A 57,671-nucleotide genomic window follows, 5' to 3' on the forward strand; every position below is an offset into this window, starting at 1 on the left:
CGATGATCCGTTTACGGAACTGGGATTGACCGGCGTGCAAGTGGTTGCCGCTCCGATCTCTACGATGGTAAAAGACGGGTTGGTGGAGTTCGGACTGGATAATAAATCGGCTCTTCGTTGCAAGAACATGTTCGCCCTGGGACTTGTTTGCTGGTTGTTCGAGCGTCCGTTGGAGGAGGCTATGCACATGTTGCAGAATAAGTTCGCTAAAAAACCGGTCATCGCCCAAGCCAATATCAAGGCTTTGACAGACGGTTATAACTATGGTAATAATATCCATGCCTCGGTTTCTACGTATCGGATAGAGAGTAAGAAAGCCGAGCCCGGATTCTATACGGACGTGAACGGCAATAAGGCTACCTCCTATGGTTTGATAGCCGCTGCCGAGAAAGCTGGCTTGCAGTTGTTCCTGGGTAGCTACCCGATCACTCCGGCTACTGATATTTTACATGAATTGTCTAAACGCAAGGATCTAGGCGTTATCACGGTGCAGGCCGAGGATGAGATCGCCGGGATCTGTACCGCTATCGGCGCTAGTTTCGCCGGTTGCCTGGCGGCTACGTCTACTTCCGGGCCGGGCCTTGCCTTGAAGAGCGAGGCGATCGGTTTGGCTGTGATCGCCGAGTTGCCGTTGGTGATCATCGATGTTCAGCGCGGCGGCCCTTCTACGGGTATGCCGACGAAGAGCGAGCAGACAGACCTGATGCAAGCCTTGTATGGCCGCAACGGAGAGAGCCCCGTGGTGGTGATCGCCGCTTCTACGCCGACCGATTGCTTCGATGCCGCTTTTTGGGCAAGCAAGCTGGCGGTGGAGCATATGACGCCGGTTATCTTGTTGACCGATGCCTTTATCGCCAACGGTTCCTCTGCTTGGAGAATCCCGGAGATGGATAAATATCCGGAGATCAAGCCGAATTACGTATCTAACTATCAAGACGAGAAAGTATGGAAGGCGTATCGCCGCAACAAGGAGAGCTTGGTTCGCTACTGGGCGATCCCTGGGACGGAGGGCTTCGCTCATCGCTTGGGAGGCTTGGAGAAAGACTATGAGACGAGCGCTATCTCCACGGACCCGGCCAACCACCAGAAGATGGTGACCACCCGCCAGGCCAAGATCGATAAGATCGCCGACTATATCCCCGAGCTGGAAGTGATTGGAGATGAAGACGCGGATTTGTTGATCGTCGGCTGGGGAGGTACGTACGGACACCTTTACGAGGCGATGGAGACGATGCAGGAGAATGGCAAGAAAGTGGCATTCGCCCACTTCAAGTTCATCAACCCGCTGCCTAAGAATACGGCAGAGGTTCTTTCTAAGTACAAGAAGGTGGTGGTAGCCGAGCAGAACAACGGCCAGTTCGCTAACTATTTGCGCGGAAAAGTTCCCGGATTCAATCCGTGCCGCTTCAATCGCGTGAAGGGACAACCTTTTGTCGTTGCGAGATTAGTTGAGGAATTCACTAAAATATTGGAGGCTTAAAAGATGACAACAGAAGAAATTAAATATCAACCGAAAGATTATAAAAGCGACCAGTACGTACGTTGGTGCCCGGGCTGTGGCGACCACGCGGTGCTGAATTGCCTGCATAAGGCTATGGCCGAGATAGGAGTGGCTCCTCACAATATGGCTGTTATCTCAGGTATCGGCTGCTCTTCCCGTTTACCTTATTATATGAATACGTATGGCTTCCATACGATCCATGGCCGCGGGGCGGCTATCGCTACCGGCGTAAAGACGGCCCGTCCGGATTTGAGCGTATGGCTGGTTACGGGCGATGGCGATTGCTTGGCTATCGGCGGTAATCATTTTATCCACGCTGTACGTCGTAACATCGATTTGAATATCGTTCTTTTCAACAATAAGATCTATGGCTTGACGAAGGGGCAGTATTCCCCGACGTCCGACCGCGGTTTCGTGTCTAAGAGCTCTCCGTACGGAACGGTGGAAGATCCGTTTATACCGGCGGAGTTGGCGTTGGGCGCGCGCGGTAATTTCTTCGCCCGTGCTATCGACGTGGATTTGAAGAATACGACCGAGGTATTGGCGGCCTCGGCTCGTCATAAAGGCGCTTCCGTCACGGAGGTGTTGGTGAACTGCGTGATCTTTAATGACGGGATCCATCGGAAGATAACCGATAAGGACGTGCGTGCGGAACGTACGATTTTCCTTCGTCATGGCGAGAAAATGGTCTATGGCGCTAACAAGGATAAGGGTATCGTGCTAGACGGCCTGAAACTGAAGTCCGTGACGATCGGGCAAGACGGTTATACGCTGGACGACGTATTGGTACACGACGCCCACGAGAAAGACAATACCCTGCATATGATGCTTGCCATGATGAGCGGCGATATGCCGATCGCTTTAGGCGTGATACGAGATGTGGAGGGACCGACCTACGACGAGGCCGTCCACCAGCAAATCGAGGAGGTACAAGCCAAGAATCCTACCCGTAAATTACACGACCTTTTGATGAAAGGCGAGATTTGGGAGGTAAAGTAATATATTCCTGAAAGGGAATCACGGCAGGGGTGCGGGATTATTATCTCGCGCCTTTTTCTTTGATTTGTAAACTCCATGTTACAAATAGACTAAGGGGTTTGTTAATTGCATGGAAAAGAGTAATTATTACTGAAAAATTTCCTTAATAAGGTGCGTACGATAAAAAAAAATATTACTTTTGTACCGCGGTAAACAAGGTGGAGTCGCAGCAAGCTCCGAAAGGTCAGAAAGCCTCACCGTATCGAACTGGAGTAGAGAGAAAAGTTATATAAAGTCAATCATTTAAATTAAATTCAAGATGGCTAATTTAGATTTAAGCAAGTACGGAATTGTAGATGTGAAAGAAATCGTTCACAATCCGTCTTATGATGTTCTGTTCGCAGAAGAAACAAAACCGAGTTTGGAAGGCTTCGAGAAAGGCCAGGTAACTGAGCTAGGCGCTGTAAACGTAATGACAGGTATTTATACAGGTCGTTCTCCTAAAGATAAATTTTTCGTAAAGAATGAAGCCAGCGAAGATTCTGTATGGTGGACTTCTGATGAATATAAGAATGATAATAAGCCTTGCTCCGAGGCTGCTTGGGCAGACTTGAAGGCTAAAGCCGTAAAGGAATTGTCCGGCAAACGTTTGTTCGTTGTCGATACATTCTGTGGCGCTAACGAGGCTACTCGTTTGAAAGTACGTTTCATCATGGAGGTTGCTTGGCAAGCTCATTTCGTGACAAACATGTTCATCCGTCCGACAGCCGAGGAATTGGCTAACTACGGCGAACCTGATTTCGTATCTTTCAACGCTGCTAAGGCTAAGGTTGACAACTACAAGGAATTAGGCTTGAACTCTGAGACTGCTACTGTTTTCAACTTGAAGACTAAAGAGCAAGTTATCTTGAATACTTGGTACGGTGGTGAGATGAAGAAGGGTATCTTCTCTATCATGAACTACTTGAACCCGTTGCGCGGCATCGCTTCTATGCACTGCTCCGCTAACACGGATAAAGAGGGCAAGAGCTCCGCTATCTTCTTCGGTTTGTCCGGTACAGGTAAGACTACTTTGTCTACAGACCCGAAACGTTTGTTGATCGGTGACGACGAGCACGGATGGGATAACGAGGGTGTATTCAACTACGAGGGTGGTTGCTATGCTAAGGTTATCAACTTGGATAAAGAGAGCGAGCCGGATATCTACAACGCTATCAAACGCGACGCTCTTCTTGAGAACGTAACGGTAGCCGCTGATGGCAAGATCAATTTCGCTGACAAGTCTGTTACAGAGAATACGCGTGTTTCTTATCCGATCTATCACATCGAGAACATCGTTAAGCCGATCTCTAAAGGCCCGCACGCAAAACAAGTTATCTTCTTGTCTGCTGACGCGTTCGGTGTATTGCCTCCAGTATCTATCTTGACTCCGGAGCAAACTCAATACTACTTCTTGTCTGGATTTACCGCTAAATTGGCAGGTACAGAGCGTGGTATCACTGAGCCGACTCCTACATTCTCCGCTTGCTTCGGCGCTGCTTTCTTGTCATTGCACCCGACGAAATACGGCGAGGAGCTAGTTAAGAAGATGGAAATGACTGGCGCTAAGGCTTACTTAGTGAACACAGGTTGGAACGGTACTGGCAAACGTATCTCTATCAAAGATACAAGAGGTATCATCGACGCTATCCTGGATGGTTCTATCAACGAGGCTCCGACAAAGAAGATCCCGTATTTCGATTTCGAGGTTCCGACCGCGTTGCCAGGTGTAGATCCGAAGATCTTAGATCCTCGCGATACTTATGCTGACGCTGCTCAATGGGATGAGAAGGCTAAGGATTTGGCTGCTCGTTTCATCAAGAACTTCGCTAAGTTCACGGGTAACGAAGCTGGTAAGGCATTAGTCGCTGCTGGTCCTCAGTTATAATTGCTTAAAAAAACTTGATTGAAAAAGTCAAGTTGTAAAAATATCTTTATAAAAAAGCGTGGAATTACTAATTCTACGCTTTTTTTATGATAACTGCGTTAATTTTATTATAAATGTAAAGTAGTTTTAAAAAAATATTCCTACCTTTAGACCGAATTATCTGTTATAAGAAGAGCTTAAAAAGGAGTAATGATAAAAAAACTGGCGCTTATTATTGGCTTTATAATTTGTTTGTCATCGTGTGGCAAGGATTATGTCTATCGGATTGAAGGGGAGCTTTCTAATCTGGAAGATCAGACCATATATGCCGTATTTGAGAAAGATAATTATAAAAGGGTTGATACCGTGGTTTGTACGAAGCCCGGACAGTTCCAGATCGATCAGAAAGAGGCGGGTTTCCATTGTGTGACGCTCTTTTTCGAGGATAAAGAACACTGGGTTACGGCTTACCTGGAACCGGGGGAGACGGTAAAGATTACGGGAGACGCTAACTCTCCATTGTTATTGCAAGTGAGGGGAGGACGGACGAATGATAAATTGACCGCTTTCAAGAAAAAAGCGGCTCCTTTATTGACCGAATTGACGACTTTGTCGAATTCCTTGAATAGCAAGGATCTGAATAATACGATCGAGGAGACGGATATTGCCGCTCGCTTGGCGAATGTGAATATGCAATTGAGCGAGGAGGCGATCCGGTATGTAAAAGAGAACCCGGACGAGGAGGCCTCTGTCGTGTTGATCCAATCTTTTTTCTCCGATCCCGATGATACTCGTAAAATCGATGAGTTGCTGGCGTTGTTGAACCCCAAGCTGAAGGATTTTTATCTGGTGAGGGAGCTGGAGCAGTATAGCGCCCGTGCGAAACGTACGGCTTTGGGCGCTGAGGCCCCGGATTTCTCCGTGAAGAATATCTATGGGAATACGGTTAGCCTGGATTCTTTTCCCCAGAAATATTTGTTGTTGGCGTTTACCGCCCCTTGGTGCGACATGTGCCAGACCGAGGATTTGTATCTGGACAAGGTGGCGATGAAATACCCGAAAGACCAATTGGATATTCTTTTGGTTAGCTTGGATGATAACCCGAGGAATGTACGGGATGTATTGAAGAAAGACAGCATCGCTTGGAACTTGGTGACCGATTCTGCCGGACAAGCGGCTATGCTGATCGATCTGTATAACGTAAGCGTGTTGCCTCGCTGCTTCTTAATAGACGAGGAACATAAGATATTGATGAAAACCGAGAACGGGATAGAAATTAAGCAGACATTGGAGAATTTGTTTGAGGACTAGGATGCCGGGAGTCGCGGTAGTAGACCGGCGGCGGTTGACTGTTAGGCCGGAATGTATAAATCTTAAATCTTAACTATGTTGGTAAAATCTTATGCCGCTGCCGTGCAGGGTATTTCCGCTACGGTCGTTACCGTAGAAGTGAACTGTTCCAAGGGTATACAATTCTTTTTGGTCGGCCTTCCGGACGTGGCTGTACGGGAGAGCCACGAACGTATTATCTCGGCCTTGCAGGTCTGCGGGTATAAGTTCCCGCGTAACCGCATTGTCATTAATATGGCTCCCGCGGGGATTCGTAAGGAGGGTTCCTCCTATGATCTTCCGTTGGCGGTCGGCATATTGGCGGCGGCGGGGCAAATAGATTCTTCCGCTTTATCCAAGTTCGTAATGATGGGAGAGCTTTCGATGGATGGAAGCCTCCAGCCGGTTAAAGGGGCCTTGCCTATCGCTATCAAGGCGAAGGAGGAAGGTTTCAAGGGATTTATATTGCCCAAGCAAAACGCTCGTGAGGCGGCGGTCGTGGACGGCTTGGAGGTCTATGGTGTATCGGATATCAGGGAAGTGCTGGAATTCATGGATGGGAAACGGGCCTTATCGCCTACGATTGTTGATACCCGTGGGGAGTTCTACGACCGGCAACAACATTTTGACTGTGATTTCTCGGATGTCCGGGGGCAAGAGAATGTGAAACGGGCGATGGAAGTAGCCGCCGCCGGTGGGCACAACCTGATTATGGTAGGTCCTCCGGGAAGCGGTAAATCCATGTTGGCGAAACGCCTCCCCACGATCTTGCCTCCTTTCACCCTGCAAGAGTCCTTGGAGACGACCAAGATCCACTCGGTAGCCGGCAAGATAAACGGAGGTACTTCTTTAATGGTACAACGTCCTTTCCGTTCCCCGCACCATACGATCTCGACTGTGGCGATGGTAGGGGGTGGCGCTTTCCCGCAACCGGGAGAGATCAGCTTGGCACATAACGGAGTCCTTTTCCTCGATGAGCTTCCCGAGTTTAACAGGGGGGTGCTGGAGGTGATGCGCCAGCCCTTGGAAGATCGCGTGATCAATATTTCCCGTGCCCGTTTCACGGTTGAGTATCCCGCGGGCTTTATGCTTGTAGCCTCCATGAATCCTTGTCCATGTGGTTATTACAATCATCCGGACCGTCCTTGCCTTTGTTCCCCGGGCATTGTCCAGAAATATATGAATCGTATTTCCGGCCCGTTACTTGATCGTATCGATATCCAGATCGAGATCATCCCCGTGCCTTTTGAGAAGATATCCGGGCAGCAACCTTCCGAGCCTAGTGCCACGGTCCGCGAGCGTGTGGTCAAGGCCCGTGCGGTTCAAGAAAAGCGTTTCGCCGCTTACGACGGTATCTATTGCAATGCCCAAATGAATACCAAGCTCCTCCACCAGTATGCCGTTCCCGACGCGGCCGGCCTTTCCATTTTAAAAACGGCGATGCAGCGTCTCAGCCTATCCGCCCGTGCCTACGACCGTATCCTGAAAGTCTCCCGCACGATAGCGGACCTGGATAATTCCGAACGAGTCGAGCTCCGTCATTTAGCGGAGGCGATACAGTACAGAAGCTTGGATAGGGAGAATTGGGGGATGTAATGATGGAGGGCGTTAGCTATTCCTATATTCTTGTGGACTCATACCCACATAACGTTTGAAATACTTTCCAAAAAAAGACATATTTGTGAAATTCAGAGCATAAGCTATGTCGTGGATGGAAAGGTTCGTTGATTTCAGTTGTGCCTTTGCATCCATGATCACCATCGAGGTGATGATCTCTATACAAGTCTTATTGGTAGTCTGTTTGATAATTGTACTTAGGTGCGCTTGCGTGATGCCAAGCCGCTTGGCATACCATGCGACGTTCCGTTGCATGGTATAATTTTGCATTACTAATTGTATGAAATTTTTACTGATTTGCTCTGCTTTGGAAAGATTTGGTTTGTCTGTTGTGAGATCTTTGTACATACTGCTGACTCCCAGTAATATACCTGTGAATAAATGATAGATAATACCTTGGCTTAATTGTGAAGCACATAATTCATATGTTTTGATCAGCAATTCAAAGTAATCCTTCAGTAAAGGTAGGGTTTTCTCTCTTGGTTTATATATCGGGCTATCTTTCACGATATAATGCATGTCTATGACCGATTTACTCACATTTACCTTGTTGAGAAAATCGGACGAAAACCCCATGAAGTAAATTTGCAAATCCCCGTCTACTTTATGGATCTGAAAGATTGTTCCAGGCAAAATAGTGATGAAACTACCTGATTCTGCCTTGAATTGAGTTAGGTTGATAGAGGCTTCTACCTCTCCACCTAAACATAACACGAAAATCCCCGCCTTCAAGCGGCATGGGTAATTCGCATACAAGTTCAATAGCCCGATGTCCTCGGCCGAGAGCTTTCCAATTACCCAATCTTGGGGCAGGTCTATTTTGGGGATGTCTTTTTCCATGCTTGTTTTATTGTTCACTTGTCGAGAATACTTGACAAAAATAGGTATTTTCAAAGATTTACCGTGTCTTGAGGGAAAAAATTTATACACGGGTGTTTAGAGCTTCCAGTATTCCGGAAATTTTTTCCGGGGTTGCTTGGATGTTTATTTTGTTTGGAGACAGTTTCTAATAAAAAGAACAGTGAAATATAAAAATAGAATATATTAAGTCTTTTAAATAGCTCTGTATGTGTATTGATAAAAATTAAAATCTAAAAAAAAGAATAGGTAATAAGATAAATAGACCTTGTGGAATCTTTGTGAAATATATTCTTTTGTACCCAATTTTGGATCGGACGGATCTATACGAATTGGAGTAATTGAAAAATGTATTTATATGAGGAAAAAGATTTTTACATCTTGGGGAATGGCCTGCTTGTTGGGTTGTTGTTTGATGTTGAGCAGCTGTAGCTCTGAAGGGGATGAATTGGATATTCCGGAAGGCAAAGGGTTTGTGAAAATAGATCTGACACCGGAGGTAGGTTTTCAAACAAAAGCCGTGGATGAGAATGAGTATAAGGAGGTGAACAATTATACTGTGCAAGTGTTTAAGGCCGGGCAAGAGGAGAAGCTTATTATAAATGATTTGTATAAGAATTTGGAAGAGGTGTATCAGTTGAATGTTGGTAACTATATGTTGAAAGCTTTTATGGGTGAAGACAAACCGGTTTCTTCCGAAGTGTTGTATTTTTCTGGTGAAGCTGCTTTTGAGGTGAAGGAGGGGGAGGAGGTGACAGCTCCTGTAACTTGTAAGCCCAGTTCGGCTCGAATTAATGTGGTGTTTGATTCGAAGATGGATGAATATTTTTCAGCCTACTCCTTGAAGATTGAGACAGAGGCACAGAAGCCCTCTTCATTTGAATGGACTAAGGATATAGTCGGTCCAATGTATTTTAAGGTAGGCAATCAGGAAGATGTCAAGGTTACGGTGAGCCTGACCCCTAAAGAGAATGTAACTGCTAAGGATGCTGTTAAAACTTATACGTTAAGTCCGGCAGATGCTTTGAAGCTCACTTTGAAACCGGTTATCAGCAATGGCAATTTAGGTATTTCGATTACTGTCGACGAGACTACGGTAGATCATCCGGTAGATATTGTTATTCCGGGGGATTGGGTATAAATAGATATAACTATAATAAGAGATTAGAATATGAAAGCGATCAATATATGGATGTTGGGTACAGTCTTGTTTTCCGGCTTGATGTCGTGTGAGATGAAGGAGGAGATTTTTGGGAAAGAGATCCCTTCGGAAACAGGTTATTTGACACTCGACGTGAATGTGGGTTCGTCTGCTTCTGTGGAGACAAAAGGTGCGACTGATAATAAAGAGGAATTTCCGCTTGTGATCAATTCTGTGGACTTTGATTTTACTAAAAGTTATGCGTCGTTCGCTAAATTTAAAGAGGAAAATGAGGATGGTGTGATTGAGTTGCCGATTGGAAATTACGAGATCGAAGCACATTCGCCGGGAGAGTTTGCCGAAAAGATGAAAGATCCTTATTTTGGAGGGGTAGAAAAAATAGAGATAACGTCTGGCGTGGAAAAGCCCACTACGGTGAAATGTAAAATCCAGAATGTCAAGATTGCGATGAATTTTACCTCCGAATTTATAAACCATTATAGCGAATGGTCTATTACGGTAGATGACAAGTGCGGTCATTCAGATATTTATACGCAAGAAAACCCAAACCCAGCTCCGATTTATTGGAAAATGGCTGCGGAGACAGATAAGATTTATGTATCGGGAACAGCTACCGTGAAGGAAACGAGTGAGAAAGTCACTATAAATCAGACATTAATGAAAAAGGGAAGTGCTGATTTTGTAGAAGGAGACGATTCCTATTTTGTGGGAGGAGATGGCTTGGTGATTTCGTTGGCTCCCGGAAAAGATGTGGAACTTAATAAAACCGGTATCTCTATCACGGTTAACGGTTTTAATCAGGAGATAAATGAGAATATTGATATAGAGGTGGAAGGTGATAATGGTGAAGGAAAACCTGAACCCCCGACATCTGGCCCTACGATCACGATTCCGCAAGCTCTTTATACACTGCCTGCGGATGAAGAAAAAGAAGCGAATGTTATTATATCAACTCCTGCTGGTTTGAAAAATATCACAGTGGCGATAAAGGGAGGAAATGAGTTTTTTGCGTCAATAGTTAAGGATTTATTTGGTGAAGAGTTTGAGTTGATAGGTAATGAAACTTTAGGAGAGACATTGGAATCAATGGGTGTAACTTTACCTGTAGGTGGGGAAAAGAACTATGAATTTCCGGTACATGCCTTTTTTAGTTTGTTGTTAGATCCAAGTACAGGTGGAGGTGTTACGACAGATCCAGAGGGACATGTATTTAATATTACGGTGGAAGATAATGACGGTAAAATTGTAAAAGATAAACTAAGTGTAAAAGTGACAGAATAATATATCATGAAGACAATCTATAGATTTTTATTTTTTGTAATGATATTAGGTTTGGTCGCTTGCCAGGCTGAGAATGATGTATTCATGAACAATATCGGTTATTTGAGTCTGGATATAACGACCAACAATTCCACAATAACTAAAGCGGGGAATGAGGAGGTCGTTTATAACCCCAAACAGTTGGCTGTACAAATCTTGAATGAAAAGGGAGATGTCGTTAAACAAACAGACGATTATACTACGTGGAAAGGAGAAAGTTTCTCGTTGACCGCTGGCAAGTATACGGTGAAGGCCTCTTCAAATGGCTTCGATGGTAAAGCTGCTGAGTTTGATAAACCTTATTATATGGGATCTACGGAGGTAGAGGTTATGGCAGGAAAAGATGTGACGGCTGAAGTTACCTGTACATTGGCGAATGTCTTGGTGACAGTTGAATTTGACGAGCTATTTAAGGAAAGCTTTAAGTCTGCGACCATTGTTGTGGCCGATTCGGCTGATCAAACAGGAACCCGCCTTACCTTTGAATTAGGTAAGAACGAGACGGCAAAGGCCTATTTCCCGGTTCCCGAAAAGTCGTTGATTGTCTCAACGAGCGTAACGAATCAAAGGGGGACAACACATTCTAAGAAAGATACTGTTCATGCGGTAAAAGCTCGCGATAATGTTCGTTTGATATATAAAGTGGCAGACTCTCCAAACGGTTCTACTAGCATTGATATTACTTTGGATGGGACAATCAAGACCTATAATTTCACCATTGGTGTACCTTTGACCTCGACAACAACCTTGTCAGCGAGCGCAAGTGCTTGGAGTACATTCGCTTATTTGGAAGGGCAAGTACTTTCAAAAGCGGGAGTTTTGGATCTGAGCAAGTTGGCGATGGAGTATAAACAAGCAGATACGGAGTTGTGGATATCTGTTCCACAATTGGAAGAGGCAGGAAAGGATATTTATTCTGCGAAGATTACAGGTTTGACTCCTGCAACCAAATACCAATACCGTTTTGTATATAAGGATATGGAAGAGGTGTCAAGTGATATTGTTGAGTTTACTACGGAGGCTGCTACTGCATTATATAATGCTAATTTTGATTTGTGGTATCAGAATGGAAAGACATGGTATGCTGGGGAATCCGGTAAATCATTTTGGGATTCAAGTAACCCCGGTACAACAACAGGTTTGGGGGCTATTGTCAACATCAATCCCACTCAAGGAAATTCGGAGACTGTGCATACGCCAGGAGGGAAATCTGCCGAGCTGAAATCCCAGTTTAAGGTGAAATTTGCCGCAGCGAGTCTATATACCGGTTCTTTTGGTGGGCTGGTTAGTATGAATGGCGCTAAGATCAATTTTGGTCAGCCGTTCGCTTCCCGTCCAATAGCGTTGAAGGGCTGGTTCCAATACGCTCCGGTAAACGTAACTCATGTAGGGGATAATCTTCCAGCTGACGCTGTAGTCGAAAAAGATAAGCCTGATGTTTGTGCTATTTATATTGCGATGTCTAAAAAGCAATATACTGTAGATAACACCGATATGGCAGGAACTGCGATTGATTTTGAGAATGATACGGATATCATCGCTTATGGTGAGCTACCTGTGTCGGAGTGTATAAGTACCAATGGACAATGGAAGGAGTTCAATATCCCGTTGAAATATAAGAATCTGAATGAGAAACCGACCCATATCATCGTGGTCTGCTCGTCAAGCAAGTATGGCGACTATTTCACCGGAGGTGATGGTAGCGTAATGTATCTTGACGATTTCTCACTCATATACGACGGTGAGCCTACAATATGGAAATAAACCATAGGCTGAAAGCCTATTTGGGAAAAATAAGTTTCTACTATAAATCTACTTGGCAAGTAAGTATATTTTCCTTGCTAAGTAGATTTTCAATATCTTTGAGGCGGTATAGAGGATGAAACAGAAAAGTGGCAATAATAATAGAGCGAATTATTTAAATGAATAGAAAATTATTTACCCTATTGCTGTTATTAGCAATAGTGACCGGTACCGTAAACGCACAGCGTGGTAAACGTGCCATCAAGCGTATCGATCGTGAGGTACAGGAGGCTGTGTTCATCCCGAAAGGAACATGGATGGCCGGAGGTACCGTATCTTATTCCGAACATGATGAGAGCAACTTGAATTTCCTTGTTATAAAGGATTTGGAGGGGAGAGGCTATAATTTTGCGATAAGTCCGTACGTGGGCTATTTTTTTCGGGATAATATCTCGGCTGGTATCCGTTTTGCCTATCATCGGAATTATTTGGATTTGGGAAATGTGGATGCTAATCTGGGAGATATTACTATTTCGTTTAAAGATTTATATTACTTGGAGCATAAGTATGAGACATCTGGTTTTTTGCGTACTTATATTCCTATCGGGCGCAGTAAAATTTTCGGATTGTTTAACGAGGCCCGCGTGACCTATGGTTATGGCACGGGAAAAAATTCTACCGGTACCGGAGTTAATTATGATGGCACCTACCAGAAGGTCCAGAATTTGCAGATTGGTTTTGCTCCGGGGATGACGGCATTTATCACGGACTGGTCGGCGGTAGAGGTCTCTGTCGGTGTGATGGGTTTTGATTTTAAGTGGGTTGATCAGAAGACGAACCAAGTGGAAGTAGGTAGTAGCCGTACTTCATCCGGTAATTTCAAGATCAACCTTTTTTCTATTAATATAGGAATGACTTTCTATTTATAAGCGAATATGAGAACAATCAATGGTAGATATAGAAGAGTGGTAGAGGGCTTTTGCCTGTTCTTATTCTTGTTGTTGGCTTCATGTGCGATAGAAAATGATATTCCATATCCGGTCGTTAATGGAAGTGTCACGGATATTCGGGTAGAAGGGCAACGCCCGGCAGAAGGTTCTTCGGATACGGCGGCTGTTATCGATGCTTCCGCTAAGACGATCTTATTATATGTAAATGATTCTGTGGATATTTCTAGATTGAAACTGACCCGCTTGGTGGTGAACCCGAATGATGCGGAAGTTTTGGTTGATTCTACTCTGTGTGAGAATTCAAAGAAGTTCCCGTTTACCGGTTTCTCTTCATTGGATAGTATCCCGATGTCTTCAAATACCCGGATGAATTTTACCAATCCGGTTAATTTTACCATAAAGACCTATCAAGAATATGTATGGCAAGTAACGGTGCGGCAAATCATTGATCGGAAGATTGAGGTGGAGGGAATGATCGACTATTCGATTGATGAGTTTGATTCTCGTGTGACTATTTATGTCGGGAAAGAACAGGATTTAGAAGACATCCATATCACCTCTTTGGCCTTGGGTGGTGCGTATGGTGAGGTGACTCCGGATCCTACTACCGTGAAAGATTTTACCTCTCCACAAAAGTTTACGGTTCAATATGCTTGGAATGAACCCAATAAAGGGACAATATGGACGGTATATGTCCGGCTTACCGATGAAGATGGTGGTTCCAAGCCTTCGACCGGGGATTTGTCCGTGAATGCTTGGAGTAAATACGCTGATGTGGAAGGAAAGGCATCGGAGACTGATTGTTCGTTTGAATATGTAAAGCAAGGAGAAACTTCTTGGAATAAGGTCTCGGCAAAGACCGATGGGACGAAGGTTTCGGCACGGATCGAGGAGTTGCAACCGGGTACGACTTATCAATGCCGCTTGGTAAATGCTTCGGGCAGTGTGTTGGGCGAATCCTCTTTCACGACCGAGGACGCTACTGCTTTATATAACGGTGATTTTGATCTGTGGTATCAAGCAGGGAAAACATGGTACGCCGGGGAGTCTGGTAAATCATTTTGGGATACGAGTAATCCCGGTACGACGCAAGGTTTGGGAGCTGTAGTAAATATTAATCCTACCCAAGGAAACTCAAATGTCGTACATACGCAAGGAGGAAAGTCTGCGGAGTTGAAATCTCAATGGAAGGTGAAATTCGCTGCTGCGAGTTTATATACGGGATCTTTTGGCGAATTGGTCGGAATGAGTGGTGCGAAGATCAATTTCGGAAGGCCGTTTACCTCGCGCCCGACTGCATTGCATGGCTTTTTCCAATACGCTCCGGCCACGGTTGGATATGTAGGAGATAATCAACCTGCGGGAACGATCACAAAAGGAGATCCGGATGTTTGTTCTATTTATATTGCATTGGCTAAAAAAGCTTATGTGGTAGATAATACCGATACTGATACATTTATCAAATTCAAAGAGGATAATGATATTATCGCGTATGGTGAACTGCCTATAAAAGAGTGTGTCTCTACGAATGGAACATGGAAAGAATTTACGATTGATTTGGAATATAAGACGCAGGAAAAGCCCGGTAATATGTATATTATTATAGTGGCTAGTGCCAGTAAGTATGGAGATTATTTTACCGGAGGAGACGGTAGTATATTGTATGTAGATGATTTTGAACTTATATACGACTGATGGTATGATGAGGCGAATGCATAAATTCTATTATTGTATACTGTCATTGTTCCTCTTCGCCGCTTGCCAAGAGGAGACTCTGATGGATGGTAAAACGACCGGTTTCCAAATATCTTTGCAGGATGGGGAGGTTACGGTTGAGACAAAAAGTACTCCGGTGGAATTGGGGAAACCTGCCGTGGATAAGTTTAAACTGAAAATTGTGAAGGACGGGGCTTCTGATCCGTTGTATGATGGAATTTATACCGCCCAAACGATACCGGCTTCGGCTGGTACCTATACGATCTCTGCCTCGTATGGCGAGAATCCGGTTCTGGCGTTGGATGCGCCTTATTATCTTGGTGATACTTCAAATGTAGTGATCAAGGACGGCGAGAAGAAAAGCGTTATTTTAAGCTGCAAGGTGGCGAATGCGTTAGCTTCAGCCTATTTCCCTGCGGATACGGAGTTGATGAAAATTTTCTCTTCTTATTATGTGAAAGTGCTTGTAGAGGGAAGGTCTTGTAATTTAACTCCGGATAGTAAGAAAAGTGCCTATTTTCAAGCCGGGAAAGAAGTTTCCTTCTATTTTGAAGGAAAAAAGAGGAATGGTGAGGACTTTTCCGAGAAATTGCAATGCAAGGATTTGCCTTTGACTTTGCAGGCTGGAGAGCATCTTAAATTGACATTGAAGTTGTCGGATGACCTGTTGTTGGATATCGCCAAGGTGGAAATTAAAAAGGAGACGATAACGAGCGATATCCCGATGGATTGGTTGCCAAAACCGAAGATTGAAGCCGAAGGTTTCGAGAATAATATACTTTCCTTTGCGGAGACAGAGACTAAAACGGCGAAATTGAGTCTTAACACAGCCTCGCCCTTGCAGGATTTGAAGTTGAAGTTTACTTTTAACGATCCACAATTTTCAAACTTGAATGATAAAGAATATCTCTTATCTGTTCCGGAGGATAAAAAGGAAGTGGAAAAGACGTTAGGTGTAGTATTACCAGAAATAGGTGCGGAAAAAGCTTCTTTGGATTTAACTCCTATTGTTGTTAAGTTGCAAACAGATGCAGGTGCGACGGTAGAAAATAAGATTGAAGTAGATGTAAGAGCGAATAATCGTTGGAGTAGCGAAGAGATTTCAGGCCAAGAAAACCCAAGCCGAGTTTATACGTTGAGGTGTAATAAACCGGAAATGGTAGTATCTGTTCAACCCGGAAATATCTGGACGAAAGAGTTTACGGTTGATGAACTAACCGTTACTACAGGCGATCCGGAGGTTATCAAATCTAAGTTGAAATATCAGTATAAAGAAAAGTCCGAAGGTGATGATTCTTGGAAGGAGATTCAAGATATGAAAGTGTTATTCAGCGAACATCCCCAAAATAGATCATATCAAGTGAGAGCGGTTTATCGCGATGTAGTCATGACGGACGTTGTTGATGTAGAGCTAGAAAATCCGGTGCAGTTGCCGAACTCGGATATGGAGGAGTGGAGTATTGAGGAAAAGAAAAAGTCGGGAGGATGGCCTTTTAAAGATAAGACATATTATACTTTTCATCCTTATTCGGAGGGTAATGCGAGTGCTTCTTGGTGGGATACGAATAACGATAAAGCGCAGGGAGGAACTTATGCAATAGGAATTTGGTATGAGGGTTGTTTTGCTTCATGTGTAAGTTATACAACAGATGTACATGGAGGTTCGAAAGCTGCATTATTATATCTTTCCGGATGTGGTGATGGTTATGCTAATACATCAGGAACTTATGTTGGAGGTGCAATGGTTGGCAGCTTGTTTATAGGTTCCTACGATTCAAATATAGTTCAGGGGCATGATTTTGAATCTCGACCTACATCTTTATCGTTTTGGTATAAATATAAACCATTTAAATCAGATGCTTTTAAAGTAGTAGTCTCTTTGAAAAATGAAGATAAAGAAATTGCTTCTGGAACATATGTACCAGAAGTATATTCAGTAGAGGATGAAACCTATAAGCAGGCTATAGTTAACTTTGATTATATTGAAGAAAATGTGAAGCCAACTATGATATGTGTGCAATTTTTGGCTTCAGATAAGACTTCACTTACTGAAAATGACTTTGAGAAGGGAACAACGATACAGTATCCTGTTGTAGGAAATTGGACAGTACATATGGGAAGCATTCTGAAGATTGATGATTTATCTTTAAACTATGATAAGTGACGCATATATAGTTTGTATTATTGTTAAATATAGAAGAATGAAACATATTGCTTATACCCTATTATTTTTTATCTTTTTGGTAGCCTGCCAAAAAGATGAGGCTTTTAATATTTCAGAAGGCAAGGGTACTTTAATATTGGAAAATATTTCTGTTCAAACAGAAAATATCAACGCTGTTTCCACTCGGGCCGTTCAGAACGATTTGTATGTGGAGGTTTGGCAAAACGGTCAATTAATGAGCGGCCAACAATATGAACCGGGAAAAGTGCCCGCTAAGCTGGATTTACCAGCTGGAAGTTATCAGCTGAAAACCTACAATCAGGCGTATAAGGAAATGCCCAATTGGTTAGATACAGAAATTGGTGGAGCAGCCTTTTATGCTGAAAAGGATTTTAAGATAGAAGTTGGTGAAATAAACCATCTGAATGTGGAAGTCCCGATGGTGAATATCGGTGTTTCCTTAAAACTTCCGGAAGGTTTTAGTGATCGGTTCAAAACCTATCTTTTTACTGTACAATCCGGAGATAGATCTGTGAAAGTAATTAACGGTCAAACTGCTTATTTACAAGTAAGTGATAAGATAATCTATACTTTAAGTGTTGAAAATAATGATGGTGAGAATAAAACAGACTCGAGGCTGATCGAAACTCCGGAGGCTGGAACTGTATATGAGATCTCTTATGCTTACGAAACTAAGGGGATGATTATCAGTGTTAATTTTACTTCCCAAGCTGAATGACTTATGGTTCGATAAACCGTAAGTTATTCACTTCAGAAGCCCTAAGCAGGGATATATTCAAATAAATGAGATCAACGTCCTGTTCTCGGAGGTTGTTATAGCCGCTGTGTGGATTTCGAAGAAACTACCCTTTTCCATGATGTCAAGAGTTTCCGCTTTATGTCCCCTAATGGTAAGCTCTTTTTTATACCTTTTTTATGTCTTCTTCCAAATTCGTGATATTTAAGTATATGTTTTCCATATATATTATTAGTAGTGGTAAGACTTCTTGTCCAATTAAGAGGAAACTCAATCACAAAGGAAATTATTCTTTTCCGTCTAATCAAATTATTCCGTACCTTTGTGTCTCAAAAAGAGAACACAAGGTATGGAAAAACATTTTAAGAGAACGCTGATAACAACGGCGTTGCCGTATGCGAACGGACCGGTGCATATCGGCCATTTGGCCGGGGTATATGTGCCTGCCGATATTTATGCCCGTTACCTTCGTTTGAAGGGGGAGGAAGTGCTGATGATTGGTGGTTCGGATGAGCATGGGGTACCCATCACGTTGAGAGCGAAGAAAGAGGGGATCACGCCGCAAGACGTGGTGGATCGTTATCATGGCATTATCAAGAAGTCGTTCGAGGACTTTGGAATCTCGTTCGACATCTATTCGCGTACGACCTCTGCTACGCATCATCAGATGGCCTCGGATTTCTTCCGTACATTATATGAAAAAGGCGAATTCATCGAGAAAACAAGCGAGCAATATTACGATGAGGAGGCGAAGCAATTCTTGGCAGATCGCTATATTACGGGTACTTGCCCGCATTGCGGGAACGAGAAGGCGTATGGCGATCAATGCGAGGCTTGCGGCACTTCCCTTAGCCCCACAGACCTGAAAGACCCGAAATCCGCTATCAGCGGCAGTAAGCCGGTAATGCGCGAGACGAAACATTGGTACCTGCCTTTGGATAAGTGGGAGCCGTTCTTGCGTAAATGGATCTTGGAAGAGCATAAGGAATGGAAGCCGAACGTATACGGGCAATGCAAGAGTTGGCTGGATATGGGCCTGCAACCCCGGGCGGTGAGCCGGGATTTGGATTGGGGTATCCCCGTCCCCGTGGAAGGAGCGGAAGGAAAGGTACTGTATGTGTGGTTCGACGCTCCGATCGGCTATATCTCTAATACGAAAGAGTTGCTGCCGGATAGCTGGGAGACGTGGTGGAAGGACCCGGAGACTAAAATGGTCCATTTCATCGGTAAAGATAATATCGTGTTTCATTGTATCGTGTTCCCTTCCATGCTGAAAGCGGAAGGTTCTTATAACTTGCCGGAGAATGTTCCTGCCAACGAGTTCTTGAACTTGGAGGGCGACAAGATCTCTACTTCCCGTAACTGGGCGGTTTGGCTGAACGAGTATCTGGTGGATATGCCGGGCAAGCAGGATGTGTTGCGCTATGTCTTGACGGCCAACGCTCCGGAGACAAAGGACAATGATTTCACGTGGAAAGATTTCCAGGCTCGTAACAATAACGAGTTGGTCGCTATCTTGGGAAACTTCGTGAACCGGGCGTTAGTCCTTACGAATAAATATTTCGAGGGTAAGGTGCCGGAGGCTGGTGAGTTGACGGATTATGATCGGCAGACCTTGAAAGATTTCGCGGACGTGAAGGAGAACGTGGAACGCCTGTTGGATACCTACCATTTCCGCGACGCGCAAAAAGAGGCGATGAACCTGGCCCGTATCGGGAATAAGTACCTCGCTGATATGGAGCCGTGGAAGTTGGCGAAGACGGATATGCCCCGTGTCGCTACGATCATGAATATCGCTTTGCAGATTACAGCTAACCTAGCGATCGTTTTCGAACCGTTCTTGCCGTTTAGCATGGAGAAACTGAACAAGATGCTGAACGTGGAACCGTTGGGATGGAACCGGTTGGGCGCTACGGATCTATTGGAGGCAGGGCATCAACTGGGTAAGGCCGAGTTGCTGTTCGAGAAAATAGAAGATAGCGTGATCGAGGCTCAGGTGCAGAAATTATTGGATACGAAGAAAGCGAATGAGGAAGCGAACTATAAGGCGAAACCGGTCCGTGAGAATATCGAGTTCGATGATTTCATGAAACTGGATATCCGTGTGGGTACGGTCTTGGAATGTACGAAGGTCCCGAAAGCGGATAAGTTGCTCCAGTTCCGTATTGATGATGGCTTGGAGAAGCGCACGATCGTATCGGGTATCGCCCAGCATTATAAGCCGGAGGAACTGGTAGGAAAACAAGTTTGCTTCATCGCTAACTTGGCTCCCCGCAAGTTGAAAGGTATCGTTTCCGAGGGTATGATTCTATCCGCTGAGAATTTCGATGGGAAATTGGCCGTTATCACTCCGGAGAAAGAGGTGAAACCGGGTAGCGAGGTGAGATAAAGGAATCTTTGATATGGCATAATAAAGGCAGGGACATTCAAATAGCGCTTTGAGTGTCCTTCCTTTTTCATTTTAAAGAAAGAAGATGGCAGGTATGGAGAAAAAAATACAAATGGTAGATTTGGTCGGTCAATATCATCGGCTGAAGGAGGAGATAGATGAGGCTATGTTTTCGATGATAGAGAGCAGCTCTTTTATTAACGGCCCGATGGTGAAGGTTTTTGGCTCGAATCTAGCTGCTTATTTGAATACGGAGTATGTGGTTCCTTGTGGGAACTGTACCGATGCTTTGCAAATCGCTTTGATGCGTTTGAATCTGAGGCGGGGTGATGAGGTGATCGTGCCGGCGTTTACATATGCCGCCGCTGCTGAGGCCGCGGTTTTATTGGGCTTGGTTCCCGTTTTGGTCGACGTGGATGAGCGTACTTTCAATATTTCTCCGGAGGCCGTGGCCGAGGCTATAACAGATCGTACGAGGGCTATCATCGCTGTTCATCTTTTCGGGCAAAGTTGTGACATGTATCCGATTTTGGAATTGGCCAGGAAAAATAATTTGTATGTTATCGAGGATAACGCACAGTCATTGGGCGCGGAATATACATTTCCGGACGGAACCTCAAAGAAGACCGGTACTATGGGGGATATGGGCGCTTTGTCTTTCTTCCCCACGAAGATCTTAGGGGGGTACGGAGATGGGGGAGCGGTAATCGTACATGATGCGGATCTGGCAGAAGAGGTACGTATGACTACGGTGCATGGGCAGAACATAAAGTACCATCATCAGATTATAGGTTGTAATTCCCGCCTGGATACCTTGCAAGCGGCGATCTTAAACGTTAAATTAAAACACATAGACGAATTTATCTCGTCTCGGCAAGTGGCCGCGCGGCGATATGACGCGGGCTTGTCGGGCTTGGATGGTATATTACTGCCTACTTGTATCCCATCTTCTACGCACGTGTATCATCAATATACGATCCAAGTGCTGGATGGCCGTCGCGAGGCTTTACAAGGCTATTTGAAAGAACATGGAATCCCGGCCTTGATTTACTACCCGGTCCCGATGCAAGAACAAGTAGCGTTTAAAGACCACGTCCGGTACGGAAGCGACCTGTCTGTAGCCGAACGCCTCACGAAAAACGTCCTCTCCCTCCCGATACATACGGAGATGGATGAGGATATTCAAGAGTATATTATCGGTAAATTGCATGATTATTTAAACCACTAAAGAATCTACAAATTTATGAATAAGAAAATACGTTTCGCCGTGATCGGCTGTGGCCATATAGGTAAGCGTCATGCCGAGATGATTACCCGGGATGAAGGGGCGGAGCTGGTCGCTTTGTGTGATATCCGTCCGAAAGAGGAACTGGGGATAGAGGCCTACGACGTGCCTTTCGCCCGAAGCATAGAGGAATTGTTCCGTCTGGGATTGGATATAGATGTGGTGAATATCTGTACGCCTAATGGTTTACATGCGGAGATGGCTATCCGGGCGATAGAGAGCGGGCATCATGTGGTTATAGAGAAACCGATGGCGCTGACTTTGGCTGATGCCGAGAGAGTAGTTTATACCTCGTTGAGATTCCGTAAGCAGGTATTTTGCGTGATGCAAAATCGTTATTCCCCGCCTTCGGTCTGGATCAAGGAAATGGTTGAGTCCGGGAAATTGGGCAAGATCTATATGGTACAGTTGAATTGCTATTGGAACCGCGATGAGCGTTACTATAAACCCGGAGGATGGCATGGCGACGCAGCCTTGGATGGAGGTACCTTATTCACTCAATTTTCCCATTTCATCGATATTATGTATTGGCTATTCGGGGATATCTGTAATATCCAGACTCGTTTCGCCGATTTCAACCATGAGAAACTGACCGCGTTTGAGGATTCCGGTTTCGTGAATTTTAATTTCGTGAACGGTGGAATGGGCAGCTTGAGCTATTCTACGGCGGTATGGGACAAGAACCTGGAAAGTAGCATGCTGGTCGTGGCCGAGAATGGTAGCGTGAAGATCGGCGGTCAATATATGAACGAGGTAGAGTACTGCCATATCAAGGATTATGAGATGCCTGAATTGGCTCCTACCAATCCCGGCAATGATTACGGCCCTTATAAAGGTTCCGCTCAAAACCATAATTTCGTGATCCGTAACGTGGTCAACGTGCTTTCCGGCGCTCCCGGCGAAATCATAACGACCAACGTGTTGGAAGGCATGAAGGTGGTGGATATCATCCGGAGGATTTATGCGGGGAAAGCGTAGGTCCACCGGGGATTTAGGTTTCGCCTTTTCGAAAGTACGGCATAAAATAGAGTATTCTTATGAGGTACTATATATCGTAAAATATACGTAAAGAAGGAAATGCTTCCCGTTTTTCTCTGTTAGCCAAAGGTAAATGTTTATCTTTGTCGCACTTTACCGTAAATATCAAATGGCAGAACAATCATTAAAAGATAAAACAGCGAAAGGACTTTTCTGGGGAGGGGTGAGTAACGGGATGCAACAGATACTCGCCTTGCTGTTTGGAATCTTTTTGTCTCGTATATTATCGCCGGGAGATTATGGGATGGTCGGGATGCTGGCGATTTTTACGGGTTTCGCGAATGCCCTTCAGGAAAGCGGTTTCTCGGCGGCCTTGACAAATAAGCTGGATATTAAGCATGAGGATTACAATTCGGTATTTTGGTTTAATATAGCCGTAGGGATCGCCCTTTATGTGATTTTGTTTTTCTCGGCCCCTTTGATCGCCGTTTTTTTTGACCAGCCGGATTTGCTTTGGGTATCCCGTATCGTATTCTTGAGTTTCTTGTTTGGTTGTTTTGGCACGGCTCAAGCCGCTTATCTGTTTAAGAACTTGATGGTCAAGGAAAGGGCGAAGATCGATATCTATGCGTTGCTGCTATCCAACACGGCAGCGTTGATCATGGCGTTGAATGGTATGGCTTATTGGGGAATCGCCATTCAAGGAGTGCTTTATATCGGTTTAGGCACTTTTCTCAGGTGGTATTATTCACCTTGGAGGCCCACTTTCTCCTTTAGCCTTCAGCCTTTAAAGGAGATGTTTCCGTTTAGCGCAAGGTTATTATTGACAAATCTGTTCAGTCAGATGTCTACGAATATATTCTCTATCCTGTTGGGTAAGTTCTATACGGTCCAGCAAGTGGGATATTATTCCCAAGGTTATAAATGGATGAATATGGGCGGGAGCTTCATTACGGGAATGGTATCGGGAGTAGCCCAGCCGGTATTTGCCCAAGTCTCTTATGAGAAAGAGAGACAAGTACAGGTTTTAAGGAAAATGATCCGTTTCACGGCCTTTATATCTTTTCCATTGATGTTTGGCATGGCGCTGGTCGCGAACGAGTTGATCTTGATTACGGTTACGGAAAAGTGGGCGCCTTGTGTCCCTATCTTGCAGTTGCTGTGTATTTGGGGGGCTTTCTCCCCGATATGCGAACTTTATAAGAACATAGTGATTAGCCATGGGAAATCTAATATCTATTTGTATGCGAACGTGATATTTGGTATACTCCAGATCGTGTTGTTGATCGTCATGCTGCCTTATGGGATTTTATGGATGGTCGCGGCTTATGTGGTCGCTTACCTTTGCTGGTTGCTTGTGTGGCATTATTTCGCGAGCCGCTTGATAGGGGTTAAGCTATATAATGTAATAAGAGATATATCCCCTTATTTCCTTATCACTCTCTCCGTATTGGGCTGTGCTTGGTGGCTCTCTTTCATCTCGGAAAATATCTATATACGATTTGTTTTGAAGATTTTTGTGTCTGCGATTTTATATATAGGAGTCATGTGGAAGACACAATCTGTAATATTTAGGGAATGCATAGAGTTTATATGGAAAAAAAGACAATGAAGACTTTATATTTAGTTCCAATGGGTGGATTGGCTAATAGATATTATGCTATTTCATCAGCTATTTCGTTTTGCCGAGATAATTCGATAAAGCTTCGGGTAATTTGGTTCAAGGACTGGGGGATGGGAGCGGATTTTCATTCTTTATTCCATATTGATATTGCTCCTTCGGAAGTTGAGGTCATAGATGCGTCTTTACGGCATTATATTTATGATCGTCCACGGAAACGCAATTTGTGGTTGCCGTATTTATATCAGAGAATGAGTTTCCCGGAAAGAATTTATGAGAAAAATGTTCATACCTCTTTTTCTTCTTCAACTTTATTGAAATCATTTCAGCAGCATCGTTCTGTATATTTAGTTCAATATCAATCATTTTATAAGAATGATGAAACTTTCCGGTATATTTTGCCGCTAGAAACGCATCAAAGGCAAATAAAGGCTCGTATCTCTACCTTTAAGAATCATCGTGTCATAGGGGTACACATCAGACGTGGAGATCATTTGACACCTACTTTAAACAGCCCGTTATCTTTGTTCACGATGAAGATAAAAGAAGAAATCGCATTTGATCCTGATACGTTGTTTTATGTGGCGTCCGACTCATCCGAGGAAAAAAGAAAGCTTTTAGATTTATTTGGTGACCGGATAATAACTAGTTTAAAAGAAGTACGGAGAGATAATGAGAATGGTATAGTTGATGCCTTGATAGAATTATATACATTGGCGCATACGGAGAAAATATATGGTTCCATGGCTAGTACTTATTCTACGTTAGCCGCCGACTTATTTTCAATCAAGTTGGAGGTCTTATCTTTAGTCCGGTGATGATTTTTTATTTTATATCTTGAGTTAAAATATTTATTGACGGTAATGAATAGAAATAAAATAAGAGTTTTGGCATTTTATTTGCCACAATTTCATCCAATACCCGAAAATGATAAGTGGTATGGAAAAGGTTTTACGGAATGGACGAACGTAGGTAAAGCCAAGCCTTTGTTCAGGGGGCATTATCAACCACAGGTTCCGGCAGACTTAGGATATTATGATTTGCGAGTTCCGGAAACTCGCCAGGCTCAGGCAGATATGGCAAGAGAGTATGGGGTGGAAGCGTTTTGTTATTGGCATTATTGGTTTGGGAATGGAAGGCGTTTGTTGGAAAGACCCTTTAATGAAGTCTTGAAATCGGGTAAACCGGATTTCCCCTTTTGTCTAGCTTGGGCCAATCACTCTTGGAGAGGTATTTATAATGGAGTTAAGACGAAAGAGTCATTAATCGATCAAACTTATGGTGGACTTTCTGATTATGAGCGTCATTTCTATGACGTACTACCGGCGTTTAAGGATAAGAGATATGTGACTGTTGACGGAAAACCTTTTTTCTTAATTTTCGCTCCAGCGGAAATTCCGGATTCTAGGGAGTTTATAGACTGTTGGCAACGTTTGGCAGTACGGAATGGTTTAACGGGTATTCATTTTGTCGCTCATACGTATCAACCAAATGATATAGATAATTTTCTGTCAATGGGATATGACGCAGTCAATGTCGTGAGGTTGTTTGAGTACCAGAGAATAGGAATATCTTTTGTACAGAAAGTTATTAATAAGGTAAATAGGGAGTTTTTTAAACATGGCTTTTGGTGTCAGTACAAAGATGCGATGAAATATTTCTCTGGTAAAGAGGATGAGAGAGAAAATGTTTATCCTACAATAATTCCCAATTGGGATCATTCTCCTAGGACAGGACGTTATGGTGCTATTTTAAAAGGTTCGACTCCCCAACTTTTCCAGAAACATGTAGAGCAAACGGTTCGTTCGATCCTAAATAAGGGCGATGATCATCGGATCGTGATTCTGAAGTCTTGGAATGAATGGGCTGAAGGAAATTATGTGGAGCCGGATTTGAATTTTGGCAGAGGCTATTTGGAGGCTTTACGTACGGTTTTACAAAAGGATATCAGGTAGAGTCATATGAAAAAACGGGCGATTATACTACATCCGGCGATAGCTCCTTATCGAGTTGATTTTTTTAATTCGTTAGCTAAAGAGTTTGACGCAAGCTTTTATTTTGAGTTTGATAATGCCTTGGAACAGGCTTTTGACCAGGAAAAACTTAGAAAACGATTGTGTTTCGCACCCCGTTTTCTTTCTTCAGGTTTTATGGGTATTAAGAATCTGAGGTTTGAGGTACTGGCTATTTTGTGGAAGAATAAGGCTGATGTCGTTTTTGTTTCGGAGTATAATTTGTTAGGACTTTTAGTATGCTTTTATAAGTTGTTGTTTAACCGGAATCTAACTGTGGTATCTATATGCGATGATAACGTATCGATGGCTCAAGGGGCGCATTTTGTTAAAAAGCTTACCCGTTACGTTATGTTACATATCCTTTCGATCGTGGTTCTAGCCGATAATAATGTGTTGACTTGGTATGAAAACAATTTGAGATTTAAGTCGAAATATGTTTATTTCCCGATCATTCAGTCAGACAACTTTTTTAGAGAACGGTTGCTGAAAGCTTTATCAATTTCTGTTTCTGTTGCAGAGAAGTATAGTTTAATAGGGAAAAAAAATATATTATATGTGGGGCGTCTGGTTGAGATAAAGAATGTATCTCTTTTATTAAAGGCGTTTCGTCATGTCAACGCCGATTTTCCAGATACTAGGTTGTTGATTGTAGGTGACGGAGATTTACGTGAAGCTTTGGAGTCTCAGGCACAAGACTATATATCTGCAGGTTTAATACGGTTTATGGGAAAACAAGAAGGTTTAGACCTGTTGGCTTATTATAATTTAGCGCAAATCTTTGTTTTACCTAGTTTATATGAACCTTTTGGTACGGTTGTGAATGAGGCGTTACTATCCGGTTGTTATACTTTATGTTCATCTATCGCAGGATCGGCTTGTTTAATAGATGAGCCCCAAAATGGTTTATTGTTTGATCCTTCTAATGAATCCGATTTATGTCTTAAGCTAAAAAAAGCGCTAATGGATGTTGTTGGACTTGAAGAGATAGCGTTGAAAGGTAATAAGATGCAAATTCGATATGCGGAGAGGATGGATTGTTTGTTAAAGTGTTTATATTTGGCAATTAATTAATACAAAATGGATATTCGTTTAGTTTGGGAAAGGCTGTATTGGGCGTTAGTAAAGCGTTTTTTTAAAAAAAAGCAGAAAACGTATGAAGACTGGAAAGCGAAAGGATACATTAATGATCCAAAAGTGAGTTTTATCATACAATCTCATAATAAAAGTGTACAGGTGAAACATGTTGTCAATAAATTGAGAAACTATCCGAGAGCTGAGATTGTTGTGATTGATGATGGCTCAGATCGTAATCATTATATTTCCTTGGCACGTTATTTAAATAGAGGTAATGAGTTTCTATTAAGGGCAAATGATTTGTATGAGAATGTGATGTATGACAAAACAATTCGCATGGTAAATGGGCGATTCGTGGCGTTATTACAGGATGATGATGATTTTAAGGATTTGTCGTGGGTAGATAACGCAGTCTTTTATTTTGAGAAATATCCTGAGTTGGCTATTTTGGGAGGACGAGATTGCCTTGATTTTGCTATAGATAAACAAAAAGGCAGATTTGATATATTGGATTGTGATCTTCCTACGGAGGATATTGATTTTTGTTTTGTCCCTCATGTTAATAGAGCTCCGATGTGGCTTAACCGTTCTCTTTTCTTAGAGAAATTAAAACATATTGATTTTGATTTTGCCCCATTCCAATTCGATGATGTAGAGCTGTGTTTACGTGCATGGCTGAATGGTTGTCAAGTGGGTTGGTATAAGACGGAGTTTTCTTCTTTGAGTGCGGGAGGTATGCGTATTTGGAATAACACTTTTACACAGGAACAATGTAAAAAGAATATATGTAAACTGTATGACCTTTATTCTGATAAAGACGTAGAGCTTCATCAGATAATCAATACTTCTAATAAAAACTTAGGATGTCATGGATGAATTATATGATAATTGGCTTAACCTGAACAATTCTTTTTGTCGGCGCTTGGTTTATCGTGTTGGGATAGAGGCGGGATTCTTCTCTGAGTATAATAATATGATTCTGTCTATGTTATATTGTTTAACTCATAGGTATCGTTTTTTATTAGATAGATCTTCCAATTTTCATACGGCAGGATGGTGTGGATTTTTTGAGCCTTTTTGCGATATGGTTATAGACCATCGTATGCATAGACGATCCTCTGACTGGCGTTACAGTATAAAAAAAACGTTAAGAAGTCGTTCCTTGAAATACCTTTCTGATATAAAACCTTATTTATATATCTGGAGGAAGGATTTGTTAACCCAGGATGTCTTTGGTAGAGCTAGAGATCCAAGAATGGCTGAAAAGCATTATTTTATTCCAGAGTTGGGAATTGATGGAAATCTACAGCAAGCATGTTCTCGGTTGATAAAGTTGACATGGAGATATAATAAAGATACGAAGATTTGCGTGGATACGCTCATCCATGATTTGTCGTTGCCTAGTGAGTATGTAGGAATGCACATTCGGGGTGGGGACAAGTTTATAGAACATAAGATAGAGGCGGTAGATAAATATTTTGATCGTGTACGTGAAACTATAGTTACCAAAAATTTATTTGTATTGACAGATGATTATAGTGTGATAGAAGAGATTTCCGTTAGATATCCGGAATGGTCTGTTTATACTCTTTGTTCGAAGGAAGAGAGAGGATATTTTCATTCTTCTTTTATGGAAAAATCAGTGGACTTTCGTCAAAATCAATTGATTAAGCTATTTGCTTCTGTTGATGTCTTATCTAATGCGCAGCAGTTCATAGGTACTTATAGTTCTAATCCTGGTATGTATATTGGAATGAGAAACCCTGATATTTGTACAGGAGTTGATTTTGATCATTGGTTGCTATGGTAAGTTTTGGTTTAGGGCTTGTGCGAAGTTGGAGCCTGTGATACTACAGGTTCGAAAAGCGGTGAAAGTGTTAAAAGAAAAGAATATTATTGAGCGGATTGGAACTAAGAAAAATGGTTATTGGGAAATAATAAATAGGGAATGAACATCTTGATATTAAACACCTCTGAATTAACTGGTGGAGCGGCTGTGGCGGCGAGTCGGTTGGTGAAGGCGTTGGATAAGTCTGGCGTAGAGGTTTCTATGCTGGTACGGGATCGGAAGACGGATCATGTGAGGGTTTTCTCTGTGAATAATTCATGGATTTCGCGTAAGCTTAATTTCTTACGTTTCGTTTGGGAACGGTTGATAATCTTCATTTGTAATTTCTTTAGTAAAGAGAATCTCTTTCAGGTATCCATTGCTGATACGGGCACGAACTTGTTGACACATCCGCTGGTGAGAAAGGCCGATGTAATTCATTTGCATTGGGTGAATCAAGGATTTTTGTCTCTTTCTGATATTAAGAAGTTAGTAGATACCGGGAAACCTATCGTGTGGACTATGCATGATTTATGGCCCGCTACGGCTATTTGCCATTATCCGGGAGGTTGCGAGAAATATATATCAAGTTGCCGTCGGTGCCCGATGTTGAGGCAGAATCCGTTTTTTGATTTGGCGGCTTCTGTTTTTAAGAAGAAAGGGAAGGTCGGGTTATCTAAGGTTACATTTGTCGGTTGCAGCCGGTGGATTATGGAAGAGGCAAAAAAAGGCCATTGGCTGAGAACGGCACGTTTTACGTCGATCCCTAACCCGATCGACGTGGCAGCCTTTAAGCCGATTGATAAACAAGTGGCTCGTAAGCGATTAGGCCTGCCGGAAGATAAGTCTCTTCTTCTTTTTGCCGCCGCTAAACTCTCGGATACCCGGAAAGGAGCGATTTTTTTGATTGAGGCTTGCCGAATGCTAAAAGAGAAATACCAAGATCGCATGGAGATCGTCTTGATGGGGAATAGTTCGGAAGAATTAATCAGCCAGTTCCCTTTTAAAGTGAATACGCTAGGGTATATATCGGATACGGATACCATGGTTTCTGCCTATGCCAGTGCCGATATGTTCATCATACCTTCATTGGAAGATAATCTGCCCAATACGATTATGGAGTCGATGGCCTGCGGTACCCCTTGTGCTGGATTTGAGACGGGGGGGATTCCGGAGATGATTGATCATCTGAGGAATGGATATGTCGCTAAATACAAGGATGCTAGGGATCTGGCAGTCGGGATAGAGTGGATATTGGATAATAATGTAACTTTGGGTCTCTCTTCCGCTTGCGTGGATAAAGTTCGCGAGAGTTATGCGGAAGAGGTGGTCGCCAAACGATATATTTCGTTGTACAAGCAAGTCTGCGATAGAAAGAACTAGATATGAGTGAGAAATTAAACAACTTACAGCCTACATTCTCGATCATAACAGTCACCTATAATGCGGAGCGATGGTTGGAGCGTACGATCTTGAGCGTACTCAGCCAGTCGTATCCGAATATCGAGTATATATTGATCGACGGGGCATCGAAAGATAAGACCGTAGAGATTATCAAGCAATATGAGTCTGGTATCGCTTCTTGGATAAGCGAGCCTGATCATGGCTTGTATGATGCCATGAATAAAGGATTGACACGGGCCACGGGAGATTATGTGTGGTTCCTGAATGCGGGAGATACACTTTATACCTCAGATACCGTGCAAAGAATTGTGGCATCTTTGAAAAAGAAAGTATCTTTGCCAGACGTGATTTACGGAGAAACCCGGATTGTTGACGCGGAAGGCAGGTCGTTGGGTATGCGCAGGCTGAAAGCGCCGGAGAAACTGACTTGGAAAAGTTTCCGGATGGGAATGTTGGTTTGCCATCAGTCTTTTATATCAAAGCGGGCGATCGCCCCGTTATATAATACGGAATACCGTTTGACGGCAGATTATGATTGGTGTATCCAATGCTTGAAACGATCCGGAAGAATACACAATACACGCTTGATCCTGTCTAATTTCCTGGAAGAGGGATTGAGCAGTGTTAACCGGAAAGCCTCCTTGAAGGAACGATACGAAGTCATGTGCAAATATTACGGCAAGGTATCGACGGTTTTGCTGCATGGTTGGTTCGCCGTGAGATTCTATTTTGCCAAATGGTTTAAGGGTAGAGTATAAATAATAAATTATAGATGAGTTTTATGCGGAGTATAATGAGTAAATGGGGAAAACATATCGCCGCGATAGCCGTATTCTTGGTATTGACGGTGGTCTATTTTTCTCCGGCCGTATTTGAAGGCAAGGTAGTTCGGCAAGGAGATACGGAGAAGGCTATCGGTATGGGAAATAGCCAAATGGAAGAATATGAGAAAACGGCCCAGCCGGGAGAATTTAGCGCATGGTCTGATGCCATGTTTGGAGGAATGCCTTACGTGTCGGGATATGGAAATCCGGCTCCGCGGTTTCCCGGGTATCTGTTGCTGGAGAAACCCTTGAAAGCGCTGGGATATATGGATGCGGGGATGGTGTTTACCGGATTCGTTTGTTTCTACATCCTGATGTGTATCATGGGCGTGAATTGGTGGCTGGCGATCGCCGGAGCTATCGCTTTTGCTTTAGCGTCTTATAATTTGATCATTATAGAGGCGGGGCATGTCACGAAAGCGTATGTAATCGCTTATATGCCGCTGACGTTGGCAGGTATGGCCTTATTGTTCAAGCGCAAGTATTTATGGGGGGCGGTCGTGTTCTTGCTAGGCGTCGCGTTCTCTATCGCGAATACTCACCTGCAGATCACTTATTATTTATTATTGCTTTGTTTCTTCATTTATCTGGGATATTTGTTTAGTAGGCTGAAGGAGAAAGCTTATAAGGAGCTAGGTACGGTAACCGCTATCATGGCCGGATGCGTGATATTGGCCGTGTTGCCGAATGCCCAGAATATGTATGCCCAATGGGATTTGGGACAGAACTCTATCCGTGGGGCTACGGAGCTGACAACAACGACTCCTTCGGGCGAGAAGATCTCTTCCGGCTTGGATAAGGATTATGCGTTCGCTTGGAGCTATGGGAAAGGAGAGTTGCTGACTCTGTTGGTTCCCAACGCTTATGGAGGAGGTTCCGGGGGAATGTTGGGCCCGGATTCCGAGTTGTATAAGGAATTAAGGGCGAAAGGGGCCCAGGTAGGAAAAGAGGTACAAGCCCCTACCTATTGGGGCGAGAAGACGTTTACCTCCGGACCTGTTTATTTCGGGGCGTTAGTCTGTTTCTTGTTTGTCTTGGGGATGTTCGTGATCCGGAATCCGATGAAATGGTGGTTGTTCGGAGGCTCTGTCTTCCTGATATTGCTGGCGTTGGGGCGTAATTTTGATAGCTTCAACGACTTTATGTTCCATTATTTGCCGATGTATAATAAGTTCCGTACCGTGGAGATGGCGCTGGTCATCCCGGGTATGGTGTTCCCGATCATCGCTATATGGGGATTGAAGGAAATTTTGTCCGAGAGTACGGACGATGCCCTGTTGAAGAGGGGGTTGATCGCAGCCTTGGCTATCACGGGAGGGCTTTCTTTAATCCTTTGGTTGATGCCGAGTATGTTGCTGGATTTCCGCTCATCTTTCGACGCTCAATATCAGTTGCCGGATTGGTATTACAACGCCTTGTTAATGGACCGTGCCTCTTTAGCCTCGGCAGATGCTTTGCGCTCGTTGGTATTCATCTTGTTGGGAGCGGCTTTGTTGTTCTGGTTCTATACCTCGAAGGATCGGAAGAAAGTGGCGACATTCGTGGGGATCGGCGTTACGCTCTTGATCTTGGTTGATTTGTGGACGGTGGATAAACGGTATTTGAATGATAGTAATTTTATCCGTCAGAAACCTACGGAAGTGTATAAGGAGACGGTAGCTGATAAGGAGATCATGAAGGATAAGGATCCTTCTTACCGTGTCTTAAATTTGAATAATCCTTTCTTGGAGACAACGACCTCGTATTATCACCATTCCATCGGTGGTTATTACGCCGCGAAGCTGAGACGGTATCAAGAACTGATCGACCATCGTCTGCAGGGAGAGCTTAACTCGGTAATCGGGGCGTTCCAAAACGCGCAGACTGCGGAGGATTTGATGGGGGTGTTCGCCGCCTGCCCGTCTTTGAATATGCTGAATACCCGCTACATTATTTACAATCCGGAGCAGCCTCCTTTAAGGAATCCATTCGCTTTCGGCAACGCTTGGTTTGTGGATAAAGTGGAGATTGTAGAGAATGCGGATGCGGAAATAGCGGCGTTGAATACGATCAATCCGTTAACGACGGCGGTTGTTGATAAACGTTTCGCTGATGAGATAAAGGGTTTCACTCCTCAATTGGATTCTACCGCTACGATAACGCTGGATAGCTATCGTCCCAATAAGTTAGTTTATACGACGAAGGCTGATTCTGAGCAATTAGCGGTGTTCTCAGAGATCTATTATCAACCGGGATGGGAGGCAACGATTGATGGAAAGCCTGCTTCACATTTCCGGGTGGATTGGATATTACGTGCGATGCGGGTTCCGGCGGGTGAACATCAAATCGTGTTTGAGTTTAGGCCGCAGGGGTATATTACGGCGGCTTATATTACTTCTTTTAGTTCGTTGATTATCCTGTTGTTATTGATTGGTGCGGTGGGATATTCAGTTTGGAAAGCTAGGAAGCAAAAGGAGATATAAATGAGGCTGGTTGTAGAGACGGGGCGTGCCCCGTCTCCCACAGACTGATAGTATTTTAAGTTACCATTTTGAGGGGATGAGACGGGGCACGCCCCGTCTCTACAACTAGATAAAATCGCTGTTGATAAAATCGAGCAGTTTTCTCGTCAGGGTTTCCCACGAGAGGGCTGCTTTTTCTTTGGCAATGTTCGCTGGGATGGTGGCTTGCTGTCCGGGGGTGAAAAGTTCCTCGATGCCTTGGGCAAGGGCTGTCGGGGATATTTCGGGTACAACGATACCTGTACCCGGCCTTTCGATGCTATTCTTGAAATCACCCACGGGAGTACTTAGCATAGGCAAATCGTAATTGTAGGCTACGGATACGACACCACTCTGGGTGGCAGAGCGATAGGGAAGTACCAAAGCGTCCGCAGCCGAGAAATAGACGGGGATTTCCTCGTCGCTGATATATTCACAGTGAACGGATATACGTCCTTTTGCCGGAGAAGCGTCGATCAAGGCCTGATACTTCTCGAAACTTCCGTAACACTCGCCGGCTATAATAAGTTGGTAATCCTCGTTAAGCTGTCCGACCGCCTCGATAAGCAGGTCTAACCCTTTATAATCCCGTATTAACCCGAAGAACAGGAGATTCCTCTTAGATGGGTCGATCCCTAACTTCCGGCATGCCTCGCCTCTCTCAATCTTACTCCCGAAATGGTTGTAAAGCGGATGTGGGTTCTGGATATACTTAGCGTCCGGACAAAGCCTCCGCAGATCATTCCTCACGTTATCGCTCATCACGATAAAGCCATGGCACTGCCTGAAAAATAAAGACGCTAAAGGCTTATCGAAGAAACGAGGCTCATGGGGAATCGCATTGTGGATGAGAGTGATTACCTTGCAACGTTTTTTCATCCGGTTTGCGACATGGGCGTATCCGGGGACGAAAAAGGACATCCAGTAGGAGATTATCAAAACGTCCGGCGCATAGGAACGGATGGCGTTGACGGTATCGAAATAACTAACCGGATTCACGCTATCCAATATGCGTAAGCTCTCGATCTCGATCGCCCGGTCACCCTCTTCTACATATTGGGTCTTCCCGGGAAATAGGATATCCGGATAAAGGCGTTTGAAGTTGAAAGCCCTCACCTCGTGACCTTCCTTTACCAATTCGGAATAAAGCATCCCGCTGAATTGGGCGATGCCGCCGCGATAAGGATAAATAGGGGAGAGAATAGCGAAACGCATAATAATTGAAAATTAAGAACTGAAAATTGAAAATTAAGAACCGAGAACTACAGAAGCTATCCTCCCTTCATTTTCAATTCTCAATTTTCAATTTTCAATTAATTAGTATCTGTAATGATCGGCCTTGTACGGTCCTTCCACCGGCACGCCGATGTAATCAGCTTGCTTTTGCGTTAATTGGGATAATTTTACGCCGATGCGTTCCAGGTGCAGGCGGGCTACTTCCTCGTCCAGGCGTTTCGGCAAGCGGTATACGCCTACCTCATAGGCCATTTGCCATAAATCCATCTGGGCAAGGACTTGGTTCGTGAACGAGTTGCTCATTACGAACGATGGATGTCCCGTGGCGCAACCTAGGTTTACCAAGCGCCCCTCTGCCAGCAAGAAGATGGAATTTCCGTTCGGGAACGTGTATTTGTCTACCTGCGGCTTGATATTCGTGTGCTTGATGTTCGGGTAGTTGACGAGTTTGTCTACTTGGATCTCATTATCGAAATGGCCGATATTGCATACGATGGATTGATCTTTCATCTGTGTCATATGCTCGATCGTGATGATATCGCAGTTTCCGGTGGTCGTAACGAAGATGTTACCCTCTTTCACGGCCTCTTCCATCGTCGTGACCTCGAAACCCTCCATGGCGGCTTGCAATGCGCAGATCGGATCAATCTCGGTCACGAGCACACGGGCCCCGTAAGAGCGCATGGAGTGGGAGCAACCTTTACCCACATCGCCGTATCCGGCCACGACTACCACCTTACCGGCGATCATCACGTCCGTGGCTCGCTTGATGCCATCAGCCAAAGACTCGCGGCAACCGTATAGGTTATCGAACTTGGATTTCGTCACGGAATCGTTCACGTTGATGGCGGGGACTAGCAATTCACCCTTCTCCATCATCTGGTACAGGCGATGAACGCCCGTCGTTGTCTCTTCCGATACACCTTTCATCTCGGTTACCGTGCGGTGCCAACGGGTATTATCCTCTTGGAGGATGCGATGTAATGTGTCAAGGATTACCTGTTCCTCATGATTCCCGCCTTTGCGGTTGATAGTCTCTGCGTCGTTCTCCGCACGATATCCCATGTGAACCAGCAAGGAAGCGTCTCCTCCGTCGTCTACAATCATGTGAGGACCTTTACCATCCGGGAAACGAAGCGCCATGTCCGTACACCACCAATACTCTTCCAGTGTCTCGCCTTTCCATGCGAATACCGGTACGCCATCCGCGGCGATAGCGGCAGCGGCGTGGTCTTGGGTGGAGAAGATGTTGCAGCTAGCCCAGCGAACGTCCGCTCCCAACGCAACTAATGTTTCGATTAACACTGCGGTCTGGATTGTCATATGCAGTGAGCCGGTGATACGTGCGCCTTTCAAAGGCTTTCGATCAGCATATTTCTGGCGGAGCGCCATTAATCCCGGCATTTCGTGTTCGGCGATCTCGATTTCTTTGCGACCGAATTCAGCCAAACTCATATCTGCCACTTTATAAGGCAGATTAGTTGGAAATAATTGTGACATAAATTAGTGCTATAAATGGTTGAGGCTACAAAGCTACATAAAAAACCTGTGATTTCATGTGTGGCTTATCTCAAATTAGAGATGAATAAGAGTAGATTCGGTGCGTAGGGCAAGAGCCGGCCGTGAGTTTATTGCGCCGTACATGCAGCGACACCGCATTCCACATATAGCGATACCGCGGCCGGCATGCGGTGGCGCTGCAACCGACATCGCAGTATATAAGGTCGTAGCCTCGTGAAGAGATATTCACTCATGCTGGGTACATGTTTCCATGATGGTCCGCTATGAATGGAGAAAGAGAATATACCCCATTCCATCGATTCATCGGGTGAATAATAGATATCGGGTATACCCTCTTTCTAGGATAAGCGATGACTGCCGGCGGTTGTCACACCGGCGTGATGCCTTGTTCTTGCAGCAATTTCAGCCCAAGGTCCTTTAGCTTGAATTTCTGGATCTTGCCACTTCCGGTCATGGGGAACGTATCCACGAAGAAGATATATTTCGGGATCTTGTGGCGAGCGATCTTGCCTCGGCAGAAATCTTTCACCTCCTCCTCGCTCGCTGTCGCGCCTTCGTGCAGGATGATGAAAGCACCTACTTCCTCACCATATTTCTTGGAAGGTACGGCGGCTACCTGCACGTCTTTCACGCCGGGAAAATGATAGAGGAACTCTTCCAACTCACGCGGATAGATATTCTCGCCTCCTCGGATGATCATGTCCTTGATACGGCCGGTGATGCGGAAGTTGCCGTTCTCGTCGCGAATACCTAAATCGCCGGAATGCAAGAAGCCGTCTTTATCGATGACCTCGTCTGTGGCGGCTTTGTTATTGTAATATCCTTTCATGGTGTTATATCCCCGGTTGCACATCTCGCCTTGTACACCTACCGGGCATTCCTCGCCTGTTTCCGGGTCAATCACACGGACCTCGGTAAACTCGAACTCATGGCCGACCGTATTGTAGCGAACCTCTGCCGGATCGTCGATCCGGGAATGCGTCATTCCCGGAGAGGCCTCCGTCAATCCGTATACGCTGGTCACGCGCATGTACATTTTCTCGTCTACCTTCTTCATCAATTCTACGGGGCAGAGAGAACCTGCCATGATGCCGGTACGCAGAGAGGTTAGATCGAACATCTCGAACATCGGGTGGTTCAACTCCGCGATAAACATCGTAGGGACACCGTATAAGGCCGTGCAACGCTCCTTGTGTATGGAGGCCAGTACCAATAACGGGTCGAATTTCTCTACCATCACCTGCGTGCATCCGTGGGTCAGTACGTTCATGGAGGCCAATACCACGCCGAAGCAATGGAAGAGAGGCACGCAACAGCATAGTTTGTCGTCGGCGGTGAACTTCATGTGCTCACCTGTCAGGAAACCGTTGTTGGCGATGTTGTAGTGAGTCAGCATGACACCTTTCGGGAAACCGGTCGTACCCGAGGTATATTGCATGTTTACTACATCGTGGCAATTTACCTTCGCCTTGGCAGATCTTAAGGTCTCATCCTTAATGTTTTGGCCGAGAAGCAACATCTCGGGCGTGTTGTACATGCCCCTGTATTTCTCCTGTCCGATATATACGACATTTCTCAAGCGCGGGAAGCGCTCGCTTTTCAAGTATCCCCGTTGCGAGGTCTTCAACTCCGGTAGCATCGTATAAACCATGTCTACGTAGCTTCCGTCGAACACGCCATCCGTGATACACATCGTATGGATATCGGCGTTCTCGACCAGGTATTCCAGCTCGCTTTGCTTATAGTTCGTGTTGATGGTTACCAATACGGCGCCGATCTTCGCTCCGGCATATAAGAATGTCAACCAATCCGGCACGTTTGTTGCCCATACGCCCACATGCGTGCCATGGGTGATACCGATCGCCAGCATGCCTTTCGCCATATCGTCCACACGCTTGTTGAACTCGCCCCACGTGAAGCGTAAATCGCGGTCCGGGTAAACGATATATTCTTTATCCGGTGTAGTCTCGGCCCAATGTTCCAGCCATTGGCCAAGGGTTCTGTTATATAATTCCATAAAAATGCGGGATTTAATAAGGTGTGTAGACAACTCCTAGGATTCGGGCCTTGTTATCAGCCGCCGCATGTACGTGGTGCGCCACGATTGAATCGTAATAGATGCTATCGCCTTCTTCCAGGATGTATGTGTTTTGTCCGTAGTTGATTTCCACGACACCGTTCAATACGTAGATAAATTCCTCACCTTCGTGTGTGGAAAGGATGAAATCCTCGCCTTCCTCGGATGGGGCGATCTCGATCAGGAACGATTCCATATGACGGCCGGACTTGTCTTGCGAGAGCGAGTGGTAATCCATGTGCTTGTGCCCTTGCGTCGCGTTGTTCGTGAATCCGATGCCATTGCTCTCGTTGTCTTTCTTCCGGCATACGACGGGGCCTAACTCTGCTTGGTCATCCAAGAACGTGCCCAAGCGTACCCCTAATACGCGTGCTATCTTGATAAGAGGAGCCAGCGAAGGAAAGTCGAGGTTACCCTCGATCCGTTCGATCTGCTCGATACCTAATCCGGAGCGTTCGGCTACTTCCTCGATAGAGAGTTGTTTCGATTCCCGGATACTTTTAATTTTCGCACCTATAATTTTGTTGTTTCCCATGTGTATGATTTGTTATTTATACTCCAGTGATGTTTGATAAATTGATACCAAACGACGCAAATTTACATTAATATTTTATTATACCTAGGATTAGGGCAAATAAAAAGGACAATCTCTTACGAAGATCGTCCTTTTTGATATACTTAGTGATAAGTAATCCTTTACTTTCTGATACCAAGTTCCTTGATGATGGCACGGTATCTGTTGATGTCTACACGGATCAGGTAATCCAATAAACGGCGACGTTTACCTACCAACATCTTCAACGCTCTTTCCGTAGCGTAATCCTTGTGATTCGCCTTCAAATGCTCTGTCAAGTGAGAGATACGATACGTGAACAACGCGATTTGGCTCTCGGCAGAACCTGTGTTAGTAGCCGATTTGCCATACTTCTCGAATAATTCTTGTTTCTTTGCTGAATCTAAATACATGATTCCTTTTACTTTAATAAATTAATACTATGTTATCTAAGCGGTCGCAAAGGTAGGCATTCCTTTTTGATTTGCAATAGCTTCTAGTATCTTTTTTGTGTTTTAAAGCATGAATGTCATATATATATCGCGAAAATATCGTATTTTTGCGGGCAATAAATTAGTCTTCAATGCAAAAGATCAGAAACATTGCGATTATCGCGCACGTAGACCACGGCAAAACGACGCTCGTGGATAAGATGTTGTTAGCCGGTAAGCTTTTCCGCGAAGGACAGGCAGAGCCGGATCAGTTTATGGATAACAATGATCTGGAACGGGAACGAGGTATCACGATTCTCGCTAAGAACGTGTCTATCAATTATAAGGGATATAAGATCAATATTATAGACACTCCGGGACACGCCGATTTTGGTGGCGAGGTGGAACGCGTCTTGAACATGGCGGATGGTTGTTTGCTATTGGTAGACGCCTTCGAGGGACCTATGCCGCAGACTCGCTTTGTTTTGCAAAAAGCGATCCAACTGGGCTTGAAGCCGATCGTGGTTATCAATAAGGTGGATAAGCCGAATTGCCGCCCGTCGGAAGTGCAGGAAATGGTATTCGACCTGATGTTTAGCCTAGACGCTACCGAGGAGCAGCTAGATTTCCCCACGATCTACGGTTCTGCCAAGCAGGGCTGGATGTCTGAGGATTGGCGGGAGCCGAAAGAGGATATCACGGCTGTGCTCGACGCGATCATCAAGTATATCCCGGAGCCGAAGATGCTGGAGGGAGCTTCCCAGATGTTGATTACTTCCTTGGATTATTCTAAGTACGTGGGCCGTATCGCCGTAGGGCGTGTACACCGCGGCGAGTTGCGGGAAGGCCAGGATGTCATGCTTTGCAAGCGCGACGGTAGCTTGGTGAAATCAAGGATCAAGGAGGTGGATGTGTTCGAGGGCTTGGGACGCACGAAGGTGGAGTCCGTGAAGTCTGGCGATATCTGCGCAATTATCGGTATCGACGGTTTCGAGATTGGCGAGACGATCGCCGACGTGAGCGAGCCGGAGCCATTGCCGACGATCGCTATCGATGAGCCTACGATGTCTATGCTTTTCACGATCAATAATTCCCCGTTCTTCGGGAAGGATGGAAAATTTGTCACTTCTCGCCATATCTACGACCGCTTACGGAAAGAACTGGATAAGAACCTGGCCTTGCGCGTGGTTCCTACCGATTCCGCTGATTCGTGGTTGGTGTATGGCCGCGGGGTACTTCATTTGTCTGTATTGATCGAGACGATGCGTCGTGAGGGATACGAGTTGCAGGTGGGCCAGCCGCAGGTTATCATCAAGGAGATCGATGGCGTGAAATGCGAGCCAGTGGAGCAACTGACGGTCAACCTTCCCGAGGAGTGTTCTAGCCGTATTATTGATATGGTGACGAAGCGCAAGGGCGAGATGACCATGATGGAGAGCAAGGATGGACGCATGCACTTAGAGTTCACGATTCCTTCCCGCGGAATTATCGGTCTGAACAATGCCGTGCTGACGGCATCTGCCGGCGAAGCTATCATGGCGCACCGTTTCTTGGAGTACCAGCCGTGGAAGGGCGAGATCGAGCGCCGTGTGAACGGTTCGATTATAGCCATGGAGACAGGCCAGGCTTTCGCTTATGCCTTGAACAACCTGCAATCTCGCGGACGTTTCTTTATCGCTCCGGGCGAGGAGGTTTATGCCGGTCAGGTGGTTGGCGAGCATTCCAAAGATAATGACTTGGTTGTAAATGTCACGAAATCCAAGAAATTGACGAATATGCGTGCTTCAGGTTCGGACGATAAGGTCTCTTTAGCTCCTCCTATCATCTTTAGCTTGGAGGATGCGCTCGAATATATCAAGGGGGATGAGTACGTGGAGATCACCCCGAATAATATGCGTATGCGTAAGATCATCTTGGATGAGACGGAGCGCAAGCGCCAAGGACGATCCTAAGGTTCATGTATTTGAATAAATAATATAAATCGGCTGCCTCAAACGAAAGGATGGGGCAGCCGATTTTATATTAAGCCGTTAAACGAGGTACTATCCGTTATTTCCCTGCTCCTCCTCATCCGGAGAGGGGAATTGTATCACCAATGACTCATCCTTAGGGGTCTCGTACCAGTCCCCGTGCGCTTTCCGGTAATCTTGGTCAAAATTATAGGCATCGCTAATACTCTTGTTTTCCAGGCACCAACGGAAAGGTTGGCTTTCCGAATAAGGGATATCCAGCACGTAAGGATATAAGTCCGTATTCTTGACATTCTTGCTTACCGGCCCATTTCCGTTATCAATATAAGGCATGATAAGTTGGGTCTCGCTATAGGTCAAGGTTTTCGTGATCCCGCTCTCCGGCTCTTTGTCCAATTTTCTCACGTTGCTGTATCCATACACGTCGGGGAAGAAAACCGTAAGCCCGTTAGCGTCCTTGAATCCGATCTGGTTGTGGAATGTACAGCCTTTCGCCAATAGCCGGGCGTAGACCTCCGCTGTGTTTTTCTCCGTATACGTCGTGATATGGTAGAATAAGACTGCGTCGTTGAAGTCGAAATCGCCTTGGTTCGGATAATTATCCTCAAACAGGAGGAAGCCTTTCTTGTTCGTTTGCGGGTCTATTACCGGGGGAACGACAGGTTCTGCGGGCTCGATGGCGACAGGATTGCTTTCGATTAGGCAAAGCATGTCGTTGTAATCTCCATCGTAAGCTCTGTAGTTCGGGCAGCGGTTCTCCATACCCAATACATTTCCCTCAAAGCCATCCGCTTGAATGTGGTGGATGAATCCGTTAGCTACATTTTTCTCTATTGTAAAGCCATAGCTTAGAGAGTAATTTATGTAGTCGTGATCATAGCTTCCATTGTCTGGCACCTTATTCTCGTCCGGCCCGTTTAACGCGGGGGTAGAGAATTGTGGCCTATCCGTGCCGCGGTATACGAAACCAACGTTAAGTCCTTTGTCGAACTGGCCTAGGTAAACTTTGGTGTGTTCGTTCTTCCCTTCCTCTTCCTTTGAATAAAAGATAGGGGAGTTACCCGCCTCGCTGATATCCTTGTAGTAATCGATCTTTTTGATCGTGCCATCGTTTTGCTTGCCGTAGAAGGTACAATCTTCTATGGTCAGTTGTCTCATTTTATCGGAAGGATAGGTATAGAACCAAAGTTTGCCGTACATATTACTGTTGCCATTAGACATCCCTCCGTCACTTATGTAGGTAAGCCATATCTCTGCCTTGTTGAAAGCGCTGGTGAATTGAGTCTCTACGATCTTTAAGTCGGAGCATTTGTACAGGTCTTCCCCTTTTACGTTGTATGCCTTCTCCGGGAAGTATTTGTTGTTAATCAGGAATAGTACCTCGTCATTGATCTCGTTCGCCGCCCGTAAACCGCTTTTGGTATCGCTGCCAATCGTAATATCTTTCACCTCGCTTTCCATGAGTTTCCCGTCTCCGATGATATAAAGTTTCTTCACGTGCTTGGGTACTTCCAGTGTCATGTGGATAGGCGTTTTTCCGATTAGATAAGCGTCTTTGACCAAAGCGCCTTCCTCATAAGGGTATTCATAATAAATAGAATATAGGGTCCCTTCATGCTGGGAAGATATATTAACCTGTATGTTCTCGCGGTTCTCGAACTGGGCAATATAATCTTCTTGTTCTTGGGTAGGTTCTTTCGGATCTACCGTGGGCTCCTCTCCTTGGTAAATATCGTGTTTGACACACGATCCCATAAGGAGGATCAAACAAAATACCCACATCATTTGTCTCCAGATTTGTAATTTCATAATTTCTTCACCCTATTTGATTAATTTTTACAACAAAATTGTTGATTTTTGCAAATCTACGAATTAATCCCATAAAAAGTCATTGATAATCAATATTTATTTTTCGTTGGTGAAATCTGCCCGGTTTTGTTGATATGGCCTCTTGGGAGAATACAAAAAAAAGACCCCATCCGGGTAGGATGAGGTCTCTTCGATATTTAGAAAGGATATTTCCTGATTACTTAACTAATGCGGCGAAATCAGAGTTAGTTGCGTATTTAGCGAACTCTAAGTCGATTGCGGCTTCTTTAGCCATGTTCTTATCAGCGGCGATAGCAGCCTTCAAGTTACTGATAACACCGTTAGCGTCGTTCGTACGAGCGGCAACAACAGCCTTCAAGTAAGAAGTAACCGCGTCTGGGTTAGCTACACCGTTCAAAGTTTGAGAAGCCTTGCTGTAGTCTTTAACCATGATCTGAGCCAAAGCGGCGTTGTTAGTCTTAACAGAACCGAAAGAGTTAACAGCCTTAGCATATTCGCCTTGCTCTAAGTAAAGAACACCAAGAGCCTCGCTCAACTCGTTTACGCCAGCGGCGTTACCGAACATTTGTTGAGCCTTTGCTTGGTCACCCTTCGTTAACGCGATCAAACCTAAGTTCATGTTAGCGGAAGCGTTGTTCTTAATAGAGTTAGACTTGTTGAACATTTGCTCAGCCTTAGCCAAATCGCCAGCCTTGAATGCCATCATACCAACGTTGTTCCAAGTACGGTAGCAGTTAGGATACAACTCAGAAGCTTTTGTATAGATAGCCATCTTCTCGCTGTCATTGTTAGTCAATGTAGCGGCGTAAAGGATTTCCTCGACATTCAACTCAGAAGGATTGCTCTTCGCCAAAGCGCTGATCTCATCGTCAGACTTGCCGATGATCTCGATGTTGGCAGTCAAACGAGAACGACGTAATTGCGGAAGGATTGTCTCGGCCAAGTCAGAGTAAACAGCAGAGATATTCTTGATCTCTCTCTCTCTTGTCTCAGGATCTTGGTACATAGAGATCACGCGCAATACTAAGTCTTTGTCTTGTAAGTTGGAAGCGGAAACCAATTCCTTGAAGCCTTCCCAGTCTTGAGCTGTGTAACGAGCGTCAACCGGAGCGTCGACTTTCATTTTCTTCAACTCCTTGTTCAAGTATTTTGTCGTGTTGCCTTCACGATTCTCAGCCAAAGTGTTGTTCAATTTGAAACCACCGTCAGGAGAAGCGTAAGCGCTGATCTCGATAGCTACATTTTGGTTCGGAGCCTCGTCCGCGTTCTTAACAAGCTCTTTCCATTCTTTGATAGCGTCGGAATTTAACTCTTGAGCGCGAAGGTTAGCCTGTTGGATCAAGAACATGATGTTAGCGTCGTGAGCCTCTTTGATGATACGTTGGAATTTATCTGCTGCGATAGCTGCGGTAGCGGTAGCGGCATCAGCCAACTCGGAAGTGGCGATAACACCCTCACCGATCTTTACATCCGGTAATTTAACGGTCTTGTTTTTGATCTTTGCGTCGAAAGTCAAATACAATTCAGATTTCTTCATCTCGGGCTTGTAGGTGAAAGAAGACTTCATGGTTACGTTAGCGCCTTCTTTTTGAGGGATCACTTGGTTGTTGCCTTTTACCTTCTCACCTTGGTAGGTATAAGAGGTACCCCACGCTTCGCCACCTTGGTAACGCAATACCGGAGTTACGGTTACAACAGCTTTCTTGTTAAACCATTTAGCAGGGAAAGTTGCGTTGATCGTTACAGGAACTTTGCCACCGATAGCCTCTAGCGGCTGCGGTTCTGCTTTAATGTACTGTTCTGCCAACGGTTTCAACTTGTTTGAACAAGAAGAAAGAGTTAAAATGGCTGCCAATACGAAGAATGGCAATAAAAACTTTTTGTTCATAATTTTGATGTAAGTTTAAAATGTTACTATGTTAATATATTCACTTCCAAATTATCTCTTAGCCATTATCGTGCAAAACTAAAGCATTTTTTTGTTATGGATAGCAAAGAAGCGATAAAATCTTTTTAATTAATACTTATTAATGAATCCTAGGTTTGTTTTGTGCATAAAAAGTGGATAGAATTGTTGGAAAAAATATGGCTCTGCGCCTTTTACTATCCTTTTTATGGGCGGTTCGCTAGCATTCTTATTGTATATTTTTTGATTAAAATATAATCTTTTGTGTATACTGTTTCTCTCCGTAGGATACGGTCAGGAAATAGACTCCAGACGTTAAATTTAGGAAATGGAGTGTGGATTGTCCGCTTGTGACGTATCCGCTTTCCGACACTTTCCCTGATGCGGAGTGCAACGTGTAAGCCGCTTTCCCGGTTCCATCGGGCAAAACAAGGTATACCCTGCCTTTCTCCGCGCCCAGGTGAATGAGTATCTGTTCCTCCGGCTCTATCTTTTCGTTGTGGACCGGGTTACCGTATTGAATGACGGGATCAATAAACAGGGAGGTGCTGAAACCGGCTTGCGTATATTCGGTCGCTTGCTTCCATCCGTTTTTATCGAGTACCCAGGTCGTGTTCCGGGTCGTTTTGCCTTTGGGAAGGTTGTAGGCGGCGAAATACGTGTTCTCCGGGAGGTTCTTGAGCTTGTAGCCGATATAGAATTTCCCGCTGACATTTACGGGCTTGGAGAATTTGATATAACTCTCCTGCGACCGGTTTAGAGATTTGGCGGTCTCGATAAACGAGTCATCCAGGATTGATTTATTGCTATAGCTTGGCTGGAATGTCTCGGAATGTAATAAAGTGGATGGCTTGGAGTCGCCGCTGTACACGGTGACTTCTACTTCCATTTGCTTGTAATTCGTTCCGGCGGGAGGGGTTACGAGGTAAGCCCCGTATAAGGTTCCCGTCTCGGCTGCTTGGTAGGCTTCTGCGTATTCAGTGATATCGGCGGGGTTGTTTCCGAACAGATACTCTTTTTCGGACCCGGGGTAGAGCGCGCATTCCGCGTTTTCTTGATTACCGGAGTCATAAACATTGCTTAGCCGGAAACAAGGGGCTGATTCGTACGGGTCGAGTCCTTTGCAAACCTTGGTTCCGTTGCCGGACGGATTCAGCCAATATTTAAGTTGTTTCTCGGATTTATCGATTGCGTCCCACGGTTTCGCTAAAGAGAAGAAATAATCGTTTTTGGGGTTATTCGCGCTAGATTGCCCCCCGGACAATGCCCCGATAATCTCTCCTTCGGCATTGAATAACGGGGCTCCGGAAGAACCACTGGCCGTATAACCGGTCTTCCAGGTCTTGACGTGCCAGTGAGCGTCCTTGTAAAAGATCATGTTTGGATCTGTCAGGGTAAAGGAAGACAATTCATCGTTGGATATGCTGATCCGTTTTACCGAGTATTGAGGATGTTGGATACATGTGTAGGGAGAGGGGCCTGCTTCTTGTGCGTTCCAGCCTGCGTAATAGGGCCTGTAGTAAACCGGCGGCGTGGCGGTAAGCTCTAGCAGGGCCATGTCTGCCATCTCGTTGACGGCCTTGAAATAGGCGGATGCGGTAGACATTTCTTCCGTCCCCCTTAGAATCGGGTCGCAGAGAGGGCTGTTGAAGTTGAAGAAGCAGACGATGCTTCCGGCTATCTTCTCATAATCCGGGTTCTTTATCTTGAACTGGTTGTTCAGGCAATGGGAGGCGGTGATAAGGTAGGGTTTCCCATCGTTCTCCGTATTGTTTATCAAGGTTCCCGTACACCCGACGCTACCGTCTATGATCAGGAGGACGACGCTTTGCCCCCATTGAGCGTAATCGTTTGTCCCGTCTTGGTAACAGGCCAAGGGCGGGATTTTACTGATTTGGGAGTTATTATCCCCCGGTTCAAGCCCCCGCAGGCTCCGGTAGCCGTGGTTGACTTCCCCTACGGTCAGCCTTCCCTGAAAAGAGGCGTTGGCCGGCTCTTGGTATTCTATGATGATACGGTCTCCTTGGATGGGAGAAACGGGAAGCAGGTTTAACTCGGAGTTGTTCAAGTGATTGAATGAACCTAGTATCTGTGTCTGGTCCTCGTTGTAGAGAAAAAGCTGGGCGCCTTCCGGCAGCTCGTATTCCGTGAAGAGAACATTGATGGAAAGGGCTCCGGGCGAGTAAATGCCAAGCCTCCATATGCGTGTACCGTCCGGTTGCGTAAATGTAACGCCCGAGTTGTATCGGTTGTAATCTGTTATGAATTTATAGGCGAACCGGAAACCGCTTCTCAGGTCACTCTCGTTTAGTGAGTCGATGCGCAATTCCTCTCGCACGTCGAATGGAGGCATTTCCTTAAACATTTCTGCGTCTGAGCTTCGCATGAGCGAGAGCGGAAGCGGACGGCCTCCATGACTGACCTGTGCCTTCAGATATCCTTGGAAGGTGAACAAGAACAGGCAAAATAGTATGTACGACGAGATATCCTTTTTCATATCCGGCAAATATAACTATTTTCGGTATAGGACAAGCCTTTTGATCCATAAAGATTTTGATGGGATAGGGGAAGGACGCCGGATGCTGCCCCCAGACGTCATCCGGCGCTCTTTTATCCTTGGGAGAGAGGTTACCCCTTGATCATGATAAGCAACATCTTGAACGCGCTTTTGGCATAAAGCGCATGTGGAACATTCGCGGGCATGATCAACATCTGGTTCTCGCCGACCTCATAGGCTTCGCCTCCTACATGGATTTCTGCCGTGCCTTCCAGTATTTGGCAAACAGCGTCGAAGGGAGCGGTATGCTCACTCAGTTGCTGGCCCTCGTCGAAAGAGAACAAGGTGATATTGCCGGCCTGGTTGTAGGTCAGTTGTTGGCTGACGATACTGCCCGCCGCGTATTCGATCCTGTCTTTGGGAATGAACGGGCCTTTTATCGATTCTATCTTTTTCATACACTTATGATATTTGGATATGATAAATACAAAAATAATAAATTCCCGCCGATATGAAAGCGATGCCTACAATCAGGTTCAGCCATTTCTGGAACAGGTTTACCCGGTTGTAGAACCGCCCTAGGCTGGACATGCCGAAAGCGACGATCCAAGCGATCAGCACGACAAGGATACCAGACGCTACGGCGAAAATGGCGGGAAACAGGTAGCCGCCAGGCTCGAGCGCCGCCATCGGGAGCAACATGCCGAAATAGAATACGCCGCTGACCGGGCAAAAGGCCAAGGCGAAAAGCAATCCTAATACAAACGCGCCCAAACCACCGTGAAGGCGTTTGCTTCGCTCGGTTGCCTTGAACCCGAATTTCCCGATCGGCAGTTTATTGCCAAACAAGAGGAAAAGTCCGTAGGCTACCAAGGTGGGCGCCAGGATATACCCGCCATATTCGCTGATGACGCTTTGTATGAAGAATGTGCTCGCCCCTTTTTTCAGTATCGGAATACAGAGTAATCCCAGCGTTGTGTAAGAGACGATACGCCCCAAGGTGTAGAACAAACCGTTGGCGAATATACGGTGGCCGCCGTTCATGTCTTTTCCGATATAACCGAGTACCATCACGTTGGTCGTGAAGGTACACGGGCTTACGGAGGTTAATATACCTAACAGGAAGGCCGTGAGTATAGGCAGGTTGCTACTTTCTATGAGAGAACTCAGGAATTGTTCCATAGACGATCGGTGGTGAATCAGTTGAGAAGCTTCGTTATGTCTTCCGCCAATCGCTTCTTGAAGGCATCCGTGTTGGTCCGGGCGTTTTCGATGGCGAATTTAGAGAGGTTGTTTACGACCTCTTTCCCGTCCGGTGTATGTTTGACAAGTACGAGGGATGTCCAGGCGATCTCATATTTCCGGGCGATCTCCTTGTTCTCCGGTTTGGAGAAATCAATTACCTTGTACACTACCTTTTTCCCTTTTCCCGGTTCCTTGAACAGGTTCTCTACTACATCCTGGGAGTTCTTTTTGATGGCTTGGCAAGTCTGGCATTGTTTTACGCCGTGGAAAACGATAACCTCTACCTGCACCTCGTTCGCATTCTCGTTCGCCCGTATCCCGTTGTTTACGAAGATCATGGCCAGCATGATCAGTGATAATACTCTTAATGTTTTCATTTCTATAAGTTTTAATCGGTTTGTTTAGCTGATTCCAATAGATTCTTGACATGTTGGACAGAAAGGTCTGATCCTGAAGAGACTACCTTCTCGTCGATAATCAACGCGGGCATCTGCAATACCTCGTATTTAAGCGCTTGCGTGATATCATGGATGAACTCTACCTCCAGGTCCCATCCTAATTGGTTTACCGCCTCTTCCACGTTTGCGTATAGCTGGCTACAACATGAGCATCCTGCTCCTAATACTTTAATTTCCATACTGTTTTTCTGTTATAATGATTTCACATGTTAAATAACTCGGTTTAAAACTCGGCGAACACCGCCAGCTTTGTCCAATTGGCGTTGTGTATATCCGGGTCTAGGCTGATCGCGTACCGGCTACTGCCGAGCCCGGAATGTTCGAAACGGTCTCGGTCATACCGGATGTCCGGCAAGCGGTTTCCTCTGACGCAAAGCATCTGCGCCTGCAAGCCGAGCCTCGCGAAGGGGAAATCTCTGGATACGGTAAGCTCGGCTGTCCAGATATCTGCGTTATTGCCGTAATAGGCGTAAGTGGAAAACGCATGCTGGAATTCCGTGTGTTTTTCCATTTCCAGCCCCACACGGTAAACATTGTCGAGCGAATGGCGATGCCCCCAGCAGATCCGCAGGTTGAGATCGAGGCCTTTCCCGCCATAGTCGAGCCCGATACCGGCCGAAGGCGTGATCAGCGCGTTCCTGATCTCGTAGCCTTTGTCCTTGTAGGTCTCGTTGCGCCTAAAGTAATCGATGGCGCCGGATAAGGAGAACGTGTAACGCTCGTTCAGGAAGTAAGAGACTTTCAGGCTCGATTTCCCTTTAAACTTGTTTAATCTGTAGCGGTCTTGGTGGCCGATCTCTTTGTAGTCGTACACGTCTACATCATCTACGACCGAGGATACGTATCGCTCGAACAAGAACTCTCGCCCGTTCTTCAGGCTTGCGTCTACACCGGCCAGGAGGTTGATCCCCCATGTCGCGTTATTCCAAAGCAAGCCGTAATTGAGGTTGAGAAGATGTGTCGAGGCCCTGTACAGATTGAGCTTGTAAGTATACTCCTCTGTGTTCATCCGGTCGTAGTTATATTTGGCTCGGACGTTCATGCGCAATCGTTTTTCTGGGTTGGAATTGAAGGCGAGCGTAACGCCGAGATTATTGATATGATTTTGCTGTTTCGTCGAGTTGAACACCGGGCTGTGTATATAGTCGTACATGCCGAAACCATATTCCACGAAGAAACCGGTGAACTGCCCGCTACGGAAATGCTTCACGTCCATGTGCTGGCGATGGAGCGTATATTCGAGGCCCAAGGAGAATAAATGCTTGTCGTAGGTGTATGCCGCGCCGGTCTTCAAGGTAAGCCACGTAGTGATATTCTCTATGCGGGGATCATTCTGTTTGAAGGCGAAATCGCCGATATACTCGCCCGAAACCCCTAGATCGGTTTGCCCGATCCGGGTGGAGTAGGCGCACAGGATGTTGTATTTCTCGTAATGCGTGTTCCCGCCGGTGGAATCTGCCACGATATAAGGCCAGTACAGGTCGGGATATCGTTGTGTGTTCCACCCGATATGCTTATGTTCTCCCATCGTGAAGCCCACCTTCCCCAGAAAGGTCGAGTTTGCCGAGCGGGTATAGCCATTCGCGCGGACCGACAAATCCCGGAAATTATTCCCCTCGACCGGCAGGTAATCGCCCTCATGCTCGCCAAGGCCTCCTTCCGCGGTCACGAACAAGTTCCGTGCCCGGGCCGCTTGCCTCATCGGGTTATCCGTGAAAAAATAACGCCGGTCTTCTATCATCCCGTGTATTAACGCCGGATTGTCAAGGAAATAGCCTCGTGCCTCAATTTCCGGACGGATGATGTATTCCTTGAACTCCGATTGCGTGGGCGAGTTGGATAGCTCGTACAGGTAACCATTCTGGCCAATCGCCTCCAGGCTGAAGAAAAACACGGAAAGTACCGCTAATATGCCTTTCCTTATTTCCTTTGTATCGAATCTTTTCGTTTTCATGTATTTACCTTCTTAAAAGCTGAATGTCATCTCGGCTCCGAAAAGCGATTTCTTCCAGTTTCTTACATTCTGTTGATATCTGTTCTTGTAACCCGGGTTGATGTCAAGGATATTGTTCACGAAGAAAGAGGCCTTTATCATGCTGTTGAACTCTTTCGTGACCTTGAAGTTCACGGTCAGCGAGATCGGCTCTTTCTCGTAATAAGGTTCCTTGTACAGGTGGTAATGCCGCCAGGTCAGGTCTCCCCCCTTGATCGCTTCCGTGATGGAGGCATCGACCGGGTGGATGATCCCGTCGTGGCCGAAGTAAGAAGACGGATACTCGTCGCCGTTGATCCGTTTATTGTCGTTCAGCCAGATAATCTGGAAGAAAGTCGTGAAGATCATCTTGTACCGCGGGATATTCGTGTTGAGCCATATGTTCGAGTTCAAGATACGGCGGCGGGTTATATCGTCTTTGGCGTAGATACCCACGTAAGGCATCGGCTTGTTGTCGTCTTTGAACTCCGGATGATACTCGACCGGGATGTCGGAGGCGTATCTTGTCTCGTAATAAGCGCCGTTCACCTCGATATGGGTGGAGATTGGTTCTATCTTCGGGAATTTAAGGCGGTATTCGATACCTTTTTTGTCTACTTTCATGCAGTTGCGCACGATCGACATGTTTACGAACGTATTATACGTCTCCTCCACGTAATCCGTCTTCTCCGGTCGCTTGCCGATGATCGCGTTTCCATTGACCGGTTCCATGTATCTTTTGTACGATACCGGGTCGTATTGCGGCGAACTCAGGAACCCCTGTCTCGAGTATTCCTTGAAAAATACGAGCGACAGCAGGTAACCTTCGTATTCTACGTCCCATCCGGCCTCGAGTTTGGTGTTCCGGTTGGGGCGTAAGCCGTAATTGGTCACATCGTATATGCGTGTATTCGTGATCATGTGGTTATTCGGGTCTTCATGTTTGATATAGGCGCTCAGCACGATCAGGTCTTTATATACCTTGTCCGGGTAGATATAATCCAGTGTCGGCATCTTGTTCTCCTGTCCGAAACCGAACCGTAGCATGTTTCTCAGAGACTTGCCGTTTTTGAGCGGCAGGTTGAACGAGAATGCCGTGTTGACGCGAGGCTCGAGGAAGACTTTCCTTAGCTCGGTGTACCTTTCGCTCAGGTTGAACATTTTCGTCGCCCGTACGCCGGCGTTGAGACTGAGGTCGAAATACCGGTTCGAGTGGGTCAGTTGCTCTTCCAGGTAGGCGGCCCCGGTCGAGAGCGCCGGGATGCTGTTGTTGGGAGTGGGCCGCACGTATTCGCTGTTCTCCGGATAAGGAGGGCGAGACATGTCTACGATCGCCCCTTCGCCATAATTCTTGGTATATTTCCATTCTGCCCCATAGATGAGCTTATGCCTGAAAGAACCTGTTTCGAGAAGCGATTCCGCGTTCAGTTGGTTGAGCAAGGCCAGCGGCTTGTTCTCGATCTGGAACGGGCTGTAATAGCGGGAGGGTAGGAATATCCCTTCATTCTCGCCTTCGACGGTAGCGATGGGCGAGGGCAACGGGATTTCCAGTTGGACCAGGCGGTTACGGTCTATCAGGTCGTATGTGTAATCCGCGGACGAGATTAGCTCGAGGTTGTCGACAAAGCGGTTTACCTCCGACAACTTCATTTTCAGGGCCGCCCCGGTACGCGAGTATTTATTCCTGAACGACTCGTTGTATTCTTTGACCAGTTCGTCTTCCTTGGCCTGGTTGAGCGTATAAGTCTCGCTCAGCTTGAGAAAGAGGAACAAGGGGCGTCCGGCCAGCTTGAGAGAGTTATTGTAGGTAACCTGCCCTGTCAGCCGGCTATACTTGCTCATGGGATCTCGGCGATCATCGTGGATAGAGGTATAATCTACCCCGGCGTGAATAAAGCCGAGCGTAGGAGCCAGGCGGAAACCTTTCCCTAAATAGGCCAGTTTGTTCAGCGGGTCCGTTTTCACCCGGAGCTGGAGGGGCGTTTGCCCGATCTTGGAGGTTGTCTGGATCACGCCGGAGGAAAGATTGCCCAGCTTGGCGGATGAGACTCCTTTTATGATTTCTATTTTCTGGATATGGTCGGTAGAGATCGTCTTTAGGTCGATTCCTTTGTTCAGCCCTATGCGGTCGCTGTATTCGTCCGCTGAGCTCATCCCCGCGATTTGCGAGCGAAACCCGTCATTGTCTTGCGCTATGCCGTCCATGACGATCGCCATGCCTAGGGAAGTATTGTCGTCGGCCCCGGATTGGCGCAAGGAGATACGGTTGAAGCCGGTAGCGCTGGATTCTTGGTACAGCCCTCCCGGGATAAGCGTGAGCACGTCGGCTACGGAGGTCGGCTGGATATGTTCCAGCGCCTGTTGGCTTACGACAGCCGAGGTTCCCTTCGAGGATTTGTATTCTGCCATGACGACCACCTCTTCCAGCGCGTAGCTCTGCCTCTCCAGTGTGATATCTATTCTTCCACCCTCTCCGGCTGTTACCGAAACCTGTTTTTCTACGTGGTTCAGGCAGGATACGGTTATGGTATATGTCTCCCCTTGGTTCGCGGGGAATTTAAAGCCTCCGTCAATATCGGAAAGCATGCTGATATTTAGCTCCTTTACGATGACGGTGGCGAAGCCAAGCGGCTCGTTGTCCGGGTCTCTGACGATACCTTCCACGAATGTTTTCCCCGCCAGGGCAGACAGCTCTGGCAGGAAAAACAAGAGCGGAAGAAATATAACGAAAACTCGTCTCATTCCTTCGAAAGGTTTATTGTTTATTTCTCCAGCCTTTAGGGAAGCCTTCGAAGTTACCGCGATGTTCCACTTTCACGTCTGTCGAGGAGTCGTTCGTGTCTATCAGCTTGCCATCTGCCCCGCTAAGCCTGTACAGGTAGGAATTGATGTGGCAGGATGGGCCGAGAGTCGCTTCGATCATGCCCTTGTCTACAGTTTCCGGCAGTGATTTCGACACGAAGTTACCCCAGTAAGGAGTCGTGGAGGATTTTGTCTCGATACCGTCGATGATTAGCTTGGTCGGGACTTTGTAGCCGTGGTATTCGGCGATCTCCGCGTCTACCTTGGCTTTTTCTTTGTAAGAGATCTCGTTCTCCTGCTTGAACTGGTCCCAATCGATGCCGCTACCGTCGAAGATGAATACCGGACGGATTCCGTACGGGTGCATCCATCCCGTCACGCCATTGGGCAGGTTGTTCGATATCTTGATCAGGTTGGGTACCTCCGGGTTGTCTGTCACCTTGCCATCCATGCGGGCATCCTCGTCCGCCAGCTCGAAGTCGGCCCCGGATAAGTCCGCCGGTATACCGGTATCTTTTTCCGGGTTCTTCTCATACAGCTCCGCGTGGTTGAGGGCAGAGGAGGCGATCACGTATACCTCGCCCGGTTTCAACCCGTATGTCTTCCCGTCGCCGGGTATCTGGTACATGTTGGCTACCGCCACGTAGTCGGGCAATAGCTCGGTCAGTGTCTCGCAAGGCAGGGAGTTCATGCGGGATGATTGGGCGATTACCAGCCCGTCGACAAAGATCTCTTTGTCCGAGTTGTTGGCGATCACGACGTATTGGTCCGGATGTTGCATCTTGCCTGCGTATGTGCCGCCGTTGTAGAATATCTCTTTCAAGACGATCCCGTCCATCGTGCCGCTATACTGCTTTACGATATGCCGTACCTCGACGTTTACGGTCTTGTCTTCGCTGTATTGTACGATACCGGTTGTACCCGAGAAATCTTTACCGTCGGCGCTACCGCTGATCTCGATGCCATAACTGCCTTTATCTAATGAGAACTCGGCGGTTCCGGCTTGCGATAATTTGCCGGTTTGCTTGGAACCGTCTCTTTCGGAGGAGATCGTAACCTCGAACGTGGAATAATCGGCCACTTTATCATCTTCAGCCGGAGCTGTCGCCTGGACCGTCAGTTTTATTTTCTCATCGGCCGGGATGTCCGGGTCATCTCCGCAGGCCGTGAAAAGTATGGCAAGAATCGCGAGCAATGAAAATTTTGAATACGTAATAAATCTCATTTTGTTTACTATTTATTTGATGTAATACTTCTTGAAAAAAGTAGCTACTCTTTTTCATGTCGCGAAAATACATTGCCGGTATATATCCGTACTTACACAAATTAAACGTTGAATGGTACATTTCGGAAGTGGGTCGCCGGGAAGTAGGGGAGGGATGATGGCTACTCCTCCAGCAAGGTGTTGAAGTGCGTTTTATACTCCTCCGGGGTATATCGGGTCTGGCGTTTGAAGAAGCGGGTGAAATACGAAGGTTCGTTGAATCCGAGTTTGTCGGCTATTTCCTTGAAAGACAATTTATCCGCTGCGATCTCTCTCTTTATCTCCAACACCAGCCTCTCTTGCAAGAGGTCCTTGATGGTTTTCCCCAGCACTTTTTTGGAAAGGTCGTTGGCCGCTTTTTCCGATAGCGATATTTGTTGGGCGTAGAAAGAGACCTCTTTGTGTTCCGTGAAGTTACTCTCTATCAGATCCAGCAAGTCCGCGGCTTTTTTCTTGTATCCGCAGCACGGGTTCTTGCTGAGTATGGGGCCCAGGTGGATGAACAAGGCCTTGAAATAAGCCTCCATCAAAGGGTAACGGCATCCTTCCTTATATTCGGTCAATACCAAGCTCACCAATGAACGGCAGATATCGCATTTCCGCTGGTTTATGATAGAATTGATGGCGAATGTCGAGCGAGGATAGACATCGACGGAAACGATCGAATGGAAGAACTCCTTCGAGAGAGCGATTACCGTCCCCTTTTTCCCCGTGCGGTCGATCCGGTGCAATTGCCCGGCAGAGATAAAGAAAAAGCTATCGTCCAAGATCGGGTATTCCCCGAAATCGATCTGAATCTCGTCGGCTCCTTTCGTTTCCGAGAACCAGATCAGCTCGTAATAATCGTGCCGGTGGATATTCGCCCGGTTGTATTCCTCTGTTTCCTCTATGGCCGTTACGTTTATGAAGTTATTTCCCGTCTCCATGATCCCTCTCTCCTGAAATACCCGTTAAAAAGGTAAAAGCTATCCGTGTCTTTGAAACAGCGAAATTATAGAGGCCCCGATTATCCCGCAATACCTAAATATTGCTATTTGAGCGATAAAAATACCTAATAACAGGATACGGATGGAGATGTCTGACGGTTGCGTTCGTATATCTCGGTACATAAACGACCGTAGTAATTTCTTGGGGTATCCATTGCTTTCCCGTGTCGGCAATATAGTTGCAACCTATAGGGTATTCTCGCGAGATAATGAGTATTTTCGCGATAATGGTTTATACAATAAAAAAGCATGAATAAAATGGACGGTCATATTATAATCCGGGAATACCGTACGGCAGATAGGGAGGCTGTGATGAACCTGATAAGATTGAATATTCCCACGTATTTTGCCGCGGAGGAAGAGCTTGACTTGGCCCGGTATCTGGATGAGGAAGTGGAGCTTTATTACGTCTTGCTTTTTGATGGGACGATCGTGGGGTGTGGAGGAATAAATTTCGCTGATAACCGGACGACGGGAAGAATAAGCTGGGATATAGTTCACCCCGCCTATCAAGGGAAGTCGCTGGGAACAAGGCTGCTCAGATATAGGATAGAGAAACTCAAAAGCATCGATAGCATCCAAAAAATAACGGTGCGTACATCGCAATTGGTTTATAAATTCTATGAAAAGCAAGGATTTGTCTTGCTCGAGACCCAAAAAGATTATTGGGCCGCTGGCTTGGATATGTATAAAATGGAATACCAAGCCCTTTTCGCGAGTCATATGCCGACCGACAGGGTATAGTCGGCCTCTGCGATACATAGATGGCCGATACGGAAGCGAGTGCCTCATTCTTAGCGAATCTACACTTTTTTTTGAGGTTATTCCGTAGAATTTATGTAAGTTTGCCAATCGAAAAGAATAAGCGATCTTAAATAAAACCAATATATAATTAAATTCTAAAGATATGGCAACACCTCCGTTTCACTATGAGCCGATGTTCCAAAAGGGACCGGACACTACAGAGTATTATTTGCTTACAAAAGATTATGTTTCCGTTTCTGAGTTTGAAGGAAAACCGATC

At 45.6% G+C, this 57,671-nt stretch carries 44 protein-coding genes (2 of these 44 cut by a window edge); 27 read left to right on the forward strand and 17 right to left on the reverse strand.

Going from position 1 to position 57,671, the window contains the following annotated elements:
• From Q0110_RS06735 to Q0110_RS06755, 5 genes are all read left to right on the forward strand, one after another.
• Positions 1–1,480: the 3' portion of a 2-oxoacid:acceptor oxidoreductase subunit alpha gene (locus tag Q0110_RS06735; protein WP_297904650.1), read on the forward strand. The gene continues 374 nt to the left of window position 1, outside the view; only the last 1,480 of its 1,854 coding nucleotides appear in the window; the start codon falls outside the window, past its left edge; the stop codon is at positions 1,478–1,480.
• A 3-nt stretch (positions 1,481–1,483) separates the two neighbouring features.
• Positions 1,484–2,500: a 2-oxoacid:ferredoxin oxidoreductase subunit beta gene (locus Q0110_RS06740; RefSeq protein ID WP_297904654.1), complete on the forward strand. Its 1,017-nt coding sequence runs from the start codon at positions 1,484–1,486 to the stop codon at positions 2,498–2,500.
• A gap of 298 nt (positions 2,501–2,798) precedes the next feature.
• Complete coding sequence (gene pckA, locus Q0110_RS06745) at positions 2,799–4,406, forward strand: phosphoenolpyruvate carboxykinase (ATP) (RefSeq protein WP_297904657.1); 1,608 nt, start codon at positions 2,799–2,801, stop codon at positions 4,404–4,406.
• A 189-nt stretch (positions 4,407–4,595) separates the two neighbouring features.
• Positions 4,596–5,696 carry a TlpA disulfide reductase family protein gene (locus Q0110_RS06750; protein WP_297904660.1) on the forward strand — a complete coding sequence of 367 codons (1,101 nt, stop codon included), beginning with the start codon at positions 4,596–4,598 and terminating at the stop codon, positions 5,694–5,696.
• Positions 5,697–5,771: 75 nt separating this feature from the next.
• The gene (locus Q0110_RS06755) at positions 5,772–7,310 is read left to right on the forward strand and encodes a YifB family Mg chelatase-like AAA ATPase (protein WP_297904662.1); all 1,539 of its coding nucleotides are present in this window, start codon (positions 5,772–5,774) and stop codon (positions 7,308–7,310) included.
• Between the two features lie 12 nt (positions 7,311–7,322).
• On the opposite strand, the gene Q0110_RS06760 is transcribed toward Q0110_RS06755, so the two are convergent.
• The gene (locus Q0110_RS06760; RefSeq protein WP_297904665.1) at positions 7,323–8,171 is read right to left on the reverse strand and encodes a helix-turn-helix transcriptional regulator; all 849 of its coding nucleotides are present in this window, start codon (positions 8,169–8,171) and stop codon (positions 7,323–7,325) included.
• A 376-nt stretch (positions 8,172–8,547) separates the two neighbouring features.
• Here Q0110_RS06760 and Q0110_RS06765 point away from each other — a divergent pair, with 376 nt between their 5' ends.
• The 19 genes from Q0110_RS06765 to Q0110_RS06855 all read left to right on the forward strand — a co-directional run bounded on the left by Q0110_RS06765 (position 8,548) and on the right by Q0110_RS06855 (position 33,881).
• Positions 8,548–9,330 carry a DUF4493 domain-containing protein gene (locus Q0110_RS06765; RefSeq protein ID WP_297904668.1) on the forward strand — a complete coding sequence of 261 codons (783 nt, stop codon included), beginning with the start codon at positions 8,548–8,550 and terminating at the stop codon, positions 9,328–9,330.
• A 30-nt stretch (positions 9,331–9,360) separates the two neighbouring features.
• Complete coding sequence (locus Q0110_RS06770) at positions 9,361–10,632, forward strand: DUF4493 domain-containing protein (RefSeq protein ID WP_297904671.1); 1,272 nt, start codon at positions 9,361–9,363, stop codon at positions 10,630–10,632.
• A gap of 6 nt (positions 10,633–10,638) precedes the next feature.
• Positions 10,639–12,435, forward strand: coding sequence for a DUF4493 domain-containing protein (locus Q0110_RS06775; RefSeq protein WP_297904674.1), 1,797 nt, complete (start codon positions 10,639–10,641; stop codon positions 12,433–12,435).
• A 158-nt stretch (positions 12,436–12,593) separates the two neighbouring features.
• A complete protein-coding gene (locus Q0110_RS06780) occupies positions 12,594–13,343 on the forward strand; it encodes a hypothetical protein (RefSeq protein ID WP_297904696.1) in 750 nt (249 codons plus the stop codon).
• Positions 13,344–13,349: 6 nt separating this feature from the next.
• On the forward strand, positions 13,350–15,059 hold the full coding sequence (locus Q0110_RS06785) for a PCMD domain-containing protein (protein WP_297904699.1): 1,710 nt from the start codon (positions 13,350–13,352) through the stop codon (positions 15,057–15,059).
• A gap of 16 nt (positions 15,060–15,075) precedes the next feature.
• Positions 15,076–17,244, forward strand: a complete 2,169-nt coding sequence (locus Q0110_RS06790; RefSeq protein WP_297904847.1) for a DUF4493 domain-containing protein — start codon at positions 15,076–15,078, stop codon at positions 17,242–17,244.
• 37 nt (positions 17,245–17,281) lie between these two features.
• Positions 17,282–17,983 carry a DUF4493 domain-containing protein gene (locus Q0110_RS06795; protein ID WP_297904702.1) on the forward strand — a complete coding sequence of 234 codons (702 nt, stop codon included), beginning with the start codon at positions 17,282–17,284 and terminating at the stop codon, positions 17,981–17,983.
• Positions 17,984–18,350: 367 nt separating this feature from the next.
• A complete protein-coding gene (gene metG, locus Q0110_RS06800) occupies positions 18,351–20,390 on the forward strand; it encodes a methionine--tRNA ligase (protein ID WP_297904705.1) in 2,040 nt (679 codons plus the stop codon).
• 94 nt (positions 20,391–20,484) lie between these two features.
• Positions 20,485–21,618, forward strand: coding sequence for a DegT/DnrJ/EryC1/StrS family aminotransferase (locus Q0110_RS06805; RefSeq protein ID WP_297904708.1), 1,134 nt, complete (start codon positions 20,485–20,487; stop codon positions 21,616–21,618).
• Positions 21,619–21,633: 15 nt separating this feature from the next.
• Positions 21,634–22,653, forward strand: a complete 1,020-nt coding sequence (locus tag Q0110_RS06810) for a Gfo/Idh/MocA family oxidoreductase (protein WP_297904711.1) — start codon at positions 21,634–21,636, stop codon at positions 22,651–22,653.
• Positions 22,654–22,822: 169 nt separating this feature from the next.
• A complete protein-coding gene (locus Q0110_RS06815; RefSeq protein ID WP_297904715.1) occupies positions 22,823–24,265 on the forward strand; it encodes a lipopolysaccharide biosynthesis protein in 1,443 nt (480 codons plus the stop codon).
• Positions 24,262–25,092 (forward strand): hypothetical protein, encoded by an 831-nt coding sequence (locus tag Q0110_RS06820; RefSeq protein WP_297904718.1) that lies wholly within the window; start codon positions 24,262–24,264, stop codon positions 25,090–25,092. The genes Q0110_RS06815 and Q0110_RS06820 overlap by 4 nt, the downstream gene beginning before the upstream one ends.
• Before the next feature lie 45 nt (positions 25,093–25,137).
• Positions 25,138–26,229, forward strand: coding sequence for a glycoside hydrolase family 99-like domain-containing protein (locus Q0110_RS06825; RefSeq protein ID WP_297904720.1), 1,092 nt, complete (start codon positions 25,138–25,140; stop codon positions 26,227–26,229).
• A 6-nt stretch (positions 26,230–26,235) separates the two neighbouring features.
• A complete protein-coding gene (locus tag Q0110_RS06830; protein WP_297904723.1) occupies positions 26,236–27,360 on the forward strand; it encodes a glycosyltransferase family 4 protein in 1,125 nt (374 codons plus the stop codon).
• Positions 27,361–27,366: 6 nt separating this feature from the next.
• Positions 27,367–28,239: a glycosyltransferase gene (locus Q0110_RS06835; protein ID WP_297904726.1), complete on the forward strand. Its 873-nt coding sequence runs from the start codon at positions 27,367–27,369 to the stop codon at positions 28,237–28,239.
• A complete protein-coding gene (locus Q0110_RS06840; protein WP_297904729.1) occupies positions 28,232–29,173 on the forward strand; it encodes a hypothetical protein in 942 nt (313 codons plus the stop codon). The genes Q0110_RS06835 and Q0110_RS06840 overlap by 8 nt, the downstream gene beginning before the upstream one ends.
• A 138-nt stretch (positions 29,174–29,311) precedes the next feature.
• On the forward strand, positions 29,312–30,574 hold the full coding sequence (locus Q0110_RS06845) for a glycosyltransferase family 4 protein (RefSeq protein WP_297904732.1): 1,263 nt from the start codon (positions 29,312–29,314) through the stop codon (positions 30,572–30,574).
• Positions 30,575–30,576: 2 nt separating this feature from the next.
• Positions 30,577–31,353 carry a glycosyltransferase family 2 protein gene (locus Q0110_RS06850; protein ID WP_297904734.1) on the forward strand — a complete coding sequence of 259 codons (777 nt, stop codon included), beginning with the start codon at positions 30,577–30,579 and terminating at the stop codon, positions 31,351–31,353.
• 23 nt (positions 31,354–31,376) lie between these two features.
• Complete coding sequence (locus tag Q0110_RS06855) at positions 31,377–33,881, forward strand: YfhO family protein (RefSeq protein ID WP_297904737.1); 2,505 nt, start codon at positions 31,377–31,379, stop codon at positions 33,879–33,881.
• 105 nt (positions 33,882–33,986) lie between these two features.
• Here the strand turns inward: Q0110_RS06855 and Q0110_RS06860 are convergent, their stop codons facing one another.
• From Q0110_RS06860 to rpsO, 5 genes are all read right to left on the reverse strand, one after another.
• Entirely contained in the window at positions 33,987–35,114 is a 1,128-nt protein-coding gene (locus tag Q0110_RS06860) for a glycosyltransferase (protein ID WP_297904740.1), read from the reverse strand.
• Between the two features lie 102 nt (positions 35,115–35,216).
• Positions 35,217–36,635 carry an adenosylhomocysteinase gene (gene ahcY / locus Q0110_RS06865; protein WP_297904743.1) on the reverse strand — a complete coding sequence of 473 codons (1,419 nt, stop codon included), beginning with the start codon at positions 36,633–36,635 and terminating at the stop codon, positions 35,217–35,219.
• Between the two features lie 388 nt (positions 36,636–37,023).
• On the reverse strand, positions 37,024–38,673 hold the full coding sequence (locus Q0110_RS06870) for an AMP-binding protein (RefSeq protein WP_297904746.1): 1,650 nt from the start codon (positions 38,671–38,673) through the stop codon (positions 37,024–37,026).
• A gap of 13 nt (positions 38,674–38,686) precedes the next feature.
• Positions 38,687–39,268, reverse strand: coding sequence for an XRE family transcriptional regulator (locus Q0110_RS06875; protein WP_297904749.1), 582 nt, complete (start codon positions 39,266–39,268; stop codon positions 38,687–38,689).
• 161 nt (positions 39,269–39,429) lie between these two features.
• Positions 39,430–39,699, reverse strand: a complete 270-nt coding sequence (gene rpsO, locus Q0110_RS06880; protein WP_297904752.1) for a 30S ribosomal protein S15 — start codon at positions 39,697–39,699, stop codon at positions 39,430–39,432.
• A gap of 170 nt (positions 39,700–39,869) precedes the next feature.
• Between rpsO and typA the strand changes: the two genes are divergently transcribed.
• On the forward strand, positions 39,870–41,669 hold the full coding sequence (gene typA / locus Q0110_RS06885; protein ID WP_297904754.1) for a translational GTPase TypA: 1,800 nt from the start codon (positions 39,870–39,872) through the stop codon (positions 41,667–41,669).
• A gap of 90 nt (positions 41,670–41,759) precedes the next feature.
• On the opposite strand, the gene Q0110_RS06890 is transcribed toward typA, so the two are convergent.
• The 11 genes from Q0110_RS06890 to Q0110_RS06940 form a co-directional block, all read right to left on the reverse strand.
• A complete protein-coding gene (locus Q0110_RS06890; protein ID WP_297904757.1) occupies positions 41,760–43,496 on the reverse strand; it encodes an LruC domain-containing protein in 1,737 nt (578 codons plus the stop codon).
• A gap of 217 nt (positions 43,497–43,713) precedes the next feature.
• Positions 43,714–45,405 carry a hypothetical protein gene (locus Q0110_RS06895; RefSeq protein ID WP_297904759.1) on the reverse strand — a complete coding sequence of 564 codons (1,692 nt, stop codon included), beginning with the start codon at positions 45,403–45,405 and terminating at the stop codon, positions 43,714–43,716.
• 265 nt (positions 45,406–45,670) lie between these two features.
• Positions 45,671–47,920: a trypsin-like peptidase domain-containing protein gene (locus tag Q0110_RS06900; RefSeq protein WP_297904762.1), complete on the reverse strand. Its 2,250-nt coding sequence runs from the start codon at positions 47,918–47,920 to the stop codon at positions 45,671–45,673.
• A gap of 131 nt (positions 47,921–48,051) precedes the next feature.
• Positions 48,052–48,378 (reverse strand): cupin domain-containing protein, encoded by a 327-nt coding sequence (locus Q0110_RS06905; protein WP_297904765.1) that lies wholly within the window; start codon positions 48,376–48,378, stop codon positions 48,052–48,054.
• 4 nt (positions 48,379–48,382) lie between these two features.
• Positions 48,383–49,102 carry an aromatic aminobenezylarsenical efflux permease ArsG family transporter gene (locus Q0110_RS06910; protein WP_297904768.1) on the reverse strand — a complete coding sequence of 240 codons (720 nt, stop codon included), beginning with the start codon at positions 49,100–49,102 and terminating at the stop codon, positions 48,383–48,385.
• Between the two features lie 17 nt (positions 49,103–49,119).
• Positions 49,120–49,542, reverse strand: a complete 423-nt coding sequence (locus tag Q0110_RS06915; protein ID WP_297904771.1) for a nitrophenyl compound nitroreductase subunit ArsF family protein — start codon at positions 49,540–49,542, stop codon at positions 49,120–49,122.
• Positions 49,543–49,553: 11 nt separating this feature from the next.
• Complete coding sequence (locus Q0110_RS06920) at positions 49,554–49,802, reverse strand: thioredoxin family protein (protein ID WP_297904774.1); 249 nt, start codon at positions 49,800–49,802, stop codon at positions 49,554–49,556.
• 44 nt (positions 49,803–49,846) lie between these two features.
• The gene (locus Q0110_RS06925; protein WP_297904776.1) at positions 49,847–51,577 is read right to left on the reverse strand and encodes a DUF6850 family outer membrane beta-barrel protein; all 1,731 of its coding nucleotides are present in this window, start codon (positions 51,575–51,577) and stop codon (positions 49,847–49,849) included.
• A 12-nt stretch (positions 51,578–51,589) separates the two neighbouring features.
• On the reverse strand, positions 51,590–54,337 hold the full coding sequence (locus tag Q0110_RS06930) for a carboxypeptidase-like regulatory domain-containing protein (RefSeq protein WP_297904778.1): 2,748 nt from the start codon (positions 54,335–54,337) through the stop codon (positions 51,590–51,592).
• Between the two features lie 13 nt (positions 54,338–54,350).
• Entirely contained in the window at positions 54,351–55,622 is a 1,272-nt protein-coding gene (locus tag Q0110_RS06935; RefSeq protein ID WP_297904781.1) for a DUF4876 domain-containing protein, read from the reverse strand.
• A 161-nt stretch (positions 55,623–55,783) separates the two neighbouring features.
• Positions 55,784–56,587 (reverse strand): AraC family transcriptional regulator, encoded by an 804-nt coding sequence (locus tag Q0110_RS06940; protein ID WP_297904784.1) that lies wholly within the window; start codon positions 56,585–56,587, stop codon positions 55,784–55,786.
• A gap of 318 nt (positions 56,588–56,905) precedes the next feature.
• Here Q0110_RS06940 and Q0110_RS06945 point away from each other — a divergent pair, with 318 nt between their 5' ends.
• Both Q0110_RS06945 and Q0110_RS06950 read left to right on the forward strand, forming a co-directional pair.
• Positions 56,906–57,391: a GNAT family N-acetyltransferase gene (locus Q0110_RS06945; protein WP_297904791.1), complete on the forward strand. Its 486-nt coding sequence runs from the start codon at positions 56,906–56,908 to the stop codon at positions 57,389–57,391.
• Positions 57,392–57,554: 163 nt separating this feature from the next.
• Positions 57,555–57,671: the 5' portion of a fumarate hydratase gene (locus Q0110_RS06950; protein WP_297904794.1), read on the forward strand. Its footprint extends 1,512 nt past the window's final position; only the first 117 of its 1,629 coding nucleotides appear in the window; the start codon lies at positions 57,555–57,557; its stop codon lies beyond the right edge, outside the window.

It is taken from the genome of uncultured Parabacteroides sp., assembly GCF_947855115.1.
Taxonomy (GTDB): Bacteria; Bacteroidota; Bacteroidia; order Bacteroidales; family Tannerellaceae; genus Parabacteroides.

Excerpts from the sequence above, each read along its gene's own strand:
- Q0110_RS06740 (WP_297904654.1), top strand. The coding sequence starts at position 1,484 with ATGACAACAGAAGAAATTAAATATCAACCGAAAGATTATAAAAGCGAC.
- pckA (WP_297904657.1), top strand. The coding sequence starts at position 2,799 with ATGGCTAATTTAGATTTAAGCAAGTACGGAATTGTAGATGTGAAAGAA.
- Q0110_RS06750 (WP_297904660.1), top strand. The coding sequence starts at position 4,596 with ATGATAAAAAAACTGGCGCTTATTATTGGCTTTATAATTTGTTTGTCA.
- Q0110_RS06755 (WP_297904662.1), top strand. The coding sequence starts at position 5,772 with ATGTTGGTAAAATCTTATGCCGCTGCCGTGCAGGGTATTTCCGCTACG.
- Q0110_RS06760 (WP_297904665.1), bottom strand. The coding sequence starts at position 8,171 with ATGGAAAAAGACATCCCCAAAATAGACCTGCCCCAAGATTGGGTAATT.
- Q0110_RS06765 (WP_297904668.1), top strand. The coding sequence starts at position 8,548 with ATGAGGAAAAAGATTTTTACATCTTGGGGAATGGCCTGCTTGTTGGGT.
- Q0110_RS06770 (WP_297904671.1), top strand. The coding sequence starts at position 9,361 with ATGAAAGCGATCAATATATGGATGTTGGGTACAGTCTTGTTTTCCGGC.
- Q0110_RS06775 (WP_297904674.1), top strand. The coding sequence starts at position 10,639 with ATGAAGACAATCTATAGATTTTTATTTTTTGTAATGATATTAGGTTTG.
- Q0110_RS06780 (WP_297904696.1), top strand. The coding sequence starts at position 12,594 with ATGAATAGAAAATTATTTACCCTATTGCTGTTATTAGCAATAGTGACC.
- Q0110_RS06785 (WP_297904699.1), top strand. The coding sequence starts at position 13,350 with ATGAGAACAATCAATGGTAGATATAGAAGAGTGGTAGAGGGCTTTTGC.
- Q0110_RS06790 (WP_297904847.1), top strand. The coding sequence starts at position 15,076 with ATGCATAAATTCTATTATTGTATACTGTCATTGTTCCTCTTCGCCGCT.
- Q0110_RS06795 (WP_297904702.1), top strand. The coding sequence starts at position 17,282 with ATGAAACATATTGCTTATACCCTATTATTTTTTATCTTTTTGGTAGCC.
- metG (WP_297904705.1), top strand. The coding sequence starts at position 18,351 with ATGGAAAAACATTTTAAGAGAACGCTGATAACAACGGCGTTGCCGTAT.
- Q0110_RS06805 (WP_297904708.1), top strand. The coding sequence starts at position 20,485 with ATGGAGAAAAAAATACAAATGGTAGATTTGGTCGGTCAATATCATCGG.
- Q0110_RS06810 (WP_297904711.1), top strand. The coding sequence starts at position 21,634 with ATGAATAAGAAAATACGTTTCGCCGTGATCGGCTGTGGCCATATAGGT.
- Q0110_RS06815 (WP_297904715.1), top strand. The coding sequence starts at position 22,823 with ATGGCAGAACAATCATTAAAAGATAAAACAGCGAAAGGACTTTTCTGG.
- Q0110_RS06820 (WP_297904718.1), top strand. The coding sequence starts at position 24,262 with ATGAAGACTTTATATTTAGTTCCAATGGGTGGATTGGCTAATAGATAT.
- Q0110_RS06825 (WP_297904720.1), top strand. The coding sequence starts at position 25,138 with ATGAATAGAAATAAAATAAGAGTTTTGGCATTTTATTTGCCACAATTT.
- Q0110_RS06830 (WP_297904723.1), top strand. The coding sequence starts at position 26,236 with ATGAAAAAACGGGCGATTATACTACATCCGGCGATAGCTCCTTATCGA.
- Q0110_RS06835 (WP_297904726.1), top strand. The coding sequence starts at position 27,367 with ATGGATATTCGTTTAGTTTGGGAAAGGCTGTATTGGGCGTTAGTAAAG.
- Q0110_RS06840 (WP_297904729.1), top strand. The coding sequence starts at position 28,232 with ATGGATGAATTATATGATAATTGGCTTAACCTGAACAATTCTTTTTGT.
- Q0110_RS06845 (WP_297904732.1), top strand. The coding sequence starts at position 29,312 with ATGAACATCTTGATATTAAACACCTCTGAATTAACTGGTGGAGCGGCT.
- Q0110_RS06850 (WP_297904734.1), top strand. The coding sequence starts at position 30,577 with ATGAGTGAGAAATTAAACAACTTACAGCCTACATTCTCGATCATAACA.
- Q0110_RS06855 (WP_297904737.1), top strand. The coding sequence starts at position 31,377 with ATGCGGAGTATAATGAGTAAATGGGGAAAACATATCGCCGCGATAGCC.
- Q0110_RS06860 (WP_297904740.1), bottom strand. The coding sequence starts at position 35,114 with ATGCGTTTCGCTATTCTCTCCCCTATTTATCCTTATCGCGGCGGCATC.
- ahcY (WP_297904743.1), bottom strand. The coding sequence starts at position 36,635 with ATGTCACAATTATTTCCAACTAATCTGCCTTATAAAGTGGCAGATATG.
- Q0110_RS06870 (WP_297904746.1), bottom strand. The coding sequence starts at position 38,673 with ATGGAATTATATAACAGAACCCTTGGCCAATGGCTGGAACATTGGGCC.
- Q0110_RS06875 (WP_297904749.1), bottom strand. The coding sequence starts at position 39,268 with ATGGGAAACAACAAAATTATAGGTGCGAAAATTAAAAGTATCCGGGAA.
- rpsO (WP_297904752.1), bottom strand. The coding sequence starts at position 39,699 with ATGTATTTAGATTCAGCAAAGAAACAAGAATTATTCGAGAAGTATGGC.
- typA (WP_297904754.1), top strand. The coding sequence starts at position 39,870 with ATGCAAAAGATCAGAAACATTGCGATTATCGCGCACGTAGACCACGGC.
- Q0110_RS06890 (WP_297904757.1), bottom strand. The coding sequence starts at position 43,496 with ATGAAATTACAAATCTGGAGACAAATGATGTGGGTATTTTGTTTGATC.
- Q0110_RS06895 (WP_297904759.1), bottom strand. The coding sequence starts at position 45,405 with ATGAACAAAAAGTTTTTATTGCCATTCTTCGTATTGGCAGCCATTTTA.
- Q0110_RS06900 (WP_297904762.1), bottom strand. The coding sequence starts at position 47,920 with ATGAAAAAGGATATCTCGTCGTACATACTATTTTGCCTGTTCTTGTTC.
- Q0110_RS06905 (WP_297904765.1), bottom strand. The coding sequence starts at position 48,378 with ATGAAAAAGATAGAATCGATAAAAGGCCCGTTCATTCCCAAAGACAGG.
- Q0110_RS06910 (WP_297904768.1), bottom strand. The coding sequence starts at position 49,102 with ATGGAACAATTCCTGAGTTCTCTCATAGAAAGTAGCAACCTGCCTATA.
- Q0110_RS06915 (WP_297904771.1), bottom strand. The coding sequence starts at position 49,542 with ATGAAAACATTAAGAGTATTATCACTGATCATGCTGGCCATGATCTTC.
- Q0110_RS06920 (WP_297904774.1), bottom strand. The coding sequence starts at position 49,802 with ATGGAAATTAAAGTATTAGGAGCAGGATGCTCATGTTGTAGCCAGCTA.
- Q0110_RS06925 (WP_297904776.1), bottom strand. The coding sequence starts at position 51,577 with ATGAAAACGAAAAGATTCGATACAAAGGAAATAAGGAAAGGCATATTA.
- Q0110_RS06930 (WP_297904778.1), bottom strand. The coding sequence starts at position 54,337 with ATGAGACGAGTTTTCGTTATATTTCTTCCGCTCTTGTTTTTCCTGCCA.
- Q0110_RS06935 (WP_297904781.1), bottom strand. The coding sequence starts at position 55,622 with ATGAGATTTATTACGTATTCAAAATTTTCATTGCTCGCGATTCTTGCC.
- Q0110_RS06940 (WP_297904784.1), bottom strand. The coding sequence starts at position 56,587 with ATGGAGACGGGAAATAACTTCATAAACGTAACGGCCATAGAGGAAACA.
- Q0110_RS06945 (WP_297904791.1), top strand. The coding sequence starts at position 56,906 with ATGGACGGTCATATTATAATCCGGGAATACCGTACGGCAGATAGGGAG.